At 54.0% G+C, this 49,436-nt stretch carries 48 protein-coding genes; 24 read left to right on the forward strand and 24 right to left on the reverse strand.

Annotated features, from left to right (window positions below):
- Window positions 1-15: 15 nt before the first annotated feature.
- Window positions 16-690, reverse strand: coding sequence for a 6-hydroxyaminopurine reductase (gene yiiM / locus ACS603_RS21310; RefSeq protein ID WP_182063008.1), 675 nt, complete (start codon window positions 688-690; stop codon window positions 16-18).
- Window positions 691-885: 195 nt separating this feature from the next.
- Complete coding sequence (gene sodA, locus ACS603_RS21315; protein WP_182063009.1) at window positions 886-1,506, reverse strand: superoxide dismutase [Mn]; 621 nt, start codon at window positions 1,504-1,506, stop codon at window positions 886-888.
- Between the two features lie 290 nt (window positions 1,507-1,796).
- Between sodA and rhaT the strand changes: the two genes are divergently transcribed.
- The gene (gene rhaT / locus ACS603_RS21320; RefSeq protein WP_474944906.1) at window positions 1,797-2,831 is read left to right on the forward strand and encodes an L-rhamnose/proton symporter RhaT; all 1,035 of its coding nucleotides are present in this window, start codon (window positions 1,797-1,799) and stop codon (window positions 2,829-2,831) included.
- Here rhaT and rhaR read toward each other — a convergent pair whose 3' ends face one another.
- Together rhaR and rhaS (ACS603_RS21330) are read right to left on the reverse strand one after the other, a co-directional pair.
- Window positions 2,832-3,680, reverse strand: a complete 849-nt coding sequence (gene rhaR / locus ACS603_RS21325; protein ID WP_474944907.1) for an HTH-type transcriptional activator RhaR — start codon at window positions 3,678-3,680, stop codon at window positions 2,832-2,834.
- A gap of 73 nt (window positions 3,681-3,753) precedes the next feature.
- Entirely contained in the window at window positions 3,754-4,590 is an 837-nt protein-coding gene (gene rhaS / locus ACS603_RS21330) for an HTH-type transcriptional activator RhaS (protein WP_474944908.1), read from the reverse strand.
- Between the two features lie 301 nt (window positions 4,591-4,891).
- On the opposite strand from rhaS (ACS603_RS21330), the gene rhaB reads away from it, so the two are divergent.
- From rhaB to rhaM, 8 genes are all read left to right on the forward strand, one after another.
- Window positions 4,892-6,361, forward strand: a complete 1,470-nt coding sequence (rhaB, locus tag ACS603_RS21335; protein WP_182063013.1) for a rhamnulokinase — start codon at window positions 4,892-4,894, stop codon at window positions 6,359-6,361.
- Window positions 6,358-7,617, forward strand: a complete 1,260-nt coding sequence (rhaA, locus tag ACS603_RS21340) for an L-rhamnose isomerase (RefSeq protein ID WP_182063014.1) — start codon at window positions 6,358-6,360, stop codon at window positions 7,615-7,617. The genes rhaB and rhaA overlap by 4 nt, the downstream gene beginning before the upstream one ends.
- A 152-nt stretch (window positions 7,618-7,769) precedes the next feature.
- The gene (gene rhaS / locus ACS603_RS21345; protein WP_474944909.1) at window positions 7,770-8,756 is read left to right on the forward strand and encodes a rhamnose ABC transporter substrate-binding protein; all 987 of its coding nucleotides are present in this window, start codon (window positions 7,770-7,772) and stop codon (window positions 8,754-8,756) included.
- A 48-nt stretch (window positions 8,757-8,804) separates the two neighbouring features.
- A complete protein-coding gene (locus tag ACS603_RS21350) occupies window positions 8,805-10,307 on the forward strand; it encodes a sugar ABC transporter ATP-binding protein (protein ID WP_474944910.1) in 1,503 nt (500 codons plus the stop codon).
- Window positions 10,307-11,311 carry an ABC transporter permease gene (locus tag ACS603_RS21355; protein WP_182063016.1) on the forward strand — a complete coding sequence of 335 codons (1,005 nt, stop codon included), beginning with the start codon at window positions 10,307-10,309 and terminating at the stop codon, window positions 11,309-11,311. The genes ACS603_RS21350 and ACS603_RS21355 overlap by 1 nt, the downstream gene beginning before the upstream one ends.
- Window positions 11,308-12,312: an ABC transporter permease gene (locus ACS603_RS21360; RefSeq protein WP_182063017.1), complete on the forward strand. Its 1,005-nt coding sequence runs from the start codon at window positions 11,308-11,310 to the stop codon at window positions 12,310-12,312. The genes ACS603_RS21355 and ACS603_RS21360 overlap by 4 nt, the downstream gene beginning before the upstream one ends.
- Before the next feature lie 58 nt (window positions 12,313-12,370).
- Window positions 12,371-13,519, forward strand: a complete 1,149-nt coding sequence (gene fucO, locus ACS603_RS21365) for a lactaldehyde reductase (RefSeq protein ID WP_182063018.1) — start codon at window positions 12,371-12,373, stop codon at window positions 13,517-13,519.
- Window positions 13,516-13,830, forward strand: a complete 315-nt coding sequence (gene rhaM, locus ACS603_RS21370) for an L-rhamnose mutarotase (protein ID WP_182063019.1) — start codon at window positions 13,516-13,518, stop codon at window positions 13,828-13,830. Before fucO ends, rhaM begins: the two co-directional genes overlap by 4 nt.
- On the opposite strand, the gene ACS603_RS21375 is transcribed toward rhaM, so the two are convergent.
- From ACS603_RS21375 to ACS603_RS21390, 4 genes are all read right to left on the reverse strand, one after another.
- Window positions 13,818-15,095, reverse strand: coding sequence for an oligosaccharide MFS transporter (locus ACS603_RS21375; RefSeq protein WP_474944911.1), 1,278 nt, complete (start codon window positions 15,093-15,095; stop codon window positions 13,818-13,820). The two genes, rhaM and ACS603_RS21375, sit on opposite strands and share 13 nt — an antisense overlap.
- A 44-nt stretch (window positions 15,096-15,139) precedes the next feature.
- On the reverse strand, window positions 15,140-17,263 hold the full coding sequence (locus tag ACS603_RS21380; RefSeq protein ID WP_474944912.1) for an alpha-galactosidase: 2,124 nt from the start codon (window positions 17,261-17,263) through the stop codon (window positions 15,140-15,142).
- 104 nt (window positions 17,264-17,367) lie between these two features.
- Window positions 17,368-18,363, reverse strand: coding sequence for a LacI family DNA-binding transcriptional regulator (locus ACS603_RS21385; protein ID WP_446491791.1), 996 nt, complete (start codon window positions 18,361-18,363; stop codon window positions 17,368-17,370).
- A 17-nt stretch (window positions 18,364-18,380) separates the two neighbouring features.
- The gene (locus tag ACS603_RS21390) at window positions 18,381-18,929 is read right to left on the reverse strand and encodes a helix-turn-helix domain-containing protein (protein ID WP_014072379.1); all 549 of its coding nucleotides are present in this window, start codon (window positions 18,927-18,929) and stop codon (window positions 18,381-18,383) included.
- A gap of 101 nt (window positions 18,930-19,030) precedes the next feature.
- Here ACS603_RS21390 and ACS603_RS21395 point away from each other — a divergent pair, with 101 nt between their 5' ends.
- Window positions 19,031-19,690 (forward strand): AzlC family ABC transporter permease, encoded by a 660-nt coding sequence (locus tag ACS603_RS21395; RefSeq protein WP_474944913.1) that lies wholly within the window; start codon window positions 19,031-19,033, stop codon window positions 19,688-19,690.
- The gene (locus tag ACS603_RS21400; protein ID WP_446491793.1) at window positions 19,690-20,013 is read left to right on the forward strand and encodes an AzlD domain-containing protein; all 324 of its coding nucleotides are present in this window, start codon (window positions 19,690-19,692) and stop codon (window positions 20,011-20,013) included. Before ACS603_RS21395 ends, ACS603_RS21400 begins: the two co-directional genes overlap by 1 nt.
- Before the next feature lie 41 nt (window positions 20,014-20,054).
- Here ACS603_RS21400 and ACS603_RS21405 read toward each other — a convergent pair whose 3' ends face one another.
- Window positions 20,055-20,267 (reverse strand): YdgH/BhsA/McbA family protein, encoded by a 213-nt coding sequence (locus tag ACS603_RS21405; protein ID WP_023309747.1) that lies wholly within the window; start codon window positions 20,265-20,267, stop codon window positions 20,055-20,057.
- Between the two features lie 114 nt (window positions 20,268-20,381).
- Window positions 20,382-21,218 (reverse strand): formate dehydrogenase accessory sulfurtransferase FdhD, encoded by an 837-nt coding sequence (gene fdhD, locus ACS603_RS21410; RefSeq protein ID WP_315687361.1) that lies wholly within the window; start codon window positions 21,216-21,218, stop codon window positions 20,382-20,384.
- A gap of 382 nt (window positions 21,219-21,600) precedes the next feature.
- Here fdhD and fdnG point away from each other — a divergent pair, with 382 nt between their 5' ends.
- The 4 genes from fdnG to fdhE are packed head-to-tail and all read left to right on the forward strand — an operon-like array spanning window position 21,601 to window position 27,124.
- Window positions 21,601-24,651 (forward strand): formate dehydrogenase-N subunit alpha, encoded by a 3,051-nt coding sequence (fdnG, locus tag ACS603_RS21415; RefSeq protein WP_182063032.1) that lies wholly within the window; start codon window positions 21,601-21,603, stop codon window positions 24,649-24,651.
- A 12-nt stretch (window positions 24,652-24,663) separates the two neighbouring features.
- Window positions 24,664-25,566 carry a formate dehydrogenase subunit beta gene (gene fdxH, locus ACS603_RS21420; RefSeq protein WP_008501831.1) on the forward strand — a complete coding sequence of 301 codons (903 nt, stop codon included), beginning with the start codon at window positions 24,664-24,666 and terminating at the stop codon, window positions 25,564-25,566.
- A complete protein-coding gene (gene fdoI, locus ACS603_RS21425) occupies window positions 25,563-26,198 on the forward strand; it encodes a formate dehydrogenase cytochrome b556 subunit (RefSeq protein WP_182063033.1) in 636 nt (211 codons plus the stop codon). The genes fdxH and fdoI overlap by 4 nt, the downstream gene beginning before the upstream one ends.
- Complete coding sequence (fdhE, locus tag ACS603_RS21430) at window positions 26,195-27,124, forward strand: formate dehydrogenase accessory protein FdhE (RefSeq protein WP_182063034.1); 930 nt, start codon at window positions 26,195-26,197, stop codon at window positions 27,122-27,124. The genes fdoI and fdhE overlap by 4 nt, the downstream gene beginning before the upstream one ends.
- A 39-nt stretch (window positions 27,125-27,163) precedes the next feature.
- Here fdhE and ACS603_RS21435 read toward each other — a convergent pair whose 3' ends face one another.
- Both ACS603_RS21435 and ACS603_RS21440 read right to left on the reverse strand, forming a co-directional pair.
- A complete protein-coding gene (locus ACS603_RS21435) occupies window positions 27,164-27,535 on the reverse strand; it encodes a type II toxin-antitoxin system VapC family toxin (RefSeq protein WP_315687362.1) in 372 nt (123 codons plus the stop codon).
- Between the two features lie 2 nt (window positions 27,536-27,537).
- Window positions 27,538-27,780 carry a ribbon-helix-helix protein, CopG family gene (locus ACS603_RS21440; RefSeq protein WP_014072390.1) on the reverse strand — a complete coding sequence of 81 codons (243 nt, stop codon included), beginning with the start codon at window positions 27,778-27,780 and terminating at the stop codon, window positions 27,538-27,540.
- Window positions 27,781-27,979: 199 nt separating this feature from the next.
- Here ACS603_RS21440 and ACS603_RS21445 point away from each other — a divergent pair, with 199 nt between their 5' ends.
- Complete coding sequence (locus tag ACS603_RS21445; protein ID WP_182063035.1) at window positions 27,980-28,897, forward strand: alpha/beta hydrolase; 918 nt, start codon at window positions 27,980-27,982, stop codon at window positions 28,895-28,897.
- Window positions 28,898-28,913: 16 nt separating this feature from the next.
- Here the strand turns inward: ACS603_RS21445 and fabY are convergent, their stop codons facing one another.
- From fabY to typA, 5 genes are all read right to left on the reverse strand, one after another.
- Window positions 28,914-29,855, reverse strand: coding sequence for a fatty acid biosynthesis protein FabY (gene fabY, locus ACS603_RS21450; RefSeq protein ID WP_041162159.1), 942 nt, complete (start codon window positions 29,853-29,855; stop codon window positions 28,914-28,916).
- A gap of 44 nt (window positions 29,856-29,899) precedes the next feature.
- A complete protein-coding gene (dtd, locus tag ACS603_RS21455) occupies window positions 29,900-30,337 on the reverse strand; it encodes a D-aminoacyl-tRNA deacylase (protein WP_014072393.1) in 438 nt (145 codons plus the stop codon).
- Window positions 30,334-31,215, reverse strand: a complete 882-nt coding sequence (locus ACS603_RS21460) for a virulence factor BrkB family protein (RefSeq protein WP_182063036.1) — start codon at window positions 31,213-31,215, stop codon at window positions 30,334-30,336. Before ACS603_RS21460 ends, dtd begins: the two co-directional genes overlap by 4 nt.
- Entirely contained in the window at window positions 31,209-31,808 is a 600-nt protein-coding gene (gene yihX, locus ACS603_RS21465) for a glucose-1-phosphatase (protein ID WP_182063037.1), read from the reverse strand. Before yihX ends, ACS603_RS21460 begins: the two co-directional genes overlap by 7 nt.
- 134 nt (window positions 31,809-31,942) lie before the next feature.
- Window positions 31,943-33,766 (reverse strand): ribosome-dependent GTPase TypA, encoded by a 1,824-nt coding sequence (gene typA / locus ACS603_RS21470; RefSeq protein WP_182063038.1) that lies wholly within the window; start codon window positions 33,764-33,766, stop codon window positions 31,943-31,945.
- A 378-nt stretch (window positions 33,767-34,144) separates the two neighbouring features.
- Between typA and glnA the strand changes: the two genes are divergently transcribed.
- The 4 genes from glnA (at window position 34,145) to ACS603_RS21490 (ending at window position 38,433) form a co-directional block, all read left to right on the forward strand.
- Window positions 34,145-35,554, forward strand: coding sequence for a glutamate--ammonia ligase (gene glnA / locus ACS603_RS21475; protein ID WP_182063039.1), 1,410 nt, complete (start codon window positions 34,145-34,147; stop codon window positions 35,552-35,554).
- A gap of 185 nt (window positions 35,555-35,739) precedes the next feature.
- Window positions 35,740-36,789, forward strand: a complete 1,050-nt coding sequence (gene glnL, locus ACS603_RS21480) for a nitrogen regulation protein NR(II) (RefSeq protein ID WP_182063040.1) — start codon at window positions 35,740-35,742, stop codon at window positions 36,787-36,789.
- Between the two features lie 11 nt (window positions 36,790-36,800).
- Window positions 36,801-38,213, forward strand: a complete 1,413-nt coding sequence (glnG, locus tag ACS603_RS21485) for a nitrogen regulation protein NR(I) (RefSeq protein ID WP_182063041.1) — start codon at window positions 36,801-36,803, stop codon at window positions 38,211-38,213.
- Window positions 38,214-38,322: 109 nt separating this feature from the next.
- Complete coding sequence (locus ACS603_RS21490; protein WP_125358805.1) at window positions 38,323-38,433, forward strand: YshB family small membrane protein; 111 nt, start codon at window positions 38,323-38,325, stop codon at window positions 38,431-38,433.
- A gap of 78 nt (window positions 38,434-38,511) precedes the next feature.
- On the opposite strand, the gene hemN is transcribed toward ACS603_RS21490, so the two are convergent.
- Both hemN and yihI read right to left on the reverse strand, forming a co-directional pair.
- On the reverse strand, window positions 38,512-39,885 hold the full coding sequence (gene hemN / locus ACS603_RS21495) for an oxygen-independent coproporphyrinogen III oxidase (protein ID WP_474944914.1): 1,374 nt from the start codon (window positions 39,883-39,885) through the stop codon (window positions 38,512-38,514).
- A gap of 188 nt (window positions 39,886-40,073) precedes the next feature.
- Window positions 40,074-40,589 (reverse strand): Der GTPase-activating protein YihI, encoded by a 516-nt coding sequence (gene yihI, locus ACS603_RS21500; RefSeq protein WP_182063043.1) that lies wholly within the window; start codon window positions 40,587-40,589, stop codon window positions 40,074-40,076.
- Between the two features lie 581 nt (window positions 40,590-41,170).
- Between yihI and yihA the strand changes: the two genes are divergently transcribed.
- A complete protein-coding gene (yihA, locus tag ACS603_RS21505) occupies window positions 41,171-41,800 on the forward strand; it encodes a ribosome biogenesis GTP-binding protein YihA/YsxC (RefSeq protein WP_474944915.1) in 630 nt (209 codons plus the stop codon).
- Between the two features lie 98 nt (window positions 41,801-41,898).
- Here yihA and spfP read toward each other — a convergent pair whose 3' ends face one another.
- On the reverse strand, window positions 41,899-41,946 hold the full coding sequence (spfP, locus tag ACS603_RS21510) for a small protein SpfP (RefSeq protein WP_071892919.1): 48 nt from the start codon (window positions 41,944-41,946) through the stop codon (window positions 41,899-41,901).
- 166 nt (window positions 41,947-42,112) lie between these two features.
- Entirely contained in the window at window positions 42,113-44,902 is a 2,790-nt protein-coding gene (gene polA / locus ACS603_RS21515) for a DNA polymerase I (protein ID WP_474944916.1), read from the reverse strand.
- Between the two features lie 438 nt (window positions 44,903-45,340).
- On the opposite strand from polA, the gene ACS603_RS21520 reads away from it, so the two are divergent.
- Window positions 45,341-46,249, forward strand: coding sequence for an acyltransferase (locus ACS603_RS21520; RefSeq protein WP_395676688.1), 909 nt, complete (start codon window positions 45,341-45,343; stop codon window positions 46,247-46,249).
- Window positions 46,250-46,263: 14 nt separating this feature from the next.
- Here the strand turns inward: ACS603_RS21520 and dsbA are convergent, their stop codons facing one another.
- The 3 genes from dsbA to ACS603_RS21535 form a co-directional block, all read right to left on the reverse strand.
- Window positions 46,264-46,887 carry a thiol:disulfide interchange protein DsbA gene (dsbA, locus tag ACS603_RS21525; RefSeq protein WP_182063047.1) on the reverse strand — a complete coding sequence of 208 codons (624 nt, stop codon included), beginning with the start codon at window positions 46,885-46,887 and terminating at the stop codon, window positions 46,264-46,266.
- A gap of 27 nt (window positions 46,888-46,914) precedes the next feature.
- The gene (locus ACS603_RS21530; RefSeq protein ID WP_315687369.1) at window positions 46,915-47,901 is read right to left on the reverse strand and encodes a serine/threonine protein kinase; all 987 of its coding nucleotides are present in this window, start codon (window positions 47,899-47,901) and stop codon (window positions 46,915-46,917) included.
- Between the two features lie 75 nt (window positions 47,902-47,976).
- Window positions 47,977-48,246 (reverse strand): YihD family protein, encoded by a 270-nt coding sequence (locus ACS603_RS21535; protein ID WP_014072418.1) that lies wholly within the window; start codon window positions 48,244-48,246, stop codon window positions 47,977-47,979.
- A 68-nt stretch (window positions 48,247-48,314) separates the two neighbouring features.
- On the opposite strand from ACS603_RS21535, the gene mobA reads away from it, so the two are divergent.
- Together mobA and mobB are read left to right on the forward strand one after the other, a co-directional pair.
- Window positions 48,315-48,899, forward strand: a complete 585-nt coding sequence (gene mobA / locus ACS603_RS21540) for a molybdenum cofactor guanylyltransferase MobA (protein WP_182063049.1) — start codon at window positions 48,315-48,317, stop codon at window positions 48,897-48,899.
- Complete coding sequence (gene mobB / locus ACS603_RS21545) at window positions 48,896-49,399, forward strand: molybdopterin-guanine dinucleotide biosynthesis protein MobB (protein ID WP_182063050.1); 504 nt, start codon at window positions 48,896-48,898, stop codon at window positions 49,397-49,399. The genes mobA and mobB overlap by 4 nt, the downstream gene beginning before the upstream one ends.
- The last annotated feature ends 37 nt before the right edge of the window (window positions 49,400-49,436 follow it).

Consider the following 49,436-nt stretch of genomic DNA (forward strand, 5'->3'; position numbering starts at 1 on the left):
CGGGGTGAGGGGCTGTTATTTCCCCCACAATCTCCGCGAATTATCCTCGATCTCACCGCTAATGCGGCGCTTCTGCATCGTTCTTGTCCAGCTGGTCGATAACCCCGCCGCCGACAGCAGGCGATGATACTGTTCATCGTCAAACGGCATATGCCAGGCAATCGCACAGGCGTCGTACACCGAGACATCACTCAGGCGTGACGCCAGCTCCAGCGGCGCGTCCGCAGAAACCTGCCCTGCCAGTACCACGCGGTACAGCCAGCCGGTTTTACCCGCCGTTTGCAGACGGGCCGACATATCACTGATACCGAAATGATAATTAAGTTTGAAGCACGGCGAGCGCGGTTGCGTCACCTGAATCAGGGCATCTCCCCAACGGAAAATATCACCGATAAAGACGTTATTCTCGGTCAACCCTTCGGTCGAGAGGTTCTCGCCAAACGCCGGCGCCACAAACAGGTCTGCCTGTTCAGGGAATGCGGTGATCCAGTGCTGATAGTGTTCGCGCGGGTAGTGGCACAGCGCGCGCTCAGGCCCGCCGTGGATTTTCTTTTCGGCCTGCTCGTCGCCCGCCAGCCCGACATCGGTTAACGTCAGTTCTCCGTCAACCTGTACTTTGGCGATGGCGCTCGGGCGGCTGCCATCGTAATCCCTTACCTTGCCTGTAAATACATTCACCGGGTAGTGCATCCTGGCTCCTTTATATGCCCTAAATAATTCGAGTTGCAGGAAGGCGGCAAGGGAGTGAATCCCCAGGAGCTTACTCAAGTAAGTGACTGGGGTGAGCGAGCGCAGCCAACGCACCTGCAACGTGGAGTATGACGGGTATACAGATACAAAAAAAGCGAGTCATAAGACTCGCTTCTCACAGGCGTCAATGCAACCTTATTTTTTAGCGGCGAAACGCGCTGCTGCTTCGTCCCAGTTAACCACATCCCAGAATGCTTTGATGTAGTCAGGGCGACGGTTCTGGAATTTCAGGTAGTAAGCGTGTTCCCACACGTCCAGGCCCACGATTGGGAAGCCGGATGCGCCAGAAATTGCTTCACCCATCAGCGGGGAGTCCTGGTTTGCGGTAGAGACAACAGCCAGTTTGTCGCCTTTCAGTACCAGCCACGCCCAGCCTGAGCCGAAACGGGTAGCCGCAGCTTTTTCAAACTCAGCTTTGAAGTTGTCTACAGAGCCGAAATCGCGCTCGATAGCCGCTTTCAGGTCGCCCTGCAGGGTAGTGCCGGTTTTCAGGCCTTTCCAGAACAGGCTGTGGTTAGCGTGACCACCTGCGTTGTTACGCAGAACGGTTTTCTTGTCAGCTGGCAGCTGGTCAAGTTTGGTGATCAGCTCTTCAGCAGACAGGTTTGCGAATTCTGGCAGGCTTTCCAGCGCTGCGTTCGCGTTGTTCACATAAGCCTGGTGATGTTTAGTGTGATGGATTTCCATCGTCTGCTTGTCGAAATGCGGTTCCAGTGCGTCGTAGGCATACGGCAGGGATGGCAGTGTGTAACTCATAATCCTCTCCATTAGTGTCGGGCGGCACAGCTGTTAATGCCGCGTAAGCAGTTGGTTCATTATAGTTAATTAAATGATATTGAAAATGATTATCAATGCCGTAGTTTTTATAAGGTTATTCGTCTTTCGCAACAATCACGAAATTGTGAGTCTGCTCACGCGGTTAACGCGTTAATTGCCATTTAAAACCAAATTGCGGCAACCTTCTGAAGGTTCCCAATCCGCCTAATTTTTACACTCATCAAGTCGGCGGGAAGCCTCCGACATATAAAAACGATGAGGATGTAAAAATGAATCATGCGATTACGATGGGTATTTTCTGGCATCTGATAGGCGCAGCCAGTGCGGCCTGTTTCTATGCCCCGTTTAAAAAGGTTAAACACTGGTCGTGGGAAACCATGTGGTCCGTTGGGGGTACCGTCTCGTGGCTTATCCTGCCCTGGACCATCAGCGCTGTGCTGTTGCCCGATTTCTGGGCTTACTACTCTTCTTTTAACGCCTCCACGCTGCTGCCGGTGTTTCTGTTCGGTGCGATGTGGGGTATCGGTAACATCAACTATGGCCTGACCATGCGCTACCTCGGCATGTCGATGGGCATTGGTATTGCCATCGGTATTACGTTGATTGTCGGTACGCTGATGACGCCGATCCTCAATGGCAACTTCAATGTGCTGATCCACACTCAGGGCGGGCAGATGACGCTGCTTGGCGTGCTGGTTGCGGTGATTGGCGTGGCTATCGTGACCCGCGCAGGCCAGCTCAAAGAGCGCAAAATGGGCATTAAGGCCGAAGACTTCAACCTGAAGAAAGGTCTGGTGCTGGCGGTGATGTGCGGCATTTTTTCGGCCGGTATGTCCTTTGCGATGAACGCCGCCAAACCGATGCATGAAGCCGCTGCCGCGTTGGGCGTAGACCCGCTGTACGTTGCGCTGCCAAGCTACGTGGTGATTATGGGCGGCGGCGCGCTGGTGAACCTGGGCTTCTGCTTCATTCGTCTGGCAAAAGTGAAGAACTTGTCGGTAAAAGCAGACTTCTCTCTGGCAAAACCGTTGATCATCACCAACGTGCTGCTCTCTGCTCTCGGCGGCCTGATGTGGTATTTGCAGTTCTTCTTCTACGCCTGGGGTCACGCCAGTATTCCGGCGCAGTATGACTACATGAGCTGGATGCTGCACATGAGCTTCTACGTGCTGTGCGGCGGGTTAGTGGGTTTGATCCTGAAGGAGTGGAACAATGCCGGGCGTCGTCCGGTGGGCGTACTGAGCCTGGGCTGCGTGGTGATTATTATCGCCGCCAACATCGTTGGCCTCGGCATGGCGAACTGATTACGCCGCCTTTCGACTGCGATGACGCCACTGAACCGGCGTCATCCCCACCTCGCGGTTAAACACCACCGAAAAGTAGTTACTGTCCTCAAAGCCACAGCGCATCGCCACTTCACTGACCATCAGCTCCGTATGCTGTAGCAGATACTGAGCATGACAGATGCGCAGCTGGCGCAGATAGTGGTTCACCGTCATTCCTGTCTGAGTACGAAACTGCTGGCGCAGCGCGCGCTCGCTGCACTGCTCCTGTTCGCAAAACTTCTCCAGCACGAAGCTCTTGTTCAGGCTGCCCGCAAGGGTGGTAATGAGCTTGTCCAGCAGCGCTTCCTGTTCACTCGCGGAGGGGTTATCGGTGGCGTAGCGATAGCGTTTAAGCGTCATGACCAGCTGTGCGAAAAGCAGTTCCGCCATCGGGTTGGCAAGCGGGTCGGCCTTCTGGCTCTCCTGTTCAAGCAGGGAAATCACCTGGCGCACCTGGGTCATGCCGTTGCTGCTTAAACGCCAGTGCGGCGTGCTGCTGGCATCGTTAAACCCCGGGATATGCGCGGCCCAGTCGACGTTGAGCTTGAGTCTGTCCGGGCAATAAATCACGTTCTGCAACACCAGATCGTTTACCGAGGCGTAGGAGTGTTTGTCTTCGGCGCGGATATAAAACAGGTCACCGCGAGTAATACGGTAAGGCCGGTCGTTGAGAACGTGTAAGCCGTTTCCCCGCCACACCAGCACCAGCTCACAAAACTCATGCGTGTGTTCGGCAAAAACATTTTGCGGATAGCGATCGGCCACCGCAACGGACTGGCCGGCGGAGGCAAAGAAATCATTTTTGCGAAGGATTAACTGAGCAGCCACACCACAACCTCAACGGCGAATAACCTGACATTATTAGCTTTTTTGCGGCAAGAAAACGGTGACTGCCCTCGCGTTACTGGAGTGATGCGTCCTTACCCTGGCGAATATCGCGCGGCGACCAGTTAAATTCCCGGCGAAACAAGGTCGAAAAATGGTTACTGTCGCCGAAACCGCAGCGATAGGCGATATCCGTAACGCTTTCGTCAGTATGGCGCAGCAGGTGGCGCGCTTTGATCAGGCGCAGGCGGTTGAGATAACGCTGCGGTGTGAGTCCGGTGTGATGTTTGAGCTGACGATGCAGGGTGCGTAGCGATAACGAGAAATCATCCGCCAGCGTTTCCCAGCGGATATCCTCGGCAAAGTGGTCTTCCAGCCAGGCCATCAGTTGATTCAGCCGCGCGTCGTTATTCTCCAGCCCTTCCACCAGGCTACTGCGGCGCAGCAGTACCAGTAACTGCATAAACAGCAGCTCGCGGGTGGCGATGACATGCGTCTCGTGCCCGTCTTCACTCTTTTCCATCTGATTAACCAGCAGGCGCACCTGTTGCAGCGTGGCCTGATTCACCCGCCAGTGCGACGGATAATGCCCGTCCTTCTCCTGCGGCAGCAGCTGGTTAAGCCCCGAAAGAAACTGAAACGCATCCGGTGACCGGTAAAGCACATTGGTCAGACACAGGTTGTCCGTATGTTCATACAAATGTCTGTCGTGGTCACGCACAAAGCACACCGTACCGCCGCTGATAGTGTACGGCTGGCCGTTAAACACGTGGATCCCCGTACCGTGTTCAACAATCACAATTTCATGGAAATCATGGTAATGCTCCGGAAATGCAGCCTGTGGGAGCCGTGGTTCAATCGCAACAGGCGAACCTCCCGAAGGAAAAAAATCCACGCTGTATAGTACGGTCATAGCAGCCCCCACCGATGAGAAATGTTCTCAAAATAGTAATTAAGGCTCTTCAGACTCACCTTAAATTTTCGGCAGCAAACCTCGCAAAAGCTGCCCGTTTTTCAAGAAACAGATGGAAAGATCAGGAAATGCGGCAAGCGTCACATTGCCTGCAAAGCCCGCCATTACTGGAAACTGTGAACTCCCTCACGTTCATCTTTGCTTTCTTGCCAGCCCCGGTTTTCGCCTGTCAGTAACGAGAAGGTGACTTTTTCTTCCCTTTCTTACACTCATCCCCAATGACTTAAAGAGGGACCCGAACATGACATTTCGCCATTGTGTGGCAGTCGATTTAGGCGCATCCAGCGGCCGCGTAATGCTGGCCACGTATGACTGTACCCAGCGCACACTTTCGCTTCGTGAAATGCACCGCTTTGTTAACTGCCTGCAAAAACAGGATGGTTTTGACACCTGGGATATTGATGGCCTGGAGGCCGAAATCCGCATCGGGCTGACGAAAGTCTGCGATGACGGGATCCGTATCGATAGCATCGGTATTGATACCTGGGGCGTGGATTATGTGTTGCTTGGTCACAACGGCGAGCGCGTTGGCCTGCCTGTTTCGTATCGCGACAGTCGTACCGATGGTGTAATGATGCAGGCCATCGAACAACTCGGCATGGCGAATATCTATGGCCGCTCAGGCATTCAGTTCCTCCCTTTCAATACGCTCTACCAGCTGCGCGCCCTGGTCGACACACAGCCGGAGCTGGTGACGAATGTCGCCCATGCCTTGTTGATCCCGGATTACTTCAGCTACCGCCTGACCGGCAACATGAACTGGGAATACACCAACGCCACCACGACTCAGCTGGTCAACATCAATTCCGATAACTGGGACGAACATCTGCTGAACTGGACGGGCGCATCCGCTTCCTGGTTCGGCACGCCAACCCATCCCGGTAATGTGATCGGTCAGTGGATATGCCCGCAGGGCAATGAAATCCCGGTGGTGGCCGTTGCGAGCCACGATACCGCAAGCGCGGTGATTGCCTCGCCGCTCGCCAGTAAAGACGCAGCCTACCTCTCTTCCGGCACCTGGTCGCTGATGGGCTTTGAGAGCAAAACGCCGTACACCAGCACCGCCGCTCTGGTGGCAAACATCACCAATGAAGGCGGTGCGGAAGGCCGTTATCGGGTGCTGAAAAACATCATGGGTTTGTGGCTGCTTCAGCGCGTGCTGAAAGAGCAAAGCATTACCGACCTGCCGCGCCTCATCGCCGATACCGGAGCACTGGCTGCATGTCGCTTCCTGATTAACCCGAACGATGACCGTTTTATTAACCCGGCGCACATGAGCGCGGAGATCCAGGCCGCCTGCTTTGAGGCCGGACATTCCGTGCCATCCAGCCCCGCTGAGCTGGCGCGCTGCATATTCGACAGCCTGGCGCTGCTGTATGCCGATGTGCTGAGCGAGCTGGAAGCCCTTCGCGGTAAGCCATTCAGCCAGTTACACATCGTGGGCGGTGGCTGCCAGAACCAGCTTCTGAACCAGCTTTGCGCCGATGCCTGCGGTATCACCGTGGTGGCAGGCCCTGTTGAAGCCTCCACGCTCGGCAATATCGGCATTCAGCTGATGACGCTGGATGAGCTTTCAAACGTTGACGATTTCCGCTCGGTGGTGACAGCGAACTACAGCCTGACCACCTTCACACCCAATCCCTGCAATGAAATTGCCCGCTACCGGGCCCAGTTTCAGCAAAAACGACTGACTAAGGAGCTTTGCGCATGACCACTCAACTTGAACAAGCCTGGGACCTGGCTAAACAGCGTTTCGCCGCCGTTGGCGTGGATGTCGAAGAGGCGCTGAGCCAGCTCGACCGTCTGCCGGTGTCCATGCACTGCTGGCAGGGCGATGACGTCGCCGGTTTCGAAAACCCGGGCGGTTCCCTGACGGGGGGCATTCAGGCGACCGGTAACTATCCGGGCAAAGCGCGTAACGCGACCGAACTGCGTGCCGATCTGGAACTGGCACTAAGCCTGATCCCGGGGCCAAAACGCCTGAACCTTCATGCGATTTACCTCGAATCAAGCGAGCCAGTTGCGCGTAACGAGATCAAACCAGAACACTTTAAGAACTGGGTTGAGTGGGCGAAAGCCAACAAACTGGGGCTGGACTTTAACCCGTCCTGCTTCTCTCACCCGCTGAGCGCCGACGGTTTTACCCTCGCCCATGCGGATGACGAAATTCGTCAGTTCTGGATCGACCACGTGAAGGCCTGCCGCCGCGTCTCGGCCTGGTTCGGCGAACAGCTTGGCACGCCATCGGTGATGAACATCTGGATCCCGGACGGCATGAAAGATATCACCGTTGACCGTCTGGCCCCGCGTCAGCGTCTGCTGGCCGCACTGGATGAGGCTATCAGCGAAAAACTGAACCCGGCGCACCACATCGACGCCGTAGAGAGCAAGCTGTTCGGCATTGGCGCTGAAAGTTACACCGTGGGCTCTAACGAGTTCTACATGGGTTACGCCACCAGCCGCCAGACCGCGCTGTGCCTGGACGCCGGTCACTTCCATCCAACAGAGGTGATCTCCGACAAAATTTCCGCCGCCATGCTCTACGTGCCGCGCCTGCTGCTGCATGTGAGCCGCCCGGTACGCTGGGACAGCGACCACGTCGTGCTGCTGGATGACGAAACGCAGGCCATCGCCAGCGAAATCATTCGCCACGACCTGTTCGACCGCGTGCACATTGGCCTCGACTTCTTCGATGCCTCCATCAACCGCATCGCGGCATGGGTTATCGGCACCCGCAACATGAAGAAAGCGCTGCTGCGGGCGCTGCTGGAACCGACCGATGCACTCAAACAGTTGGAAGCTAACGGCGATTACACCGCCCGTCTGGCCCTGCTGGAAGAGCAGAAATCCCTGCCATGGCAGGCGGTCTGGGAAATGTATTGCCAGCGTAACGATGCTCCGGCAGGCAGCCAGTGGCTGGACAACGTGCGGGCGTATGAGAAAGAGATTCTGAGCAAACGTGGATAAGTAATCCCGGCAAGAACCGACTGCATCAGGTACACGCCCGGTGCAGTCGGCGTTAGATCTGTACCAATAAAAACATCGCGTCCCGCTAATTCAGACGGGACGAAAACCACCTGCAATCCCTACAACTAACTCAAGTCAGTGGAGTAAAAGCAATGAAAATAAAGACAAGCTTGATCCTCACCGTTGCCGCTCTGGCGTTGTCCGGTTCCGCTTTAGCAGAAGTCAAAATCGCCCTGGTGGCGAAATCATTAGGAAATGGATTCTTCGAGGCAGCGAACGTTGGCGCACAGGAGGCAGCCAAAGAGTTAGGTGATGTAAAAGTCATTTATACCGGCCCAACCACAACCACCGCTGAAGCGCAGATCGAAGTGCTGAACGGGCTGATCGCCCAGGGCGTTGATGCGATCGCGATTTCAGCGAACGATCCTGACGCTCTGGTTCCGGTGCTGAAGAAAGCGATGCAGCGTGGGATCAAAGTCGTTTCCTGGGATTCCGGCGTGGCAAAAGCCGGGCGTCAAATCCACCTGAACCCGTCCAACAACGCCCTGATTGGCGAAACCAACGTCAAGCTCGCTGCCGATGCGCTAAAAGCGCTGAACGTGGAGAAAGGCGAAGTAGCCGTGCTGAGCGCCACGCCAACCTCCACCAACCAGAACACCTGGATTGTGGAGATGAAAAAGGTGCTGCCGCAGTACCCGTCCGTCAATCTGGTGACCGTGGCGTACGGCGACGATCTCTCTGACAAGAGCTACCGCGAAGCGGTCGGTCTGCTGAAAACCTACCCGGACCTGAAAGTGATCGTTTCGCCATCGTCTGTCGGCATTGTGGCCGCAGCCCAGGCGGTCAAAGACCAGGGCAAGATTGGCAAAGTGTACGTCACGGGATTAGGGCTGCCGTCTGAAATGGCGGGCGCGGTGAAATCTGGTGCCAGCAAGAGCTTTGCTATCTGGAACCCCATCGATCTGGGCTACGCCGCAACCTATTTAGCAGATGACCTGGTGAAAGGTACGGCAACGAAAGACGAAGCCAGCATGGGTAAACTGGGCAAAGTGAAGCTGGATGCCGACGGTAACGGGGCGATGGCTGAGCCGTTCGTCTACGATGCCAGCAATATTGATAAGTTCTCGAAGATCTTTTGATCCTTTCCCCCTCTCCCGAGGGGAGAGGGAATACTATGGAGAACTATCATGACCCCATTGCTACAGCTTTCCGGCATCACCAAGGTTTTCCCGGGGGTGCGTGCCCTTGAGAACGTCCAGCTTGAGCTCTGGCCCGGCAAAGTCACCGCCCTTATTGGTGAAAACGGTGCGGGCAAGTCGACGCTGGTCAAAGTGATGACCGGCATTTACCAGCCTGAAGAGGGCGAGATCCTCTATAAGGCGATCCCTATTCAGCTCCCGACGCCGGAATCGGCGCACAAGGTTGGTATCACCGCCATTCATCAGGAAACCGTCCTGTTCGATGAACTGTCGGTCACCGAAAATATTTTCGTCGGGCAATACCTCTACAAAGGCTTTTTCAAAAAGCTCGACTGGCCAGAGATGCACCGCCGGGCGCAGGCCATCCTCACCCGCCTGGAAGTACAAATCGACCCACGCGCCACGCTGAAAACCCTGAGCATCGCCCAGCGTCATATGGTGGCGATTGCCCGTGCGCTGTCGTTTGAGGCGCAGGTCGTTATTCTCGACGAACCCACGGCAGCCCTGTCGCAACACGAAATCCTCGAGTTTTACCAAATCGTTGAACGCTTAAAGCAGGAAGGCAAAGCCATCCTGTTTATTTCGCACAAGTTCGACGAGATCTTTGAGCTTGCCGACCACTACACCATTTTGCGCGACGGCGTCTTTGTGGGTGCCGGGGCGATGAGCGAGATAACCGAAGAGCGGATGGTGTCGATGATGGTCGGGCGCGCCATTACCCAGACCTTCCCGAAAGTCGACTGCGAAAAAGGTGCAATGGTGCTGGAGGTGAAAGACCTGTGCCACCCGACCGAATTCGCCAATATCACTTTTTCCCTGCGTAAAGGGGAAATTCTTGGCTTCTATGGGCTGGTGGGCGCCGGGCGTACCGAACTGATGCAGGCACTTTCTGGCGTCACGCGGCCGTCGTCCGGGGAAATTGTTCTGAACGGCCACGCACAGCACTTTCGCCAGCCTGCCGATGCCATCAAAGCCGGTATCGTCTGCGTGCCGGAAGAGCGTCAGAAACAGGGCGCCATTATCGAACTGCCTATTGCGCAGAACATCAGCCTGCCGCAGCTCAGCAAGCTCAACCCGAATGGTGTGCTGGACGATGACCGTGAATGGCAGCTTGCAGACGAGTATGCAAAGCGTTTGCAGGTCAAAGCCTTTAGCTGGAAGCAGGCGGTTGAAACTCTCTCAGGCGGTAACCAACAAAAAGTAGTGATCGGCAAATGGCTGGCCACGCATCCTGACGTGATCATCCTCGATGAGCCAACAAAAGGCATTGATATCGGCTCAAAAGCAGCGGTTCATCAATTTATGTCCGAACTGGTTGGGCAGGGCCTGGCGGTGATTATGGTGTCGTCAGAGCTGCCGGAAGTGATGGGCATGGCGGACAGGATAATCGTCATGCACGAAGGGCTGATGGTCGCGGAATATCAGGCGGGCGCTGCCACGGCGGAAACCATCGTTAGCGCCGCCAGCGGTGCAAAACAGGAGGCGGCATAATGTTGAACCAACTCCTTAAACACCGTGAAGCCCTGCTGGGGGCGGTCATTATTCTGATGGTGATTGCCATTGGCAGCCGCGTGCCGTCCTTTATCGCGCCGGGTAACCTGGTGGAGATATTTAACGATACCTCCATTCTGGTAATCCTCGCACTTGGACAAATGATGGTGCTGCTGACCAAAGGCATTGATTTGTCGATGGCGGCGAACCTTGCGTTGACCGGGATGATTGTCGCGCTGATTAACTTCCATTACCCGGATGTTCCCGTCTGGACACTGCTAATCCTCGCCACCGCGCTTGGCCTGCTGATGGGCGTCATTAACGGCCTGCTGGTGTGGAAGCTGGGCATTCCGGCGATTGTCGTGACGCTGGGCACCATGAGCATTTACCGCGGGATAATCTTTTTGCTCTCCGGCGGCGGTTGGGTCAACTCTAACCAGATGGGGGCGGATTTTCTCGGTCTGCCGCGCGCCTCGGTGCTGGGGCTGCCGGTGCTGAGCTGGTGCGCCATCGCCGCGGTGCTGCTGGTGGGCTATTTCCTGCGTTACAGCCGTACGGGCCGTGCGCTCTACACCGCAGGCGGTAACGCCACGGCGGCCTACTACACCGGGATCAACGCCGGAAAGATGCAGTTTGTCAGCTTCTGCCTGTCGGGGCTGTTAGCCGGATTCTGCGGCTATCTGTGGATTTCACGCTTTGCGGTGGCTTATGTCGATGTTGCCAACGGCTTTGAGTTACAGGTAGTGGCGGCGTGCGTCATCGGCGGGATCAGTACCATGGGCGGTACCGGGCGGGTGCTCGGCTGTCTGTTTGGCGCGCTTTTCCTCGGGGTCATCAACAACGCCCTGCCGGTGATTGGCGTCTCTCCGTTCTGGCAAATGGCGATTTCCGGCACGGTTATCGTGATTGCGGTTCTGCTTAACGAGCGCGGCAATAAACGTAAAGGCCGCCTGATCCTGCGTGACGCCGCGCTGGCACGTCAGAAAATGGCGGTGAAATCATGAGCAAAATGATGACCTCTGAAGAGTTCAAAAACGAGCCTGCTCCGGCGGGCATTTTCCAGCGCCTGCTGTGCTGGGAAGGTTTTCTGCTGGCAGTCACGCTGGCGGTGTTTGTGGTGAATGCCCTCGCCTCACCCTATTTCCTCAACATCTGGAACCTCTCGGATGCGACATTCAACTTCACCGAAAAAGCGATCATCGTGCTGCCAATGGCGATGCTGATTATCGCCCGGGAAATTGATCTGTCGGTGGCCTCCACCATTGCACTCAGCTCCACGGTAATGGGCTTTTGCGCGGCAGCTGGCCTGGATACGCCACTGCTGGTGTGCGTGGGATTAGGTGTGGGGCTGCTGTGCGGGTTGTTCAACGGCATCCTGGTGACGCGCTTTAACCTGTCATCCATCGTCATCACCATCGGCACCATGAGCCTGTATCGCGGTATCACTTACATCCTGCTCGGCGATCAGGCGCTGAACAGCTACCCGGATAGCTTCGCCTGGTTAGGGCAAGGCTACGTCTTTGGCGCGCTGTCATTTGAGTTTGCCCTGTTCATCGTGCTCGCGGCGGTGTTTGCCTTTGTGCTGCACCGTACCAACTTCGGCCGCCGCACCTACGCCATCGGGAATAACCCAACCGGCGCGTGGTATTCGGGCATTAACGTCAAACGCCATAACCTGATCCTGTTTGCACTGGTGGGGCTGATGTCCGGCCTGGCTTCGGTGCTGCTGACCTCGCGTCTGGGCAGTACCCGCCCGACGATCGCGATGGGCTGGGAGCTGGCAGTGGTGACGATGGCGGTGCTCGGTGGGGTCAATATTCTGGGCGGATCCGGCAGCATGGTCGGCGTGATTATCGCCGCCTTCCTGATGGGGCTGGTGACCTTTGGCCTGAGCTTGCTTAACGTGCCCGGCATTGTGATGTCGGTGATTATCGGCGCGATGCTGATCGTGGTGATTTCACTGCCCATTATTACGCGCCGGATTATGCAGCGAAGACGGATCTAATTGCCGGGTGGCACTGCGCCACCTGGCATAAAAATCACAGTAATTAAGGAGAATTATCATGAGCTTTATGTTGGCACTTCCAAAAATCAGCCTGCACGGCGCGGGTGCGATCGGCGATATGGTGAATCTGGTGGCAAACAAACAGTGGGGTAAAGCGCTGGTCGTCACCGATGGTCAGCTGGTGAAACTCGGCCTGCTGGACAGCCTGTTCGCCGCGCTGGACGCCCATCAGATGTCATACCATCTGTTTGATGAGGTATTCCCGAACCCGACGGAAGCCCTGGTGCAGAAAGGTTTTGCAGCTTACCAGAGCGCGGAGTGTGATTACGTCATCGCCTTCGGCGGTGGCAGCCCGATTGATACCGCCAAAGCCATCAAGATCCTCACCGCCAACCCTGGCCCGTCAACCGCTTATTCTGGTGTGGGCAAGGTGAAAAACGCGGGCGTGCCGCTGGTGGCGATTAACACCACCGCAGGCACGGCGGCAGAGATGACCAGCAACGCGGTCATCATCGATTCCGCGCGCCAGGTGAAAGAGGTGATCATCGACCCGAACATCATCCCGGATATCGCCGTGGACGATGCCAGCGTAATGCTCGATATTCCTGCGTCCGTCACCGCCGCTACCGGTATGGATGCATTAACCCACGCTATTGAAGCCTATGTCTCCGTTGGCGCTCACCCACTGACCGATGCCAATGCGCTGGAAGCCATTCGCCTGATCAACCTGTGGCTGCCAAAAGCGGTCGACGATGGCCATAACCTGGAAGCGCGCGAGCAAATGGCGTTTGGTCAGTATCTGGCGGGTATGGCGTTCAACAGTGCGGGTCTGGGGCTGGTACATGCCCTTGCACACCAGCCGGGCGCAACCCACAACCTGCCGCACGGCGTGTGCAATGCCATCCTGCTGCCGATCATCGAAAACTTTAACCGCCCTCACGCTGTCGCGCGCTTCGCCCGTGTGGCGCAGGCGATGGGCGTCGACACGCGCGGCATGAGCGATGAAGCGGCAAGCCAGTCAGCCATCCAGGCAATCCGCGACCTGAGCATCCGGGTTGGCATCCCGTCTGGTTTCAGCCAGCTTGGCGTGACCAAAGCGGATATCGAAGGCTGGCTGGATAAAGCCCTCGCCGACCCTTGTGCGCCATGCAACCCACGCACCGCCAGCCGCGATGAAGTCCGCGAGCTGTATCTGGAGGCATTATGATCCGCAAAGCCTTTGTGATGCAGGTAAACCCGGACGCGCACGAAGAGTACCAGCGTCGCCATAACCCCATCTGGCCTGAGCTGGAAGCCACGCTGAAAAGCCACGGCGCGCACCACTACGCCATTTATCTCGACAGGGAACGCAATCTGCTGTTTGCAACCGTAGAGATTGAATCGGAAGAGCGCTGGAACGCGGTAGCGAATACCGACGTTTGCCAGCGCTGGTGGAAATTCATGGGTGACGTCATGCCGTCGAACCCGGATAACAGCCCGGTCAGCGCCGGGCTGAAAGAGGTATTTTACCTGGCCTGATCGGGTAACGCTGCCGCGCCCGCGGCAGCGGCAATCTCCTGCCGGCTGCTCAGCGTAAATGCCGACACCACCGTAATCGCCAGCACAAAACAGCCCAGCATCAGGTAAGTATCCTGGAAACCGATCCGGTCATACATATTCCCGGCAAAGGCGGAGAGGAAAATGGCCGCCGACTGTTTCGCAAACTGAAAGCCAATCAGGTAGATAGTGGCCGACAGGCGAGTATCAAACACCCCGGTGATGTATTTGAATGCCCCCACCAACAGGAACGGCACTTCCAGCGCGTGCAGCATCTTCAGGGCAATCACCTCCACGGCGGTGGTGGCAAATGACGATCCGATAATGCGCGTCGCCATAATCAGCCCGGCAATCAGCAGCGTGTTTTTCGCCCCGATGCGGTTAATGACCCACGGCGAACAGAACATGATGATGGCATTACATATTTCCCCTGCCGTGGTGGCAAAACCAAAGGCGCGCGTCCCTTCCTGCGGTGTGGCAAAGAAGGTTTTGAAGAAGGTAGCGAACTGCTGGTCGAACACGTCATACACGCAGGCCACGCCAATCACATACAGGATGAACATCCACATTCTGCGCTGACGGAACAGGTTGAATACGGTTTTGGCGGTGATCTGCGGCTGGTTTGCGCCCAGGGCGTTCATCACCTGCGCCGTCTGGTTGGGCTTCGGCTTCGCGACCACCAGCAGCAGCATCAACAGCAGCGCCGCCCCCGACCCCATCCAGAAGACATACGACGGATCGATGCCGAACAGGATCCCCCCCGTTGAGGCACACAGCCCCCAGCCGAGACAGCCGAACATGCGCGCCTTGCCGTACTCGAAGAAGCTGTTGCGACTCACACGTTCAATGTAAGCCTCAATTGCCCCTGAACCCGCCGAGAAGACAAATCCGATATACAACCCGCCGCTCAACGCACCCAGCCAGATATTGGCTTTAAGCAGTGGCGCAAAGATGAACAGGAAGAACGGCGCGAATAAAAACAGCAGCACCGCGATAATCCACAGCAGATGTTTTTTCAGCCCCAGCTTATCTGAGATAACCCCCAGCACCGGCTGGAAGGCGATAGCCGAAAGCGAAATGCAGGAGAACACAATCCCGGTATGGGTTTTGTTCAGCCCGATGATATCCGACAGCCAGATCGGCAGGAACGGAAAGCAGGTGGCCATAATGAAGAAATAGAGAAAGAAAAACAGCCCGAAGATCCAGAAATTAGGGTTGTCTTTGTGGGTACAGGTTGTTGTGTTCATTATTTTTATCCTCAACGGAGGGCCGGTTACCCGGCCCATCACCCTTACACGCGTTCCACGCCAATCAGAATGGCGGTTTCCGGGTCCAGGATCGGCAGCGCAATCCCCGCCTGCATCAGCCACTCACCGCTCACCGTTTGCGAGTTTTCCATCCACGCCGGTAACTTGCGCATGGTGTGGCCGCCCTCACCCGTTAAACGAATATTCGGGTGATCGAGCAGGGTGATGCGATACTGCGCGCTGGCCTCCAGCCCCGGCATGCGCAGCGGCATCATCAGGGTGTAATCTGGCATCGCGAGCTGGCTGACAATAAACAGCCCCTGCGTTTTGTCTTCGCTCACTATACCCTGCGCCAGGGTGCTGCTGTCCGGCATATCTACCCGCCACTGGATACCGTGATGGATAACCTCGCGCCACTGCTTATGCAGCGCGGCGTAATGGCGATACCCTTCGCGTTCCTGCGCGTCCACGCTGAGTGGATCCAGTTCCAGCCCCATATGGCCAAACAACGCCGTCAGGCCACGAAAGGCTATGCTGTGCTGGCGGAAGGTGGCGTGACATTTATGATGACCGATATGCGCGCCCATCACCTCTGGCGGGAAGAAATAGCTCATGCCCCGCTGAATGGTGTTGCGCTCCAGCGCATCGTTATTATCGGAAGCCCAGAAACGGTGGCTGCGGGTCAACACCTCATAGTCAATGCGTCCGCCGCCGGAGGAACAGGATTCAAATTCAATATGCGGGAAACGCTCGCCCAGCACATCTAACAGACGATAGAACTGGTGCGTTTGTGCATCGGCGGCGGCTTTACCGTTATGCCCGGGCTGCACCAGCTCGCGGTTCATATCCCATTTCACGTAGTCGACCGCATGTTCGCCCAGAAGCCAGCTCATACGTTCGACCAGATAGTCGAAAGCTTCCGGGATATTCAGGTTGAGTACCAGCTGATGACGTCCGGTCGCCTGCTCGTAGCCCGGCAACGCCAGCACCCAGTCGGGATGTGCACGGTAGAGGTCAGAATCAGGGCTAATCATTTCCGGCTCAACCCAGATGCCAAACTCCATGCCGAGTTGTTTCACATGATTGATGACCGGCGTCAGGCCGTTCGGGTATTTTTTCTCGTCCAGATACCAGTCGCCCAGCGCGCGGCGATCATCGTTGCGGCCTTTGAACCAGCCATCGTCGATAATAAAACGCTCGACACCCAACGCCGCCGCTTCGTCGGCCATCCGCATAATGTATTCAGGATCATGGTGGAAATAGATCCCTTCCCAGGTGTTGAGGTGCACCGGGCGCGGTTTGTTTTCCGGGAAGCGGATAATGTTGCTACGCAGGTAGCGGTGGAACTGCTGGCTCATGCCGTTCAGCCCCTGCGCTGAGTAGCTCGCAAACAGGCGCGGCGTCCAGAGCGTTTCCCCTTCGTTAATCGCCATTTCCCCTGGCAGATAGAGCGCTTCGGCCTGGAGATAACGGCGTCCGTCCGTTTTGGCTTCAGCGCGCAGGCGGTGGTTACCGCTCCAGCCCAGATGTACGCCCCAGACGTCACCCTGCATTTCGCTGAAAGACGAGGTGCCTGAGATCAGCGCCGGGAAGTGCTCATGGGATGTTTTTCCGCGGCGGTTTTCTATCACAAAGCTGTTGTGCTCAAGCTTCACGCGGTGCGGCTGAAATTCGTGGATCCAGCGCCCATGAAAGGCCATCACTTCCTGAGCGCGTTCCGCAACCGGCAGCGTCACGGCAAAGCGGTCAACCTGCCAGGGAAGTGCGTGCAGGTTAGTTAAACCATGACGTACCACCAGCACGCCACTGGCATCGAGCGCCAGCTCACTGGTCAGGCGCAGGCCAGCGTGCGCATCTTCTGCCGTCACCGTCAGGGTTTGCCCCTGCAGCTGTACATCAGAGGTCCTGAATACCGGCGAGCCGTCCAGCCCCTGCCGGTGCCCCTCAATCCCGGGCGACCCAAACAAACCGTGGCCCAGCTCCGCCATCAGCGTGACCGGGGAGTCAACATCCAGTCTGCCGTTGGCCACCGGGCGCGACAGACTTGCGGCATCCTGTGGTGAAAAGTGGCTAAGATGTGGCCCCCAGTAGAGAATTTCGGCGAACGGGTGCGTTTTTATCACCACGTCTACCGTCTTGCTTTCGAGTCGTAAAATGAAATCTTGCATCAGACATCTCCTGTCATCGGGATGTCCTGAGTGTTGATCCGAAACGTTTCGGATGAGAACCAAAACGTTTCGGATTTGTGATCGGGTTTGGAAATTTGCTGTATTTAGGCCGTCTGGCCTGGGGAGAATTCCGGCTGCCAGAGCACCTGAAGCTGAGCGATATCGTCGCCGTTAATCAGCTGGCGCACCATATCGGCAATCTGTATTCCCACGCCCTGACGCGTTGACTGGATAACGGATGCCACGTCGATTTCCACGATGCTGTCCTGCGGCAAACCGTCGTATACCACCAGCGACACCGCGTTTTCGCCTGTTAAGCGGCCACGCTGTGCCAGTGCCATGGCCGCGCCGTCGCCGTGGGTATTGCAGTCGGTAATGATGGCAGTCGGTGGTTGCGGCAAAGAGAGTAACTCATTCGTGGTGGCATACCCCACGCGACGCGATGGCGGCATGGCGCGCAGCCATTCGCTGGAAAGGCCAGCTTCCCGCAATGCGTCCAGATAACCCTGCCGACGCTGCGTAATGAAAGCCTGACTGTTGCTCTCACCCAGAAACGCAATCCGCTGATGGCCCTTGTCGATAAGCCAGCGGGTCGCCTGATACGTACCAGCATAATTGTCGAAATCGAACCATGCGTATGGCTGCGGCAGCTGGCTACGCCCGAGCGCCAGGAAGGGAAATCCGGCGGCCTGGAGCTGCTCCAGACGCGGGTCATGATCCAGCGTATGCGCCACAATCAGCGCATCCACGCGGCGGCTTTGCACCATGCGCATGTAGCTGTGCTTGTCGGCCAGATCGTCATCGGCAATCAGCAGGAGATCGATTTCATGTCGCGCAAGTTCGTGGCTAATTTCGCCAACCATGTCCATAAATACGCTGTTATTGAGCGGAACAGGATGAACCGGAAACACCAGGCCGACGGCATCGATTTTACCCATCTTCAGACGTCGGGCGAAGGTGTTAGGCCGGTAACCCCGGCGCTGGGCCTCCGCTTCAACGCGGGCGCGCGTCTCACTAGAGACGTCGTCATATCCGTTCAGGGCGCGGCTGACGGTGGTAACAGACAGCCCCAGTTCTTTGGCAATGGCTTTAAGCGACATGATTTTCCGTAACTTCGTTAGTTTTGTTCCGCAACCAGCAGCGCATGGGTATCCGGCTCCAGCGCCTTAAAAATATGCGGCAGATCGGCGGGATAACAAATGTAATCCCCTGGCCCCAACTCCTCTGGCGCATCCGTCAGGCCTACCAGTGCCCGGCCTTGCGTCACAATAATATGCTCAACCGAACCCGGTGGATGCGGCTGGGAAATACGATCCGCACCCGGCTGCGTCAGCAGTAAATAGACATCCCGACGGGCACCCGGCGGGCACGCGGCCAGCAAAATCGCCTGATAGTTTGCCTGTTCAGCAATCACTTTGGTGCCTTCACCACGGCGAATGACCTGCGTGGTGGGCTGCTGCGGCTCCAGCAAGCGGGCAAACGGAATACCCAGCGCAACACAAAGCGACCAGAGCGTCTCCAGGCTTGGGTTACCGTTGCCGGATTCCAGCTGCGAAAGCGTGGACTTGGCGATCCCGGCACGGCGGGCAATTTCCGCCAGTGAAAGCCCGGTTCGCAGGCGTTCTCGCACCAGACTTTTGGCGATCACGCTAATTGGCTGCGTCATATAACGGCCTCTGTTCTATAAATCGAACGAATCGTTCATCTTGAAAAACGATATTGATGCGTTCATTATAATGGAAATACGTTCGATATGGCTAAAATTGTATGAAGCATCACCTCTCCTGCCTTAAGGGCGACACGATAAAAGCAATCATCCTGGTGTGCCTGGCCGTTGGCGTTGTCGGGATGTCCTACGGCTCGCTGGCGATGGCGTATGGTTTCCCGGTCTGGGTGCCGTTTGTGCTGTCTATCACCGTGCTGGCGGGCGCGTCTGAATTTATGTTTATCGGCATTGTGGCGAGCGGCGGTAATCCGCTGGCGGCTGCCGCTGCGGGCTTACTGGTCAACGCGCGCCATGTCCCGTTCGGCGTAACAGTGCGTGAACTGGTGGGTAATCGCGGCCTCAGCCTGCTCGGCTGCCACATCATGAACGATGAAAGTGTGGTCTTTGGCCTGTCGCAAAAAACGCCTGAACAGCGAAAAGCCGCCTACTGGTTATGCGGTCTTGGCGTGGCGCTCATCTGGCCGCTCGGCGCGTTACTGGGGGCAGTGGTTGGCAAACTCTTACCCGCCCCGGAAACCATCGGACTGGATGCCGTGTTCCCTGCCATTTTACTGGCGCTGGTGGTTCCGGCATTTAAAAACCGCACCACGCTCATCCGCGCCTGTAGCGGCGCCATGTTGTCGCTGGCCGCCGTGCCATTTGCGCCGGTCGGTTTACCGGTTCTTCTTTCTTTACTGGGCCTGGCGGCGAGGAAAAAATAATGGGAAACATGACATTCTTTATTCTGGGTATCGCCATCTTATCGGCAGGGACGTATCTGATGCGTCTTGGCGGGGCGAAACTTGGGAACCGACTGGCGCTTTCTGAGCGTTCACAGGCGCTGCTTTCTGACGCGGCAACGGTATTGCTGTTCTCCGTGGCGCTGGCGACCACGTTTTATGAAGGGGAACACTTCGCCGGAATGGCGCGGGTGCTGGGCGTGGCGTTTGCGGTGTTTTTAGCCTGGCGAAAAATGCCGTTAATTGTGGTAATCGTGGCGGCGACGGTCGTGACGGCTCTGCTGCGTCTGGCGGGGATCCAATAAAAAAAGCGCCCCGGGGGCGCCCTTTCGACGGTAAAGCGGGATTATTTGGTCAGTTCTGCCGTCATGTGTACGCGGTTACCAGAGAATGCCTGAGTAATTTTGTAAGATGACGCGCCTGCTTCCTGAGCCTGAGCTGCGATTTTCGCTTCTGCGCCGTCAATGGTTGAGGCGGTTGCGGTGACAGTCTGTGCAGCGAAAGAACCGAAAGAAGTAGCCAGAGCAATTACAGCGACAAAAGTTTTGATGCTTTTCATGATTTAAACCCTTTCATTTGGTTGTTTAGATAAGGCGCCGTGCCTTGATGAGATAAATACTAGACCTCATCATGAACAACTAAAAGCGGAAGGATTTGCTAATATCATTCAAAATTATTGATTAATAATTAAACGCTGAGGATGAGTATAAATCGTCGCCCTTCCCGGCTTACAGAATCCGACCAGCGTCAGGTTGCAGCGCTCTGCCACTTCCACAGCCAGCGTGGTCGCCGCTGACACCGCGAACAGAATTTCAATGCCACACATCGCCGACTTCTGCACCATCTCATAGCTGGCCCGGCTGGACACCAGCGCAGCACCCTGTTGCCAGATAGCGTTCTCACGCGCTCTGCGGCCCAGCAGTTTATCCAGCGCCACATGGCGACCCACATCCTCATGTCCACCAGCAATTTCACCTGATGGCAGCACCCAGGCTGCGGCGTGTGTACAACCGCTCAGCTGGCCAATGGGCTGAACATCGTTCAAATGCTCAAGCGCGCTGTCGAGGTGCGCCAGGTTAAATGTCTGGGTAAACGGCAGCGGGGCTATTGGTTTGCCAATATCGTTAAGTTGCTCAACGCCACAGACTCCGCAGCCCGTGCGCCCGGCCAGCGCGCGACGGCGCTCTTTCAGCCCCATAAAGCGGCGACTGGAGAGCTCAATTTGCACTTCAAGGCCATTACAGGCCTGAACCACGTCCATGCCGTAGATATCTTGCGGGTGCTCAATGATGCCTTCCGAAAGGGAAAAGCCGATGGCAAACAGGTCGAGATCTTTGGGCGAGGCCATCATCACAACGTGCGAGATACCGTTGTAGACCAGGGCAACAGGGACTTCCTCCGCCAGAAAATCGGGAGTGGCGCGGGTAATATGGGGCGGTCTGTGTACCGACAGTTCCACAATGCCCGCAGGCAGTGGCGACGCGTGGGTAGCACGGTTTTGTTTAGACACAACGGTATTCCTGAACAACCACAGAGGCAGGTCTGCTATTGCAACATAAACGGCAGACCTTACGCATAGTATGGATCAACTTTTCAGCACCCATCCTCATCAAGTTTACCTACTCATTCCGGAGGGGTGCAACTGCAGCCATGATACACCCCTTTAACATGAGAGGTTGATAACGTGATTGATATCACACTTTATAATCAATGCAGTGATAATACGTTCACTTTGTATTAACGCAGTTCAAACAGGCTTACCGACAATGTGGTATTCTGATGATATCCCTCGTGGAATTGAGGGATTAACACAAATTTTCTTCTTTGCGGGCAAAAAACGACCGCGAAGTTAAGACTCTATATGTAAGCAATGTCGAAACAAGGAGTGACCCATGCAGGTCAGCAGAAGGCAGTTCTTTAAGATCTGCGCTGGCGGTATGGCAGGCACCACGGCAGCGGCACTGGGCTTTGCACCCGGCGTAGCGCTGGCGGAAACGCGGCAGTACAAACTGCTGCGCACCCGTGAAACCCGTAATACCTGTACGTACTGCTCTGTCGGTTGCGGGCTGTTGATGTATAGCCTCGGCGACGGTGCGAAAAACGCCAAAGCGTCTATCTTCCACATCGAAGGCGATCCGGATCATCCGGTCAACCGTGGTGCGCTGTGTCCGAAAGGCGCAGGTCTGGTGGACTTTATCCACTCAGAAAGCCGCCTGAAATTCCCCGAGTACCGCGCTCCAGGCTCCGACAAATGGCAACAAATCAGCTGGGATGATGCGTTTGACCGCATCGCGAAACTGATTAAAGAAGACCGCGATGCCAACTTCATCGACAAGAACGCCGATGGCGTAACGGTGAACCGCTGGCTCTCCACCGGGATGCTGTGTGCCTCTGCTTCCAGTAACGAAACCGGTTATTTAACCCAGAAATTTACGCGTGCACTCGGAATGCTCGCGGTCGACAACCAGGCGCGTGTCTGACACGGACCAACGGTAGCAAGTCTTGCTCCAACATTTGGTCGCGGTGCGATGACCAACCACTGGGTCGACATCAAGAACGCCAACCTCATCGTGGTGATGGGCGGTAACGCCGCTGAAGCGCACCCTGTCGGGTTCCGCTGGGCGATGGAAGCCAAAATTCACAACGGCGCAAAATTGATTGTTATCGATCCCCGCTTTACGCGTACTGCGTCAGTGGCGGATTTCTACACCCCTATTCGTTCAGGTACTGACATCACATTCCTGTCAGGCGTATTGCTGTACCTGATGACTAACGAAAAATACAACCGCGAATACACCGAAGCCTATACCAACGCCAGCCTGATCGTGCGTGAGGATTATCACTTCGAAGATGGCCTGTTCAGCGGTTATAACGCCGAAAAACGCAAGTACGACAAAACCAGCTGGAACTACGAGCTGGATGAGAAAGGCTTTGCGAAGCGCGACACCACCCTGCAACACCCGCGCTGCGTGTGGAACCTGCTGAAAGAGCACGTTTCCCGCTACACGCCGGATGTAGTTGAAAATATCTGTGGTACGCCGAAGGCGGACTTCCTGAAAGTCTGTGAGCTTATCGCCGAAACCAGCGCGAAAGATAAAACCGCGTCTTTCCTGTATGCACTCGGCTGGACGCAACACTCCATCGGTGCGCAGAACATCCGTACCATGGCGATGGTTCAGCTGCTGCTTGGCAACATGGGGATGGCAGGCGGTGGCGTAAACGCCCTGCGCGGTCACTCCAACATTCAGGGTCTGACCGACCTCGGCCTTCTGTCTCAAAGCCTGCCGGGATATATGAACCTGCCAAGCGAGAAACAGACTGACCTGCAAACCTACCTGACGGCCAGCACGCCTAAACCGCTGCTTGAAGGCCAGGTAAACTACTGGGGCAACTATCCGAAGTTCTTCGTCTCGATGATGAAAGCGTTCTTCGGCGACAAAGCAACGGCTGAAAACGGCTGGGGCTTTGACTGGCTGCCGAAGTGGGACAAAGGTTACGACGTTCTCCAGTACTTCGAGATGATGAACCAGGGCAAGGTCAACGGCTATCTGTGCCAGGGCTTTAACCCGGTTGCCTCGTTCCCGAACAAGAACAAGGTTGTGGCATCCCTGTCAAAACTGAAGTTCCTGGTAACAATTGACCCGCTCAATACCGAAACCTCGACCTTCTGGCAGAACCACGGTGAATCGAACGATGTCGATCCATCGAAAATTCAGACCGAGGTGTTCCGACTGCCATCGACCTGTTTCGCGGAAGAGAACGGCTCTATTGTTAACTCCGGGCGCTGGTTGCAGTGGCACTGGAAAGGCGCAGACGCCCCAGGGCTTGCCATGAACGACGGTGAGATCCTGGCCGGCATCTTCTTGCGCCTGCGTAAGATGTACGCAGCAGAAGGCGGCGCGAACCCGGAACCGGTTCTGAATATGTCCTGGAACTACTCGACGCCAGAAAATCCAGCGCCGGAAGAAGTGGCGATGGAGAGCAACGGTAAGGCGCTGGCGGATGTTATCGACCCGGCTACCGGTGCCGTTCTGGCGAAGAAAGGTGAACAGCTCAGCACCTTTGCGCACCTGCGCGATGACGGCACGACGTCCAGCGGTTGCTGGATCTTCGCCGGAAGCTGGACGCCGAAAGGCAACCAGATGGCCAACCGCGATAACGCCGACCCTTCGGGTCTGGGCAATACGCTGGGTTGGGCATGGGCATGGCCGCTTAACCGCCGCATTCTGTACAACCGCGCCTCCGCAGACCCGCAGGGGAATCCGTGGGATCCGAAGCGTCAGCTGCTGAAATGGGACGGTGCGAAGTGGGGCGGCGTGGATATTCCGGACTACAGCACTGCCGCACCAGGCAGCGATGTTGGGCCATTTATCATGCAGCCTGAAGGGATGGGACGTCTGTTTGCTATCGATAAGATGGCGGAAGGTCCGTTCCCGGAACACTACGAACCGTTTGAAACGCCGCTGGGTACCAACCCGCTGCACCCGAACGTGGTCTCTAACCCGGCAGCCCGTATCTTCAAGGGCGATCTCGAAGCGCTGGGTAAAAAAGACAAGTTCCCGTATGTGGGTACAACCTATCGTCTGACCGAGCACTTCCACTACTGGACCAAGCACGCGCTGCTTAACGCCATCGCGCAGCCGGAACAGTTTGTAGAGATCGGCGAGAAGCTGGCGAACAAGCTCGGCATTGCCCACGGCGATACCGTGAAAGTCTCCTCTAACCGCGGCTATATCAAGGCCAAGGCAGTGGTGACCAAGCGTATTCGCACGCTGAACGTTCACGGTCAGCAGGTGGACACCATTGGTATTCCTATCCACTGGGGTTACGAGGGCGTGGCGAAGAAAGGGTTTATTGCTAACACCCTGACGCCGTTCGTCGGTGATGCGAACACGCAGACGCCGGAGTTTAAGGCCTTCCTCGTGAACGTGGAAAAGGTGTAACGGAGACGACTTATGGCTTATCAATCGCAAGACATTATTCGTCGTTCCGCGACTAACGGTTTCACTCCCGCGCCTCAGGCACGGGACCACCAGCAGGAAGTGGCGAAGCTTATCGACGTAACCACCTGTATCGGCTGTAAAGCCTGTCAGGTGGCGTGTTCGGAGTGGAACGACCTCCGTGATGAAGTCGGTCACAACGTCGGGGTGTACGACAACCCGGCGGACCTGACCGCCAAATCCTGGACGGTAATGCGTTTCTCGGAAGTGGAGCAGAACGACAAACTGGAATGGCTTATCCGCAAAGACGGCTGTATGCACTGTGCGGATCCGGGCTGCCTGAAGGCGTGCCCGTCAGAAGGGGCTATCATTCAGTATGCCAACGGCATCGTCGACTTCCAGTCCGAACAGTGCATTGGCTGCGGCTACTGCATCGCCGGCTGCCCGTTCGACGTGCCGCGACTGAACCCGGAAGACAACCGCGTCTACAAATGTACGCTGTGCGTTGACCGCGTAACCGTCGGCCAGGAGCCAGCCTGCGTGAAGACCTGCCCAACCGGTGCTATCCACTTTGGCTCTAAAGAGGATATGAAAACGCTGGCGGCAGAACGCGTGGGCGAGCTGAAAACCCGTGGTTACGACAACGCAGGCCTGTACGATCCGGCCGGTGTTGGCGGTACGCACGTGATGTACGTGCTGCACCACGCCGACAAGCCGAATCTGTACCACGGCCTGCCGGAGAACCCGGAAATCAGCGCTACTGTTAAGTTCTGGAAAGGCATCTGGAAACCGCTGGCAGCGGTCGGGTTTGCTGCCACCTTCGCAGCAAGCATCTTCCACTACGTCGGTGTCGGCCCGAACCGCGCGGAAGAAGAAGACGATAACCTGCATGAAGAGAAAGACGAGGTGCGCAAATGAGAAAACGTGACACCATCGTGCGCTATACCGCGCCGGAGCGAATCAACCACTGGGTCACCGCCTTCTGCTTCATGCTGGCGGCCATAAGCGGACTGGGGTTCTTCTTCCCGTCCTTCAACTGGCTGATGCAGATCATGGGGACACCACAGCTGGCGCGTATATTGCACCCGTTTGTTGGCGTCATCATGTTCGCGTCGTTCATCATCATGTTTTTCCGATACTGGCACCATAACCTAATCAATCGGGATGATATCTTTTGGGCGAAGAATATTCGTAAGATCGTCGTCAACGAGGAAGTGGGTGATACCGGGCGTTATAACTTCGGCCAGAAATGCGTATTCTGGGCGGCGATTATTTTCCTGGTACTGTTGCTGGTGAGTGGTGTGATCATTTGGCGTCCGTATTTTGCGCCTGCTTTCTCAATCCCGGTGATCCGATTTGCGCTGATGCTGCATTCATTTGCCGCAGTGGCGTTAATTGTGGTTATCATGGTGCATATTTACGCCGCCCTTTGGGTGAAAGGCACCATTACCGCGATGGTGGAAGGATGGGTAACCAATACGTGGGCGAAGAAACATCACCCGCGCTGGTACCGTGAGGTCCGAAAGACAACGGAAAAGAAAACTGAATGAGTATTCGCATAATCCCGCAAGATGAGCTGGGTTCGAGCGAGAAACGCACGGCGGAATATATTCCGCCGTTGTTATTCCCCAGACTCAAGAACCTCTATAACCGCCGCGCAGAGCGTCTGCGCGAGCTGGCAGAGAACAATCCTCTGGGCGACTTTTTGCGCTTTGCCGCGCTGATTGCCCACGCACAGGAAGTGGTGCTTTACGACCATCCTCTGCAAATGGATCTCACCGCGCGCATCAAAGAAGCCAACGAGCAGGGTAAACCGCCGCTGGATATTCACGTGTTGCCGCGCGACAAGCACTGGCGCAAGCTGCTGCATTCGCTGATTGCCGAGCTTAAGCCGGAGATGAGCGGCACTGCGCTGGCGGTGATCGAGAACCTGGAAAAAGCCTCTGATATGGAGCTGGAAGAGATGGCGAGCGCGCTGTTTGCTTCCGACTTTACGCTTGTCAGCAGCGATAAAGCCCCGTTTATCTGGGCTGCGCTGTCGCTCTACTGGGCGCAAATGGCCAGCCTGATCCCAGGTAAAGCCCGCGCAGAATATGGCGAAGCACGTCAGTTCTGCCCGGTGTGCGGTTCAATGCCGGTGTCCAGCATGGTGCAGATCGGTACGTCCCAGGGGCTGCGCTACCTGCACTGCAACCTGTGTGAAACCGAATGGCACGTGGTGCGCGTGAAGTGCAGCAACTGCGAACAGACCCGCGATCTGAACTACTGGTCGCTGGAAAATGAAGAAGCGGCGGTGAAAGCGGAAAGCTGCGGCGACTGCGGGACCTACCTGAAGATTCTTTATCAGGAAAAAGACCCGAAAGTCGAAGCGGTGGCCGACGATCTCGCCTCGCTGATTCTGGACGCGAAGATGGAGCAGGAGGGCTTTGCCCGCAGCTCGATTAACCCGTTCCTGTTCCCGGGTGAAGGGGAGTAATTACCTCTGACAGTGCCGGGCGGCGCAAGCTTGCCCGGCCTACAGATGATAGGGTGAGACAACCCCAACAATTCCCGCAAAATCTTTCGTATTACGTGAAATCAACGGGCAATTTCTACTCTGGGCTGTGGCCAGAATGATGGCATCAGGCAGTTTCATCCCGTGCTCCTCACGGAGTAAAACGCTTCTTTCAGCGATTTCACGCGACACATCGATAATCTCAAAGGCACCCAATACAGCCGCCGTTTTTGCTTCATGACCGTGCCTGCGCGCGCCGACCATCACTTCCATCCATGTAATCAGGCTGATCGCCCGGTGCGATGCTGTGTTTTCAATCGCATTCGCTGCCTCAGTGCGATTATTAAAGAGATCGATAAGAATGTTGGTATCAAACACTGCCATGTGTTCCACAATTACCACTCCTCACGCAGCTTGCGTTCGTACTCCAGCCCATCTTCTTGCTGGTTGCCCCACAGACCCAGCGCATCACGAATAACCGAAGTGCTTTGCTGGTCGAGATACTGCTCTATCGCTTCTCGCAGCAATTCGGCACGAGGTTGATTCCGCAACTGTTTGAGGTTATCCAGCCGTTGAATGACGTCATCCGACAAATCGATCAGTATTCTGCCCATATCAAGGTTCACCAAAAGACTCATATATCATCCTAGTATATCACAAATGGTTAATTTTCAGGCAAAATACTCCTTGTCATTTTAAGGTCAAAGTTCATTTTAAAATTCGCGACCACTTTTGCGAGCCGCTTTCCAGAACCGAGTTCCCATGCAAATCCTCTATTTTCTTCCGCGATAATCCAGGTTATAACACTGTATATCCATACAGAAAAAAGGCATTCACATGGCGCTGGAAAAGGGTATAGATAAACTGGTTCAGGATTTTATTGCAGCAGGAAGGCCCTCTTCGAGTAGCCAGAGTATTGATGACCGGAGAGCGGGATATCTCGCCAGCACAGTGCTCGCAGGGGAGACAGAAACGCGCATAACGGTTGAAAAACTTGAACGTGAAGGTATGACTTTCCAGGTCTACTCACCAGGTAACGCGGCCAAATTACTGCCCACCGTTATTTATTATCACGGTGGCTGTTTTATCAGCGGTGGGTTTGAGACGCATGACAATCAGCTCCGCCAACTGGCGTATTACGGCAACTGTCGCGTGATTGCCATAAGATACCGACTGGCGCCAGAACATACCTTTCCGGCAGCACATGATGATGCAGAAAAAGGTGCAAACCTGGTACGGAAGTATGCGGATACGTTTGGGGTGGATACAAACCGGATCACCCTCTGCGGAGACAGTGCAGGAGGCCATCTGGCTCTGGTGACATCACTGCGGCTCAAGAAGGCAGGAGTCTGGTTACCCGCACAGCTGATTTTTATCTATCCCATGCTTGATGCTACCGCCAGGTCCGGGAGCTACACCCGCAATGGCCTGGATTATGTCATCACCCGCGATACGCTGTTGAGCGGCTTTGAAACGTATCTGGTTGATACCGAAAAGCTTCATCCTGAAGCCAGCCCGCTATGGCGAGATGATTTGAGCGGTCTGCCGCCTGTACACATTATTACTGCTGAATTTGATCCGCTATGCGATGAGGGAGAGACACTCTATCAATATCTGACAGAACAAGGCGTGGTGTGTACGGCTCAGCGCTGGTTGGGCGTGATCCACGGCTTCTTTCAGCTTGGCGGTATCAGCCAGTCAGCACGGGATGTCATACGAGATATCGCACGGCGAATTAATCCAGCCCAGCAATAAACCGGGCTGGACAAGATTACTCTTCCTCGTTCCCACCCTCTTCGTACGCGCCAAACGGCTTCGCAGGGAGAACGATGTAGGTACCTTCAAATACCGCGCCCGATGTTTCGTCACCAAAAAGCTCAACCTGCATCTGCACGCGGGCTTTGCGTCCACGAGCCAGGCGGTCAAGGTCGCCACCGAGCGACCCCAGATCGGCAACGGCACTTGGCTTGCCGCTTATCGGTGCGCTGTAGCGAATGTGGGCATCTGCAAGAATGATGGTGCCACCAAGATGGCGCTCTCGCAGCATCAGCCAGATAAGCCCCCAGCCAGTGAGCGTGGCCAGCGAGAAAAGGCTGCCTGCAAACAGCGTGTGGTGCGGGTTTTGATTGCCGATTTCCGGCATCGTGGTGATGAATTTTTGCCCCGTATACTGCTGGATACGGACACCCATTTTTTCACTCAGCGGGATGTGCTGATACCAGGCCTGTTGTAGCTGCCCGCACCAGTCTGCGCGATGCAAAATATCATCCAGCGTGGCAACGGGTTTAATCATCAGGAAATGGCGAACCGGGGTGGTTTGCGGTGTCGTGATTTCACCCTGGTTAACAAAACCCAGCTTGGCAAAAAACTCCACGGCATCCTCACGGGCGCTACAGGTCACGCGCTTTACGCCTTCCTGACGCGCGACAGACTCCAGGGTCATCGCCATCAGTGTGCCCAGGCCTTTGTCCTGAACCGAAGGATGGACTGCCATAAAACGAATGGAGGCTTCGTTATCGGCATTAATATACAACCGCCCAACGGCGACGAGGTTACCCTCTTCATCCACCACCATCTGGTGATGTGCCATTGCATCCCAGGCGTCACGTTCTGAGCCCTGAGGCTGATGTAATGGCTTGCGCAGCATTTCCCAGCGGAAATGGTAGTAAACGTCTAACTCTTCTTCTGTTTGCGGTACTCGAAGGTGATACATAGCTGTACTCTCTCTTGTTACCCGCGGCCACGCCGCCAGCTGGCTCATACCTGGAGCCAGAAAGTGACGGGGCCATCGTTCACCAGCGAAACCTGCATATCCGCAGCGAATCGTCCGGTTTGCGTATTCATTTCCTGTTGGCGACAACGCTCAACAAAGTACTCATAAAGCGCTTCTGCACGATCTGGCGCTGCCCCTCTGGAGAAGCCAGGTCGCATTCCGCGCTCAGTGTCCGCAGCAAGCGTAAATTGAGACACCACCAGCACGCTGCCACCCGCCTGCTGGACATTGAGATTCATCTTTCCTTCTGCATCGCTAAAGATGCGGTAGCCCAACACGCGCTCACATAAGCGGTTGGCTTTTTGTTCGTCATCTTCCTTTTCGACACCTAACAACACTAAAAGTCCTGGGCCAATTTCACCCGTCACCTCTCCCTCCACGGTGACGCTGGCACGGGTTACGCGCTGTATCAATGCAATCATGGTTGGTCTGCTTCTTGTTGTTTTTCAGCTTCTGCTGCTTTTCTGAGTTCTCGATATATTCCGAGAGTGACAGTTATTTCGGCACCAAGCAAGACGATACACCAGGTCCAGTACACCCAGACAAACAAAATGGGGATCACCGCCAGCACACCGTAGATCAGCTGATAAGACGGGAACATGGTGATATAGAGGGCAAATCCTTTTTTCCCCAGCTCAAAAAGCACTGCCGCCACCAGCGCGCCTAACACGGCATCGCGATTGGGTACGCGAGTGGTCGGGACTACGCTGTACAACAGCCAGAACGAGAGCCAGGACAACACCAGCGGGAAAAGGCGCAGCACATTGTCGATAACGCCATTTAGCTCACTGGCCCAACGCAACGAGAGCAGATAAGAGCTTATCGCCAGGCTCGCCCCCGCGAGCAGCGGCCCAAGCGTCAAAATCATCCAGTAAACGGCAAAAGAGTACACTCTGGGTCGAATCCGCTTACTGCGCCAGATAGTGTTCAGCGCACTATCAATGGCATACATCAACAGCAATGCCGTTACTATCAACCCACATGCCCCAACGGCGGTCATCTTGTTTGAATTGGCAACAAACTGTTCGATGTAATTCTGAATCACATCGCCGGTGGCCGGAATAAAGTTAGCAAAGATGAAATGACGCAGCTGTAGGCTTACATCCGCAAACATCGGGAATGCAGAAAAAAGGGCAAAAACAACCGCCACCAGCGGCACTAACGAGAGCAACGACACATAAGCAAGATTGCCTGCCAGTGTCGTCATGTTGTCCTCATCAATGCGATGCCAGAGAAGTTTCAGCCACGCCCTGAGCGGGCGGGTATGGTGAGCGGCTTTTTGATGAACGTTTTTTAGCATAACTGCTTCGCGAAATAGTGGGGTATCGTCTCTTTTCCGGTCACCAGAATTGACGTGATACCTAGCTGGTTAGCTCCCTCTATATTATCGGCGTTGTCGTCGAAAAAGACCGCATCCGCTGCGGAGTATCCTTCTTTCTGCAATACGGCCTGATAAATTCGCGCCTCAGGTTTGCGCATTCCCATCTCCTGGGAGAGATAGACGTGATCCGCTGCGGCATTTACCTCAGGATATTCATCTGGCCAGAATGTCGTGTGCAGACGGTTGGTATTTGACAGGACCACCACCCGGTGCCCTTGTTTGCGAAGTTTTTTCATGATGTCGGTGACTTCCGGGCGGATCGCCACAAATACAGCCTGCCAGCCGTGAGCAAATTGCTCGTAGCTTAATGACAGGTCCATTTCGTGACAAAAGCGCTCGGCAAACTCTTCATCACTGATTTCACCACGCTCATGCTGATGGAAGGTCTCACTCATCGCGAAGCTCTGTTTTAATGTCGCCAGCGGAACGCGGCTAAAGTCGCTCCATGCGCCCAGCACCCGATTAAAATCGATATCGACGATTACATTTCCTAAGTCAAAGATATAAAGCATGTTTATCTCCTTTTCGCCGTGGAAAAGTAACTGTAGCGGGAAAGATAAGCTTTGGCTATGCGCTGCGACATAACGCATAAAAAGAAAAACCCCGCCACAAAGGACGGGGTTTTGCAGACTAAAAGAAGCGTGAATTAGTCTTCTTTCGGACCGCGCATCGCACGTTTACGATCGTTCTCGGTCAGGTGACGTTTACGGATACGAATTGACTGTGGAGTCACTTCTACCAGTTCGTCATCATCGATGAATTCCAGAGCTTGCTCCAGGGTCATCTTGACTGGTGGAACCAGGACCGTTGCTTCGTCAGTACCTGACGCACGCATGTTGGTCAGTTTCTTACCGGTCAGGCAGTTTACAGTCAGGTCGTTAGAACGACTGTGAATACCGATGATCTGGCCTTCGTAAACTTCAGCACCGTGACCCAGGAACAGCTTACCGCGGTCCTGCAGGCTGAACAGTGCGAACGCAACCGCTTTACCCTGACCGTTGGAGATCAGAACGCCGTTGTTACGCTGGCCAACTTCGCCTGGACGAACGTCGTCGTAGTGGCTGAAGGTGGAGTACAGCAGACCAGTACCAGAAGTCATGGTCATGAACTCAGAACGGAAGCCGATCAGGCCACGGCTTGGGATCACGTAGTCGAGACGTACGCGGCCTTTGCCATCTGGATTCATGTTTTTCAGGTCGCCTTTACGCTCACCCAGAGCCTGCATTACAGAACCCTGATGCTGCTCTTCAACGTCCAGCGTTACGTTTTCGAACGGCTCTTGTTTACGGCCGTCGATTTCGCGGAAGATTACTTTCGGACGGGAAACCGCCATTTCGAAACCTTCACGACGCATGTTTTCGATAAGAACAGACAGGTGCAGCTCACCACGACCAGAAACACGGAATGCGTCTGCATCCGGAGTTTCTTCAACACGCAGCGCAACGTTGTGCACCAGCTCTTTATTCAGGCGGTCAAGGATCTGACGAGAGGTAACGAACTTACCTTCTTTACCACAGAACGGAGAGGTGTTGACGTTGAAGAACATGGACACGGTTGGTTCATCAACGGACAGAGCTGGCAGCGCTTCGACGCTCTGCGGATCGCAGATGGTGTCGGAGATGTTCAGCTCACCCAGACCGGTGATTGCGATGATGTCGCCAGCTTCAGCAACGTCACTCTCGATACGCTCAAGACCCAGGTGAGTCAGCACTTTACCGACTTTACCGTTACGGGTTTTGCCTTCGCTATCGATGATAGTAACCTGCTGGTTAGGCTTAACTTTACCGCGCTTGATACGACCAATGCCGATTACGCCAACATAGTTGTTGTAGTCGAGCTGAGAGATCTGCATCTGCAGGGTGCCGTCGAGATCAACGCTTGGTGCAGGAACACGGTCAACAATCGCCTGGTACAGCGGGGTCATGTCTTCAGCCATGTCTTCGTGGTCCAGACCTGCGATACCGTTCAGCGCAGAAGCGTAAACGATAGGGAAGTCCAGCTGCTCGTCGGTCGCATCAAGGTTAACGAACAGGTCAAATACCTGGTCAACAACCCAGTCAGGACGCGCGCCAGGACGGTCAACCTTGTTGATAACAACGATTGGCTTCAGACCATGGGCAAATGCCTTTTTGGTCACGAAGCGCGTCTGCGGCATTGGGCCATCCATTGCGTCAACGACCAGCAGCACGGAGTCTACCATGGACATTACACGTTCAACTTCACCACCGAAGTCGGCGTGCCCTGGGGTATCAACGATGTTGATACGGTAGTCATTCCATTTAATCGCGGTGTTTTTCGCGAGGATGGTAATCCCACGCTCTTTCTCCAAATCGTTGGAGTCCATCACGCGTTCTTGAGTTTCGGCACGAGCATCAAACGTACCGGATTGCTGCAGCAGCTTATCAACCAGGGTAGTTTTACCATGGTCAACGTGCGCGATGATGGCGATGTTACGCAAATTTTCGATCACAACTTTGCCTCAGGCATTTAGAAATAGCGCGTTATTGTACACGGATTAATCGCACTACAAAACAGGATCACAAACATCCCCCGCAAACAAGTATTGCAGAGATGCTTTGTGATCGCTTTCACGGAGCGGTAAAGGGCGCTTTAACGTAAATTGCACCAATATGGTGCTCAATGTTCACCATGGAGCACTATACTGGTGCAACATAACCATCATGGTGCAGCCCTTTTGCACTATGGTGCGCATGATAACGCCTTTTTGGGGTGTTTTAAAAGTTGGCACAGATTTCGCTTTATAAAAAATATGGCAACACAGCCAGTACAAGACAAAAATTGAAGACCTCGTTACCACGACGACAATGACCAATCTGGAGAGTTAAGTATGTCCGCTGAACACGTTTTGACGATGCTGAACGAACATGAAGTGAAGTTTGTTGATCTGCGCTTCACCGATACCAAAGGTAAAGAACAGCACGTCACAATCCCTGCACATCAGGTGAACGCCGAATTCTTTGAAGAAGGCAAAATGTTTGACGGCTCCTCCATTGGTGGCTGGAAAGGCATTAACGAATCAGACATGGTTCTGATGCCGGACGCAACTACTGCGCTCATTGACCCGTTCTTCGAAGAACCTACTCTGATCATCCGTTGCGATATTCTCGAACCAGGCACACTGCAAGGTTACGACCGTGACCCACGCTCCATCGCTAAGCGCGCAGAAGAGTACCTGCGTTCTACCGGTATCGCAGACACCGTTCTGTTCGGGCCAGAGCCAGAATTCTTCCTGTTTGACGACATCCGTTTTGGTGCTTCAATTTCTGGTTCCCACGTTGCTATCGATGACATCGAAGGCGCATGGAACTCCTCCACCAAATATGAAGGTGGTAACAAAGGTCACCGTCCAGGCGTGAAAGGCGGTTACTTCCCGGTTCCTCCGGTCGATTCCTCACAGGACATCCGTTCTACTATGTGTCTGATCATGGAAGAGATGGGCCTGGTTGTTGAAGCTCACCACCACGAAGTGGCAACTGCTGGCCAGAACGAAATCGCAACCCGCTTCAACACCATGACCAAAAAAGCGGATGAGATTCAGATCTACAAATACGTTGTGCACAACGTTGCGCACCGTTTCGGTAAAACTGCGACCTTCATGCCAAAACCAATGTTTGGCGACAACGGTTCCGGTATGCACTGCCACATGTCTCTGTCCAAGAACGGCACCAACCTGTTCTCTGGCGACAAATATGCGGGTCTGTCCGAGCAAGCGCTGTTCTACATCGGTGGTGTTATCAAACACGCTAAAGCGATCAACGCCCTGGCGAACCCAACCACCAACTCCTACAAGCGTCTGGTCCCAGGCTATGAAGCACCAGTAATGCTGGCTTACTCTGCTCGTAACCGTTCTGCTTCTATCCGTATCCCGGTTGTTGCTTCTCCGAAAGCGCGTCGTATCGAAGTTCGCTTCCCGGACCCAGCAGCTAACCCATACCTGTGCTTCGCTGCTCTGCTGATGGCTGGTCTTGACGGTATCAAGAACAAGATCCACCCAGGTGAAGCAATGGACAAAAACCTGTATGACCTGCCGCCAGAAGAAGCGAAAGAGATCCCACAGGTTGCCGGTTCTCTGGAAGAAGCGCTGCAGGCGCTGGACGCTGACCGCGAGTTCCTGACTGCAGGTGGTGTGTTCACTGACGAAGCTATCGACGCATACATCGCTCTGCGTATCGAAGAGAATGACCGTGTGCGTATGACTCCGCACCCAGTTGAATTCGAACTGTACTACAGCGTTTAATTTTTAACGGGTTTCGCGCGACTTTTTACGCGCGACCCCGAAAGCTGTTTTTTTGTTGCCGTGGAAACTTTCAGCCCATCTTCGGATGGGCTTTTTTCTCCACCAACAACCTGATCTCACGCGCTTTTACGCCGAAAAAGCTATACTGCACTAAATTAGTGCAAACAACTCCAGGAGACTGCTGAATGGCAACTGGCACGCTGCCCGATGCTGGGCAGATCCTCAATTCCTTAATTAACAGTATCTTGTTGGTCGACGACGAGCTGGCAGTGCATTACGCCAACCCGGCGGCGCAGCAACTGCTTGCCCAGAGCGCACGCAAACTGTTTGGTACACCGCTCCCGGAATTGCTGAGCTATTTTTCACTGAATATTGGCCTGATGCAGGAAAGTTTACAGGCCGGTCAGGGGTTCACCGATAACGAAGTGACGCTGGTGATAGACGGACGTTCCCATATTCTTTCGCTGACGGCGCAACGCCTTCCTGAGGGGCTTATTCTGCTCGAGATGGCACCGATGGATAATCAGCGTCGCCTTAGTCAGGAACAGCTCCAGCATGCCCAGCAGATCGCTGCCCGGGATTTGGTGCGTGGGCTGGCCCATGAAATCAAAAACCCACTGGGTGGTTTGCGCGGTGCGGCACAGCTGCTGACCAAAGCACTCCCCGACCCTGCGCTTGCCGAATACACCAACGTCATCATTGAGCAGGCAGACCGTCTGCGTAATCTGGTCGACAGACTGCTTGGGCCGCAGCAACCGGGAATGCACGTATCAGAAAGCATTCATAAAGTGGCTGAGCGGGTGGTGAAACTCGTGTCGATGGAGTTACCGGAAAACGTCACGCTGGTGCGCGATTACGATCCAAGCCTGCCAGAACTGGCGCACGATCCTGACCAGATTGAACAGGTTCTTCTGAATATCGTGCGTAATGCTCTTCAGGCGCTTGGGCCTGAAGGTGGTGAAATTATTCTGCGCACCCGTACCGCTTTCCAGTTAACGCTGCACGGTGTGCGTTACCGACTTGCGGCAAGAATAGACGTTGAGGATAACGGGCCAGGCATCCCATCGCATCTTCAGGACACATTGTTCTACCCGATGGTTAGTGGCCGCGAAGGCGGTACAGGACTGGGGTTATCCATTGCCCGTAATTTGATTGATCAACACTCTGGCAAAATTGAATTTACCAGTTGGCCGGGTCATACCGAGTTTTCGGTTTACCTGCCAATTAAAAAATAAAGGTGACGTGTATGCAACGAGGGATAGTCTGGGTAGTCGATGACGATAGCTCCATCCGTTGGGTGCTTGAACGCGCACTCACGGGAGCGGGATTAAGCTGCACGACGTTTGAGAGCGGCAGCGACGTGCTTGATGCACTCACCACCAAAACCCCGGATGTTTTGCTGTCAGATATTCGGATGCCGGGCATGGACGGGCTGGCGCTCTTAAAGCAGATCAAACAACGCCACCCAATGCTTCCGGTCATCATAATGACTGCCCACTCCGATCTGGATGCCGCCGTCAGTGCGTACCAGCAAGGGGCATTCGATTATCTGCCAAAACCCTTTGATATCGACGAAGCGGTAGCCCTGGTTGAGCGCGCCATCAGCCACTACCAGGAGCAGCAACAACCCCGCAATGCGCCAGTTTTTGGCCCGACGACGGACATCATCGGCGAAGCGCCTGCCATGCAGGACGTTTTTCGCATTATCGGTCGTTTGTCCCGTTCTTCCATTAGCGTATTGATTAACGGCGAATCGGGAACCGGTAAAGAACTGGTTGCCCATGCGCTACACCGGCATAGCCCGCGTGCGAAAGCACCGTTTATCGCTCTGAACATGGCGGCGATCCCGAAGGATTTGATTGAGTCAGAACTGTTCGGCCATGAAAAAGGGGCATTTACCGGCGCAAACACTATTCGCCAGGGTCGCTTTGAACAGGCTGACGGCGGGACCCTTTTCCTGGATGAAATCGGCGATATGCCGCTGGATGTTCAGACCCGCCTGCTTCGCGTGCTGGCTGATGGGCAGTTCTACCGTGTGGGGGGTTATGCTCCCGTAAAAGTAGACGTGCGTATTATTGCCGCAACGCACCAGAACCTTGAGCAGCGCGTTCAGGAGGGCAAATTCCGTGAAGACTTGTTCCATCGTCTTAACGTGATCCGCGTTCACCTGCCACCGCTGCGCGAGCGTCGCGAGGATATCCCTCGTCTGGCGCGCCACTTCCTCCAGGTTGCCGCGCGTGAGCTGGGTGTGGAGGCCAAATTGCTCCACCCGGAAACCGATGCCGCCCTCACCCGCCTGGCCTGGCCTGGCAACGTGCGTCAGCTTGAAAATACCTGTCGCTGGTTGACGGTCATGGCCGCCGGTCAGGAAGTGCTGATTCAGGATTTACCAGGAGAGCTGTTCGAAGCCACCGCTCCAGAAAGCAGCACCGGACATGCGCTGCCAGACAGCTGGGCGACACTTCTGGCGCAATGGGCGGATCGCGCGCTACGATCCGGTCATCAAAACCTGCTTTCAGAGGCTCAGCCAGAAATGGAACGCACGTTGTTAACCACTGCGCTTCGTCATACTCAGGGCCATAAACAGGAAGCGGCTCGTTTACTGGGATGGGGACGCAATACCCTGACACGTAAGCTGAAAGAGCTGGGAATGGAGTGATTTTTACCGCTGTGTAAAGATTACTAATTGAGCGCAAATTGCCGTTATTTTGCGCTTTACTGTTCCGATGAGTTTTGTATGATCGTGCCCGGAAATTGGGGGGACCATCATGCTGGAATCATTAGTGAATTTGCTCTCGAGCGGAGCAGCCGAAAGCCACACGCCACAAACCGCCGTTGCTGCTGTATTGTGTGCGGCGCTGGTTGGGCTGTTTAGCTAGCGGGCTTGAATGTAAATGCCGGGTGGCGGTGGCGGCTTCGCCTTACCCGGCCTACATTTTGACGCAATTCTGCGCGTATTAAATCACCCGCGAGAACTGTTGCAGACGCGCTTTCTGACGCAAATACGCGTCGAAGCACATGCAGATATTACGAATCAACAAACGCCCTTTCGGCGTAACCTCAATCGCACTCTCCGAAATATCCACCAGCCCATCCTTCGCCAGCGGAGCAAGCAGCTTCAGGTCTTCCGCAAAGTACTCGTTAAATACCAGATCCCACTGCACTTCTGTCGCACTGAAATCGAGACGGAAATTACAGATAAGCGCCTTAATCACATCACGGCGAATACAATCATCCCGCGTTAACGCGATACCGCGCCACAGCGCATTACCTGTGTCATCGACCTGCTGGTAGTACTGCTTTAACTCTTTCTGGTTCTGCGCGTAGCAGTCGCCAATCATGCTGATGGCCGAAACGCCCATCCCCAGTAAATCGGTGTCGCCCTGGGTGGTGTAGCCCTGGAAGTTGCGGTGCAGCACACCTTCACGCTGGGCAATCGCCAGCTCATCGTCCGGGCGGGCAAAGTGATCCATACCAATAAACTGATAACCGGTATCGGTCAGCGAAGTGATGGTTTCCTGCAAAATATCCAGCTTCTGCTGGGCAGAAGGTAGATCCGCATCCTTGATTTTGCGCTGCGCGGCGAACAACGTTGGCAGGTGCGCATAGTTAAAGACACTCAGGCGATCGGGATTGAGCTCAGCCACACGCTTCAGCGTAAAGGCGAAGCTCTCTGGCGTCTGTTTTGGCAGGCCGTAAATCAGGTCAATGTTGGTCGACGTAAAGCCGATATCACGCGCATGGTTCAGCAAGGCAAAAATAAAGTCTTCATCCTGCTCACGGTTCACCAGACGCTGCACTTCTTTGTTGAAATCCTGCACGCCCATACTCAGGCGGTTAAAACCTTCAGCGCGTAAGTGATCCAGTACATCCAGCTCAATTTCACGTGGATCGACCTCGATCGAAATTTCAGCGTCATCGTTAAAATTGAAGTTACCGCGCATCAACGCCATCAGTCGGCTGATTTGTGCTTTGTTCAGATAAGTTGGCGTACCGCCACCCCAGTGCAACTGGCTGACGTGGCGTCCGGCAAAGAGCGGCGCACGATGCAGGATTTCCTGTTCAAGTGCATCCAGATATTGATCGGCCTTGTGCTGCTGGCGGGTAACAATTTTATTGCAGCCACAGAAGTAGCAGAGCTTATGGCAGAACGGAATATGGACGTAGAGCGAAAGCGGGCGCTCAGGATAGCGGGCAACAGCCTGAAGAAATTCAGGCTCACCGAAGGTATCGGTGAACTCCAGCGCGGTTGGGTATGACGTATAGCGTGGCCCGGAATAGTTATATTTCTGGATTAGGGCCAAATCCCAGTCGATAGATGGTACAGACATACTCACTCCTTCCGTTGGTGTCGCGTTCGTATACGGCGGCCCGTTCTGGCCCCATTGCGGGCCATCATTCGGGTGCGCAGCCACTTATGTCGCCGCGACAACCGCCGTAGTTTAACGAATAACCACACCAGATAACATATAACCGGAAGGGTTATAAGCAGGACTGTCGTACCTGCCGGGTGCAAATGTTAGTTTCCACCCTTCAGAAGACGCATCATATCTTCCTGCTTCTCTTCTTCTTCTTCGTCATCTTCATCGTCGTAAGACAGACCAAGTTTCTGCATTAGCTCATCGATACGATCCAGTTTGGCATCAACCCACGACTGTTCTTCAGCGGTCAGGGCCTCTCCCTCTTCAAGACGTTCCAGCAGCGCGTCCAGGCGCTCATCATTCTCCAGCATATCCAGCTCAGCCTGCGGTGAAAGCATAGGTTTCTCGCTCTTTGGTTTGTGCTGCTTAGTGACCGGGGTGTCTGTCACGCCCAGTTGAATGGGAGTTTTACTGCCGATACGCGGATCTTTCTGCTGCTTGTTTTTCGCAGAAGAGGACGATTCACCGCTACCGTTCGCACGGCTGCCCGCAGCATGACCACGATGCTTTTTATCGCGTTTACGATCGCGCGCTTCCTGGTTCAGTTCTTCGCGCGTTTTGCGGCGTGCTTTTGCAGGGCGTTTTGCGCCCGCTACGGAGGTCGGTTTTTTCATGATGTTTTATCTTTAAGTCGTTTTCTTCAGTATAGAATTGCGGCGAAATCTAGCAGAAAGCAAGCAAAGAAAAAAGGCGACAGAGCAATCTGTCGCCTTTTTTCCTGACTCACAACCCTTAACGGGTCAGACATTCCTTGTTTGCCTACAACGAACCCTGTTTTATCCTTTGGCAGATACCGTCCGTGATACGGTTCCCTTTCCTGTTTTAAACGCCTCCAGGCGCTTGTCATCCTGACAATCCTGAGTCTTCGCCTCCTGGCGCTCCTGACCCTTATCCTTAAGTCGTTATCCTGTTGGCATCCTCGCCTTGCCGCACACTTTACCTTGTTCCATTAAACTAACAAGCAACAGAAAGGTACAAAAGTGGATTTTAAGAAAATTACCCATAATTAACTTTATGATTTTAAATGGTTTGTGTTTTTTAACACCTGCGATTTCTCTGAGATCTCCCATAGCATCTATGGCAGATCTCCTACACCGTCTGCGGTTATGGCCTACAGGGTTATTACGATGAGAAAAGCCTTTTGCCCGCATTCAGGTATAATCCCCCACAGATTACGATTTCTGGAGACGACCACGTGACTACCTGGAACTACCAACAGACGCATTTTGTTACCAGTGCGCCTGATATTCGCCACTTACCTTCTGATACAGGGATTGAAGTTGCATTTGCTGGCCGCTCCAATGCGGGGAAATCCAGCGCCCTGAATGCGCTGACCAATCAGAAAAGCCTGGCGCGTACGTCAAAAACGCCTGGCCGTACTCAGTTGATCAACCTGTTTGAAGTGGCTGACGGTAAACGTCTGGTCGACTTGCCAGGCTATGGTTACGCGCAAGTACCGGAAGAGATGAAGATCAAATGGCAACGTGCGCTGGGTGAATACCTGGAAAAACGCCTGTGTCTTAAAGGTCTTGTGGTTCTGATGGATATTCGCCATCCATTGAAAGACCTCGATCAGCAAATGATCGACTGGGCCGTGGCGAGTGATATTGCGGTGCTCGTGCTGCTGACGAAAGCCGATAAACTGGCGAGCGGCGCACGTAAAGCACAAGTGAATATGGTTCGCGAAGCGGTACTGGCATTTAATGGCGATGTGCAGGTTGAGCCATTCTCCTCGCTGAAAAAGCAAGGTGTCGACAAACTGCGTCAGAAGCTTGATGGCTGGTTCAACGAGCTGGAGCCCGCGACAGAAGCGGAAGAAGAGTAATAACGCGCGCGGCAATGACCGCGCTTTTTTTTGCCCGCAATTTTCTTTGGCACAATAAAAAACGCCCCAGTCATTACTGACTGGGGCGGCTAAAATATTCAGCCAAATCCGATTACGTGAAGTAAAAGGTCTGAAAGATAGAACATCTTACCTCTGTACCCTACGTCGTTAACTCTACTCTTTTTTTATCGATCGAAAAAGCACTTTTCGTAGTTTTTTTTCATTCTTTACATAGGGAATTCTAATGATCATCACAAAACGCACCTGGTTATGTTGCTAAGTTACATAAAAAGCACGTTATTCGCCTGACCCTTAGTGAGCTTGATCCCAGTTTTCCCCACTGCCCACTTCCACCAGCAATGGCACATCCAGTTTCATGCTGCTTTCCATCAGTTCGTGGATCTTTTTCGACACAGCAGCCAGGTCATCTTTATGCACTTCGAACACCAGTTCATCGTGCACCTGCATGATCATGCGCACACGCGGTTTCTCGTGTTCCAGCCAGGCATCAACGGCAATCATTGCACGTTTAATGATGTCAGCTGCGGTACCTTGCATCGGGGCATTGATCGCTGCACGCTCTGCGCCGGCACGGCGAGCTGCATTGCTGGATTTAATGTCCGGCAGATAAAGACGACGGCCCTCCAGAGTTTCAACGTAGCCTTTCTCCTTCGCCTGGGCGCGAGTACGCTCCATATAGTCCAGCACACCCGGGTAACGCTCGAAGTAGAGATCCATATACTTCTGCGACTCTTTACGCGGAATGTTGAGCTGACGCGAAAGCCCGAATGCGCTCATGCCATAAATCAGACCGAAGTTGATCGCTTTTGCACTACGGCGCTGCTCGTTCGTCACGCTTTCTAGCGGCAGGCCAAACACCTCTGCTGCGGTAGCGCGATGAATATCCTTCCCTTCGGCAAATGCAGTCAGCAAACCTTCATCACGCGACAGATGCGCCATAATACGCAGTTCAATTTGCGAGTAGTCCGCAGAGACAATCAGGTAATCATCCGGGGCAATAAACGCCTGGCGAATACGACGCCCCTCTTCATTACGAACCGGGATGTTTTGCAGGTTTGGATCGGTCGATGAAAGTCGCCCGGTCGCAGCAACCGCCTGATGATAGGAGGTATGCACACGCCCTGTTTTCGGGTTAATCATCAATGGTAGCTTATCGGTATAGGTCGATTTAAGCTTCGCAAGCCCACGATACTCGAGGATCACTTTTGGCAGCGGATAATCCAGCGCCAACTCCTCAAGCACTTCTTCAGAGGTCGATGGTGCGCCGCCAGGGGTTTTCTTCAATGGCTTGATGCCCTGTTTTTCAAACAGGATAGTTTGCAGCTGTTTCGGCGATGACAGGTTAAACGCCTCGCCGGCAAGCTCATGCGCTTTTTGCTCAAGCTCGGTAAGACGTTGCGCCAGCTCACCCGAGTGGTTATGCAGCACCGTTGGGTCGATTTTCACGCCGTTGCGTTCAATACGGGACAGCACCGGCACCAGCGGCATTTCGATATGCTGGAATACGCTCAGCGGGCCTTCGTTCTTCTGAAGCTTTGGCCACATCTTCAGATGCAGTTGCAGCGTTACGTCGGCATCTTCTGCCGCATAGCGGCCTGCTTCTTCCAGCGCAATCTGGTTAAAGGTCAGCTGGTTTTTACCCTTACCGGCAATCTCTTCAAAGGTAATGGTTTTGTGCTTCAGCCAGCGATCGGACAAGGAGTCCATATCGTGACGGCCTGCAACGCTGTCCAGAATGTAGGATTCCAGCATGGTGTCGAAGGCAATACCGCGCAGCTCAATACCGTAGTTTTGCAGGATGCCACGGTCATATTTAAGGTTTTGCCCCACCTTAAGGACTTTGTCGTCTTCAAGAAGAGGTTTGAGCAATTCCAGCACGCGCTCGCGAGGAATTTGATCCGGTGCGTCCAGGTAGTCATGCGCCACAGGGACATATGCAGCCAGGCCCGGCTCCGTTGCAAACGAGAGGCCAACCATATTGGCGGAGATGTTGTCGAGGCTGTCCGTCTCAGTATCGAACGCGAAGACCGGTGCCTTCTTCAGTTTTTCAATCCACGCAATTAACTGCGCTTCTTCAAGCAGGGTTTCATAGTGTTCAGAAGACAGGGCGCTCACCGGCTCTTCTTCTACTTCAACCTCAACTTCGAGGGTTTCTTTTGGTTTTGCCGCAGGTTTAGCACCCTTCGCCTGCATCCATTTGCCTGCTTCGACGTCTGTCGTCCAGCGTTTGAATTCGTATTTTTTAAACAGACTGAGCAGATCGTCCGCTGACGGTTGCTGCACTTCAAGTTGCTCGCAACCCAGCTCCAGCTCAACGTCAGTTTTGATGGTTGCCAGTTTATAAGAGAGGTAAGCCAGATCTTTATTTTGCTCAAGCTTAGCCGCCATCGTCTTCGCGCCGCGGAATGTCAGGCTCGCGATTTTATCTGATTCGCCGTAAAGCGTATCCAGCCCGCCAAGCCCCTGCAACAACGCCTGAGCCGTCTTTTCACCCACACCCGGTACGCCCGGAATGTTATCGGAGGAGTCGCCCATTAAGGCAAGGAAATCGATGATCAGTTCGGGCGGCACACCGTATTTGGTGACAACTTCTTCTGGCCCCAGAATGGTGTTCGTCATGGTGTTAATCAGGGTGATCCCTGGCGTCACCAGCTGCGCCATATCTTTATCGCCGGTGCTGATAAGCACGGGACGGCCCAGTTTTTCGGCTTCACGCGCCAGCGTGCCGATTACGTCATCAGCCTCTACCCCGGACACCGCCAGCAGCGGCAGACCCATCGCTTTCACCATCGTGTGCAGCGGTTCTATTTGTGCGCGCAGATCGTCAGGCATTGGCGGACGATGAGACTTGTAGTCTTCGAATAATTCATCACGGAAGGTTTTGCCCTTCGCATCAAAAACAACGGCCGCATGGGTCGGTTGATACTGAAGGATCAGGCTGCGCAGCATGTTTAACACGCCATACATCGCGCCGGTAGGCTCTCCTGCGCTATTGGTCAGAGGAGGAAACGCATGATACGCCCGATACAGGTAAGAAGAGCCATCGACGAGAATAAGAGGGTTTTCTGGGATCTGAACCATAATGTCCGTGCCTTTAATCAATTTATGGGTAAAGGATGCCACAGAAGGATGAAAACATCAGTTTTTAGCGCTGATAACAGGAAAAGATTTTGCGATCGTGAGGATCGCTCGCAAATTTCAATCTGTGGATAAGTTTGTGCATATTTTTGCTTCATATGAATAACAGCCATGAAAATTATATACCACATTCTATTTTTATATTTAATATCAGTTAGTTGATTATTGATCCGGGATCTCTTTCGTCAACTGATGACAATTTACTCCATGTGGATATAAGCCTTGCCATTCCCACCATCATAGTGGAATCGTCTGCTGCTGAGTAAAAGCCTCAGGCTCGCGGTATGAAAGCGCCATTATTGTGTCTGTTTTCTGGTAAAATCAGCGCCCAGCGCCGGAAACCGGCCGCACCTTATAGATAACTATCTGAAAATGCTCATTATGTTGAGATTACTTGCTGCGATAACATTACTGTTAAGCATCATTTTAACTATTCTGGTTACCATCGCCTGTTCGGTGCCGATTATTGTCGCCGGAATAATTAAACTGCTGTTGCCTGTTCCCGCAGTCTGGCGCGCGGTTTCTACATTTTGTAATTTTATGATGTACTGCTGGTGCGAAGGTTTGGCCATACTGCTTTACCTGAATCCCCGCCTGAAGTGGGATGTTGAAGGTCTGGACAGACTGAACAAAAAGAACTGGTATTTGCTTATCTGCAATCACCATAGCTGGGCAGATATCGTGATTTTATGCGTGTTGTTCCGCAAACATATCCCAATGAACAAATACTTCCTGAAACAGCAGCTAGCCTGGGTTCCTTTTATTGGTCTGGCCTGTTGGGCGCTGGATATGCCGTTTATGAAGCGCTATTCGCGCAGCTATCTGATCCGCCATCCAGAACGCCGCGGTAAAGATGTAGAAACCACGCGCCGCTCATGCGAAAAGTTTCGGGCGCATCCGACGACCATCGTTAACTTTGTTGAAGGCTCGCGTTTTACTGAAGAAAAACGCCAGCAAACGCGCTCACCTTACCAGAACTTATTACCACCGAAGGCCGCAGGAATTGCGATGGCGCTTAACGTATTAGGGGAACAGTTCGATAAGCTGCTTAACGTCACCTTATGCTATCCGGAAAACGATAAGACGCCATTCTACGATATGCTCAGCGGCAAATTAACGCGGATTGTGGTGCGGGTCGATCTGGTGCCTGTGGATGCAGAGCTGCATGGTGATTACGTTAACGATAAGAATTTCAAACGTCGTTTCCAGCTTTGGCTCAATACACTCTGGAAAGATAAAGACGAGCAGATAAACAACATAAAATCTTCATATAAAAACGCCGGTCACTGACCGGCGTTTTTTTCTTACTTCTTCTCAACCAGATATTTCACGGTATCGGCATACTGTTGTACGAAGATATCCATGCTGCTGGTATCCATGCCCTGCATGTTCAGCTGGTATTTGCCGTTAACATACATCGCCGGAACCCCCTGCAATTGCAGGTCGGCTGCCGCTTTCTCTTGCTGAGCAACCAGAGATTTCACCACGAAGCTGTTCCAGGCCGCGTCATAATCTTCGCCCTTCACACCCGCATCAACGAATACTTTACGGATATCAGCAGTCGTTTGCACAGTCTGGGTTTTCTGCACAGCTTCAAACATTGGGGAGGTGATCTTGTCTTCCACACCCAGGGCAATGGCAACCGCCCACGCCTGAGTCAGGTCTTTGCCCAATGGGCCCAGGAACTCAACGTGGTACTTGGTCATTTTGGTGCCTTCCGGCAGCTTTTTCTTCACGTTGTCAGAAACATGCAGCACCTGCTCAAACTCATAGCAGTGCGGGCAATAGAACGAAAAGAACTCCAGAACCTGTGGCTCACCCGCTACTGGCTTCTCGAGCGTGATGAACTGCTTGCCGTCAGTAAACTGAGCAGCAGAAGCGCTAAATGCCAGAATCATACCTGCCAGCGCCAGCCAAATTTTTTTCATGATCAACTTTCTCCTGGGTGTGTCCAATTAATACATCGGCGTTAATTGCAGAGGGGGTTCCTGAAGAACCTTAACCTGCTCGGTAAATGTGGATATCTGGTTGCGCCAGTAATCCTCCCCGGTAAGCCACGGGAAATTTCGGGGAAATGCGGGGTCATCCCAACGCCTGATTAACCATGCGAGATAATAAACAAAACGCATCGCACGTAAAGGTTCAATCAGGGCAATTTCGTCTGAATTAAAGGGACTAAACTCTTCATAAGCTTCAATGATGGTTTCAAGCTGCATACGCTGCTCGGCTTTGTCCCCATTGAGCAGCATCCACAGATCCTGAACGGCTGGCCCCATTCGGGCATCGTCCAGGTCAACAAACAGTGGGCCATCACGCCAGAGAATATTACCGGCATGGCAATCCCCATGCAGACGAAGCACTGGAATATCGTCGCGCCAGCATGACTTCACCGCATCGATTAGTTTATCCGTCGCAGCGAGAAAATTATCTTTCAGCATTGCCGGGATAAGTGCTGACGATTCGAATACCTGACGTGGCTCCTGAAGATATTCCTGAATGCCCATGGTCGGGCGAGCAATAAACGGTTTTTTACGGCCAGTCTGATGGATTCGCCCAAGATAACGCGCAACCCATTCCATTTGATCGATATTGTCGGCTTCGAACTGGCGGCCACCCAGGCTGGGAAATACAGCAAAGTAGAATCCCTGGTGAGTGAGCAACGTCTGGTTATTGAATTTCAGCGGCGCGGCAACAGGGACATCGTCCTCCAGCAGATCGTGGGCAAACTGATGTTCTTCCTGGATTTGCTCCGCGGACCAGCGCTCGGGGCGATAAAATTTAACGACAAAACGCTGCCGATCCTCGTCCTGAAATTGATAGACGCGGTTTTCGTAGCTATTTAAGGGAGTTAACCCGGAATCCACCCGAATACCCTGCTCAAAAAGGGCATCCATAATGGTATCCGGGTGCAATGTCTGGAAAGTAAAAGCCTGGTCGTTCATCCGATCATCCGGAAAATATACGAATGATTCAGGATATCATCTTGTGGCGATTTCGGAGTCGCCGCTTACAAGCTTTTACTCTTTAATTACGCCACGTGCGCGCAGTAATGCGGTTTTAAAATCTTCCTCATAATCTTTCTGAATACCCGGAATAACAGCATCTTTTGCAGAGTCGCGCATTTTAAGGTGATAGATCAGGATGTCATCAGAAAGGTCTGTCAATTCACCGTCATAACCTGACTCTTTCGCCAGTTTCTGCAAAAATTGCATCAGGTTCAGCTCTGGCTCTTTTTGCCAGGCCGGCTGGAGGAGTTCAATAACTTCATTCAGACGTTTACATTTCATGGTGGTGCTCCTTTCATTTAGAAAGACACGTTAGCAGGGTCAATCCCACAATAAAAGAGGCGATATTCGTGAATCGATATCAGGAAATTACCGGTGTCGTTCTGGCAGGCGGAAGAGCAACGCGTATGGGAGGGAAAGATAAGGGGCTTGAGGAGCTAAACGGTAAGCCCTTATGGAAACATGTCGCCGACACTCTGTCAGGCCAGGTCGCATCAATCGCCATTAGCGCTAACCGCAATATCGATATTTATGAGCGTAGCGGATTTGCAATCTATCAGGATAAGCTTGCTGATTACCCGGGTCCTTTGGCTGGAATGCTCTCGGTGATGCAGCAATCTCAGGGGGAGTGGTTTCTTTTTTGCTCGTGTGATACGCCTTTTATTCCGTCTTGCCTTGTTGAGCGCATGGCGATGCAACGAGGCGTATCACCCGTTGTCTGGGTACATGATGGTGAACGGGATCATCCAACAATTGCATTAATTAACAAAGCGTTAGTCCATGACCTGCAAACTTATCTTGCGGCGGGTGAAAGGCGAGTGATGGTATTTATGCGCCAGTCTGGCGGGCATTCTGTTGATTTTAGCGATTTGAAGTCGGCGTTTATCAATGTGAACACAACGGAAGATCTTCAGCTGATGCAGGTGAAACGATGACACCGATTTTGGCCATTTCAGCCTGGAGTGGAACAGGTAAAACCACACTCCTGAAAAAACTGATACCTGCCCTTTGCGATAAAGGGATCCGCCCGGGGTTAATCAAACATACTCATCACAATATGGACGTAGATAAACCCGGTAAAGACAGTTACGAACTTCGCAAAGCAGGCGCAGCGCAGACGATGGTGGCAAGTACCCAGCGCTGGGCATTAATGACTGAAACGCCTGATGAGGCACCGCTGGATCTCGCTTATCTGGTCAGCCGGATGGATCATTCGTTGCTGGATTTGGTCCTGGTGGAAGGATTTAAACATGAAGCAGTACCGAAAATACTGCTTTTCAGACGCGATGCGGGGCACGATATCGCTGAATTAACGCTGGATGAACATGTTATTGCAGTGGCCAGCGATATAGGGTTAGACCTGCCAGTACCGGTTCTTGATTTGAATGATGTGGACGGGATTGCAGAGTTTATTATGACATGGAGTGCGGCCTGACTTCGCCTTACCCTGCCTATAAAAACCTGTGGTTCAG

Source organism: Enterobacter sp. Li2LvB3 (genome assembly GCF_056156645.1).

Bases quoted from the DNA above. Each gene is read 5' to 3' on its own strand.
- rhaS (WP_474944909.1), top strand. From the start codon at position 7,770: ATGAAAATAAAGACAAGCTTGATCCTCACCGTTGCCGCTCTGGCGTTG.
- ACS603_RS21390 (WP_014072379.1), bottom strand. From the start codon at position 18,929: ATGACGCAGCCAATTAGCGTGATCGCCAAAAGTCTGGTGCGAGAACGC.
- ACS603_RS21490 (WP_125358805.1), top strand. From the start codon at position 38,323: ATGCTGGAATCATTAGTGAATTTGCTCTCGAGCGGAGCAGCCGAAAGC.
- ACS603_RS21445 (WP_182063035.1), top strand. From the start codon at position 27,980: ATGGCGCTGGAAAAGGGTATAGATAAACTGGTTCAGGATTTTATTGCA.
- fdoI (WP_182063033.1), top strand. From the start codon at position 25,563: ATGAGAAAACGTGACACCATCGTGCGCTATACCGCGCCGGAGCGAATC.
- ACS603_RS21530 (WP_315687369.1), bottom strand. From the start codon at position 47,901: ATGAACGACCAGGCTTTTACTTTCCAGACATTGCACCCGGATACCATT.
- fabY (WP_041162159.1), bottom strand. From the start codon at position 29,855: ATGTATCACCTTCGAGTACCGCAAACAGAAGAAGAGTTAGACGTTTAC.
- ACS603_RS21460 (WP_182063036.1), bottom strand. From the start codon at position 31,215: ATGCTAAAAAACGTTCATCAAAAAGCCGCTCACCATACCCGCCCGCTC.
- sodA (WP_182063009.1), bottom strand. From the start codon at position 1,506: ATGAGTTACACACTGCCATCCCTGCCGTATGCCTACGACGCACTGGAA.
- ACS603_RS21395 (WP_474944913.1), top strand. From the start codon at position 19,031: ATGAAGCATCACCTCTCCTGCCTTAAGGGCGACACGATAAAAGCAATC.
- ACS603_RS21520 (WP_395676688.1), top strand. From the start codon at position 45,341: ATGTTGAGATTACTTGCTGCGATAACATTACTGTTAAGCATCATTTTA.
- ACS603_RS21360 (WP_182063017.1), top strand. From the start codon at position 11,308: ATGAGCAAAATGATGACCTCTGAAGAGTTCAAAAACGAGCCTGCTCCG.
- ACS603_RS21440 (WP_014072390.1), bottom strand. From the start codon at position 27,780: ATGAGTCTTTTGGTGAACCTTGATATGGGCAGAATACTGATCGATTTG.
- yihI (WP_182063043.1), bottom strand. From the start codon at position 40,589: ATGAAAAAACCGACCTCCGTAGCGGGCGCAAAACGCCCTGCAAAAGCA.
- yiiM (WP_182063008.1), bottom strand. From the start codon at position 690: ATGCACTACCCGGTGAATGTATTTACAGGCAAGGTAAGGGATTACGAT.
- mobB (WP_182063050.1), top strand. From the start codon at position 48,896: ATGACACCGATTTTGGCCATTTCAGCCTGGAGTGGAACAGGTAAAACC.
- glnA (WP_182063039.1), top strand. From the start codon at position 34,145: ATGTCCGCTGAACACGTTTTGACGATGCTGAACGAACATGAAGTGAAG.
- ACS603_RS21535 (WP_014072418.1), bottom strand. From the start codon at position 48,246: ATGAAATGTAAACGTCTGAATGAAGTTATTGAACTCCTCCAGCCGGCC.
- ACS603_RS21355 (WP_182063016.1), top strand. From the start codon at position 10,307: ATGTTGAACCAACTCCTTAAACACCGTGAAGCCCTGCTGGGGGCGGTC.
- hemN (WP_474944914.1), bottom strand. From the start codon at position 39,885: ATGTCTGTACCATCTATCGACTGGGATTTGGCCCTAATCCAGAAATAT.
- ACS603_RS21375 (WP_474944911.1), bottom strand. From the start codon at position 15,095: ATGAACACAACAACCTGTACCCACAAAGACAACCCTAATTTCTGGATC.
- fdhE (WP_182063034.1), top strand. From the start codon at position 26,195: ATGAGTATTCGCATAATCCCGCAAGATGAGCTGGGTTCGAGCGAGAAA.
- dsbA (WP_182063047.1), bottom strand. From the start codon at position 46,887: ATGAAAAAAATTTGGCTGGCGCTGGCAGGTATGATTCTGGCATTTAGC.
- rhaS (WP_474944908.1), bottom strand. From the start codon at position 4,590: ATGACCGTACTATACAGCGTGGATTTTTTTCCTTCGGGAGGTTCGCCT.
- ACS603_RS21405 (WP_023309747.1), bottom strand. From the start codon at position 20,267: ATGAAAAGCATCAAAACTTTTGTCGCTGTAATTGCTCTGGCTACTTCT.
- fucO (WP_182063018.1), top strand. From the start codon at position 12,371: ATGAGCTTTATGTTGGCACTTCCAAAAATCAGCCTGCACGGCGCGGGT.
- ACS603_RS21350 (WP_474944910.1), top strand. From the start codon at position 8,805: ATGACCCCATTGCTACAGCTTTCCGGCATCACCAAGGTTTTCCCGGGG.
- ACS603_RS21385 (WP_446491791.1), bottom strand. From the start codon at position 18,363: ATGTCGCTTAAAGCCATTGCCAAAGAACTGGGGCTGTCTGTTACCACC.
- glnG (WP_182063041.1), top strand. From the start codon at position 36,801: ATGCAACGAGGGATAGTCTGGGTAGTCGATGACGATAGCTCCATCCGT.
- rhaA (WP_182063014.1), top strand. From the start codon at position 6,358: ATGACCACTCAACTTGAACAAGCCTGGGACCTGGCTAAACAGCGTTTC.
- rhaB (WP_182063013.1), top strand. From the start codon at position 4,892: ATGACATTTCGCCATTGTGTGGCAGTCGATTTAGGCGCATCCAGCGGC.
- ACS603_RS21380 (WP_474944912.1), bottom strand. From the start codon at position 17,263: ATGCAAGATTTCATTTTACGACTCGAAAGCAAGACGGTAGACGTGGTG.
- glnL (WP_182063040.1), top strand. From the start codon at position 35,740: ATGGCAACTGGCACGCTGCCCGATGCTGGGCAGATCCTCAATTCCTTA.
- fdxH (WP_008501831.1), top strand. From the start codon at position 24,664: ATGGCTTATCAATCGCAAGACATTATTCGTCGTTCCGCGACTAACGGT.
- dtd (WP_014072393.1), bottom strand. From the start codon at position 30,337: ATGATTGCATTGATACAGCGCGTAACCCGTGCCAGCGTCACCGTGGAG.
- rhaM (WP_182063019.1), top strand. From the start codon at position 13,516: ATGATCCGCAAAGCCTTTGTGATGCAGGTAAACCCGGACGCGCACGAA.
- rhaT (WP_474944906.1), top strand. From the start codon at position 1,797: ATGAATCATGCGATTACGATGGGTATTTTCTGGCATCTGATAGGCGCA.
- yihX (WP_182063037.1), bottom strand. From the start codon at position 31,808: ATGCTTTATATCTTTGACTTAGGAAATGTAATCGTCGATATCGATTTT.
- ACS603_RS21400 (WP_446491793.1), top strand. From the start codon at position 19,690: ATGGGAAACATGACATTCTTTATTCTGGGTATCGCCATCTTATCGGCA.
- polA (WP_474944916.1), bottom strand. From the start codon at position 44,902: ATGGTTCAGATCCCAGAAAACCCTCTTATTCTCGTCGATGGCTCTTCT.